This is a genomic window from Streptomyces sp. NPDC052042 (assembly GCF_044548345.1).
Lineage (GTDB): Bacteria > Actinomycetota > Actinomycetes > Streptomycetales > Streptomycetaceae > Streptomyces.
On the sequence record NZ_JBIUBU010000019.1, the window covers coordinates 110,425 to 154,923 of the forward strand.

Annotated in this window: 44 protein-coding genes and 4 pseudogenes (1 of these 48 only partly in view); 17 read left to right on the forward strand and 31 right to left on the reverse strand. The window is 68.9% G+C overall.

Features of this window, described 5'->3' with window-relative positions:
- From traB to ACIHCL_RS26925, 12 genes and pseudogenes are all read right to left on the reverse strand, one after another.
- A protein-coding gene (gene traB / locus ACIHCL_RS26870; RefSeq protein ID WP_399865631.1) for a plasmid transfer protein TraB crosses the window boundary here: on the reverse strand, positions 1-163 show its 5' portion. Its footprint begins 1,874 nt before the window's first position; the window shows 163 of its 2,037 coding nt (coding positions 1-163); it begins with the start codon at positions 161-163; its stop codon lies beyond the left edge, outside the window.
- 12 nt (positions 164-175) lie between these two features.
- On the reverse strand, positions 176-724 hold the full coding sequence (gene traA, locus ACIHCL_RS26875; protein WP_399865632.1) for a plasmid transfer protein TraA: 549 nt from the start codon (positions 722-724) through the stop codon (positions 176-178).
- A 13-nt stretch (positions 725-737) separates the two neighbouring features.
- Positions 738-1,130, reverse strand: a complete 393-nt coding sequence (locus ACIHCL_RS26880) for a DUF3307 domain-containing protein (RefSeq protein WP_399865634.1) — start codon at positions 1,128-1,130, stop codon at positions 738-740.
- Positions 1,120-1,447, reverse strand: a pseudogene (locus tag ACIHCL_RS26885) (RRQRL motif-containing zinc-binding protein). The gene ACIHCL_RS26880 and the pseudogene ACIHCL_RS26885 overlap by 11 nt, the downstream one beginning before the upstream one ends.
- On the reverse strand, positions 1,447-1,665 hold the full coding sequence (locus ACIHCL_RS26890; RefSeq protein WP_399865636.1) for a hypothetical protein: 219 nt from the start codon (positions 1,663-1,665) through the stop codon (positions 1,447-1,449). The pseudogene ACIHCL_RS26885 and the gene ACIHCL_RS26890 overlap by 1 nt, the downstream one beginning before the upstream one ends.
- A 223-nt stretch (positions 1,666-1,888) precedes the next feature.
- Positions 1,889-3,103 (reverse strand): hypothetical protein, encoded by a 1,215-nt coding sequence (locus tag ACIHCL_RS26895; RefSeq protein ID WP_399865638.1) that lies wholly within the window; start codon positions 3,101-3,103, stop codon positions 1,889-1,891.
- A complete protein-coding gene (locus tag ACIHCL_RS26900; RefSeq protein ID WP_399865639.1) occupies positions 3,103-3,366 on the reverse strand; it encodes a hypothetical protein in 264 nt (87 codons plus the stop codon). The genes ACIHCL_RS26895 and ACIHCL_RS26900 overlap by 1 nt, the downstream gene beginning before the upstream one ends.
- The gene (locus ACIHCL_RS26905; protein WP_399865641.1) at positions 3,366-3,698 is read right to left on the reverse strand and encodes a hypothetical protein; all 333 of its coding nucleotides are present in this window, start codon (positions 3,696-3,698) and stop codon (positions 3,366-3,368) included. The genes ACIHCL_RS26900 and ACIHCL_RS26905 overlap by 1 nt, the downstream gene beginning before the upstream one ends.
- Positions 3,699-3,718: 20 nt before the next feature.
- Entirely contained in the window at positions 3,719-4,024 is a 306-nt protein-coding gene (locus ACIHCL_RS26910) for a hypothetical protein (RefSeq protein WP_399865643.1), read from the reverse strand.
- A 595-nt stretch (positions 4,025-4,619) separates the two neighbouring features.
- Positions 4,620-5,357, reverse strand: a complete 738-nt coding sequence (locus ACIHCL_RS26915) for a GntR family transcriptional regulator (RefSeq protein ID WP_399865645.1) — start codon at positions 5,355-5,357, stop codon at positions 4,620-4,622.
- A 755-nt stretch (positions 5,358-6,112) separates the two neighbouring features.
- Positions 6,113-7,726: a tyrosine-type recombinase/integrase gene (locus ACIHCL_RS26920; protein WP_399865647.1), complete on the reverse strand. Its 1,614-nt coding sequence runs from the start codon at positions 7,724-7,726 to the stop codon at positions 6,113-6,115.
- Positions 7,723-8,403: a helix-turn-helix domain-containing protein gene (locus tag ACIHCL_RS26925; RefSeq protein WP_399865650.1), complete on the reverse strand. Its 681-nt coding sequence runs from the start codon at positions 8,401-8,403 to the stop codon at positions 7,723-7,725. The genes ACIHCL_RS26920 and ACIHCL_RS26925 overlap by 4 nt, the downstream gene beginning before the upstream one ends.
- A 96-nt stretch (positions 8,404-8,499) precedes the next feature.
- On the opposite strand from ACIHCL_RS26925, the gene ACIHCL_RS26930 reads away from it, so the two are divergent.
- From ACIHCL_RS26930 to ACIHCL_RS26950, 5 genes are all read left to right on the forward strand, one after another.
- Positions 8,500-8,739 carry a hypothetical protein gene (locus ACIHCL_RS26930; RefSeq protein ID WP_397803245.1) on the forward strand — a complete coding sequence of 80 codons (240 nt, stop codon included), beginning with the start codon at positions 8,500-8,502 and terminating at the stop codon, positions 8,737-8,739.
- Between the two features lie 353 nt (positions 8,740-9,092).
- Positions 9,093-10,250 carry a DUF3631 domain-containing protein gene (locus tag ACIHCL_RS26935; protein ID WP_399865724.1) on the forward strand — a complete coding sequence of 386 codons (1,158 nt, stop codon included), beginning with the start codon at positions 9,093-9,095 and terminating at the stop codon, positions 10,248-10,250.
- Between the two features lie 427 nt (positions 10,251-10,677).
- A complete protein-coding gene (locus tag ACIHCL_RS26940; RefSeq protein ID WP_399865652.1) occupies positions 10,678-11,415 on the forward strand; it encodes a DUF2637 domain-containing protein in 738 nt (245 codons plus the stop codon).
- A gap of 172 nt (positions 11,416-11,587) precedes the next feature.
- Complete coding sequence (locus tag ACIHCL_RS26945) at positions 11,588-12,319, forward strand: MobC family plasmid mobilization relaxosome protein (protein WP_399865653.1); 732 nt, start codon at positions 11,588-11,590, stop codon at positions 12,317-12,319.
- On the forward strand, positions 12,316-14,049 hold the full coding sequence (locus ACIHCL_RS26950) for a relaxase/mobilization nuclease domain-containing protein (protein ID WP_399865655.1): 1,734 nt from the start codon (positions 12,316-12,318) through the stop codon (positions 14,047-14,049). Before ACIHCL_RS26945 ends, ACIHCL_RS26950 begins: the two co-directional genes overlap by 4 nt.
- Positions 14,050-14,560: 511 nt before the next feature.
- Here the strand turns inward: ACIHCL_RS26950 and ACIHCL_RS26955 are convergent.
- The 5 genes from ACIHCL_RS26955 to ACIHCL_RS26975 form a co-directional block, all read right to left on the reverse strand.
- Entirely contained in the window at positions 14,561-15,148 is a 588-nt protein-coding gene (locus ACIHCL_RS26955; RefSeq protein ID WP_399865658.1) for a class IV adenylate cyclase, read from the reverse strand.
- A 16-nt stretch (positions 15,149-15,164) separates the two neighbouring features.
- A complete protein-coding gene (locus tag ACIHCL_RS26960) occupies positions 15,165-15,812 on the reverse strand; it encodes an SAM-dependent methyltransferase (RefSeq protein ID WP_399865660.1) in 648 nt (215 codons plus the stop codon).
- On the reverse strand, positions 15,730-16,371 hold the full coding sequence (locus ACIHCL_RS26965) for a hypothetical protein (RefSeq protein WP_399865662.1): 642 nt from the start codon (positions 16,369-16,371) through the stop codon (positions 15,730-15,732). Before ACIHCL_RS26965 ends, ACIHCL_RS26960 begins: the two co-directional genes overlap by 83 nt.
- Positions 16,364-17,266: a radical SAM protein gene (locus ACIHCL_RS26970; protein WP_399865664.1), complete on the reverse strand. Its 903-nt coding sequence runs from the start codon at positions 17,264-17,266 to the stop codon at positions 16,364-16,366. The genes ACIHCL_RS26965 and ACIHCL_RS26970 overlap by 8 nt, the downstream gene beginning before the upstream one ends.
- 107 nt (positions 17,267-17,373) lie before the next feature.
- Positions 17,374-18,066: a haloacid dehalogenase-like hydrolase gene (locus ACIHCL_RS26975; RefSeq protein ID WP_399865666.1), complete on the reverse strand. Its 693-nt coding sequence runs from the start codon at positions 18,064-18,066 to the stop codon at positions 17,374-17,376.
- 97 nt (positions 18,067-18,163) lie between these two features.
- Between ACIHCL_RS26975 and ACIHCL_RS26980 the strand changes: the two genes are divergently transcribed.
- Both ACIHCL_RS26980 and ACIHCL_RS26985 read left to right on the forward strand, forming a co-directional pair.
- The gene (locus tag ACIHCL_RS26980; RefSeq protein WP_399865667.1) at positions 18,164-18,949 is read left to right on the forward strand and encodes an XRE family transcriptional regulator; all 786 of its coding nucleotides are present in this window, start codon (positions 18,164-18,166) and stop codon (positions 18,947-18,949) included.
- On the forward strand, positions 18,936-19,403 hold the full coding sequence (locus tag ACIHCL_RS26985) for an NUDIX hydrolase (protein WP_399865669.1): 468 nt from the start codon (positions 18,936-18,938) through the stop codon (positions 19,401-19,403). Before ACIHCL_RS26980 ends, ACIHCL_RS26985 begins: the two co-directional genes overlap by 14 nt.
- Here the strand turns inward: ACIHCL_RS26985 and ACIHCL_RS26990 are convergent.
- A complete protein-coding gene (locus tag ACIHCL_RS26990; protein ID WP_399865670.1) occupies positions 19,391-19,954 on the reverse strand; it encodes an HD domain-containing protein in 564 nt (187 codons plus the stop codon). The genes ACIHCL_RS26985 and ACIHCL_RS26990 overlap by 13 nt on opposite strands.
- A gap of 438 nt (positions 19,955-20,392) precedes the next feature.
- On the opposite strand from ACIHCL_RS26990, the gene ACIHCL_RS26995 reads away from it, so the two are divergent.
- Both ACIHCL_RS26995 and ACIHCL_RS27000 read left to right on the forward strand, forming a co-directional pair.
- Positions 20,393-24,439, forward strand: a complete 4,047-nt coding sequence (locus ACIHCL_RS26995; protein WP_399865672.1) for an Eco57I restriction-modification methylase domain-containing protein — start codon at positions 20,393-20,395, stop codon at positions 24,437-24,439.
- Positions 24,436-27,822 carry an SNF2-related protein gene (locus ACIHCL_RS27000; RefSeq protein WP_399865674.1) on the forward strand — a complete coding sequence of 1,129 codons (3,387 nt, stop codon included), beginning with the start codon at positions 24,436-24,438 and terminating at the stop codon, positions 27,820-27,822. The genes ACIHCL_RS26995 and ACIHCL_RS27000 overlap by 4 nt, the downstream gene beginning before the upstream one ends.
- A gap of 160 nt (positions 27,823-27,982) precedes the next feature.
- Here ACIHCL_RS27000 and ACIHCL_RS27005 read toward each other — a convergent pair whose 3' ends face one another.
- The 3 genes from ACIHCL_RS27005 to ACIHCL_RS27015 form a co-directional block, all read right to left on the reverse strand.
- Complete coding sequence (locus tag ACIHCL_RS27005; protein ID WP_399865677.1) at positions 27,983-28,198, reverse strand: hypothetical protein; 216 nt, start codon at positions 28,196-28,198, stop codon at positions 27,983-27,985.
- 420 nt (positions 28,199-28,618) lie between these two features.
- Complete coding sequence (locus ACIHCL_RS27010; protein ID WP_399865727.1) at positions 28,619-28,957, reverse strand: tyrosine-type recombinase/integrase; 339 nt, start codon at positions 28,955-28,957, stop codon at positions 28,619-28,621.
- 74 nt (positions 28,958-29,031) lie between these two features.
- Complete coding sequence (locus ACIHCL_RS27015; RefSeq protein ID WP_399865680.1) at positions 29,032-29,232, reverse strand: hypothetical protein; 201 nt, start codon at positions 29,230-29,232, stop codon at positions 29,032-29,034.
- A gap of 302 nt (positions 29,233-29,534) precedes the next feature.
- On the opposite strand from ACIHCL_RS27015, the pseudogene ACIHCL_RS27020 reads away from it, so the two are divergent.
- Positions 29,535-29,792, forward strand: a pseudogene (locus ACIHCL_RS27020) (DUF6879 family protein); the annotation flags it as partial.
- Positions 29,789-30,066, forward strand: a pseudogene (locus ACIHCL_RS27025) (helix-turn-helix domain-containing protein); the annotation flags it as partial. The pseudogenes ACIHCL_RS27020 and ACIHCL_RS27025, both read left to right, overlap by 4 nt.
- 229 nt (positions 30,067-30,295) lie before the next feature.
- On the opposite strand, the gene crcB (ACIHCL_RS27030) reads toward ACIHCL_RS27025, so the two are convergent.
- From crcB (ACIHCL_RS27030) to crcB (ACIHCL_RS27040), 3 genes and pseudogenes are all read right to left on the reverse strand, one after another.
- Positions 30,296-30,670 (reverse strand): fluoride efflux transporter CrcB, encoded by a 375-nt coding sequence (gene crcB / locus ACIHCL_RS27030; protein ID WP_399865682.1) that lies wholly within the window; start codon positions 30,668-30,670, stop codon positions 30,296-30,298.
- A gap of 83 nt (positions 30,671-30,753) precedes the next feature.
- Positions 30,754-31,119 (reverse strand): annotated as a pseudogene (locus ACIHCL_RS27035) (DUF190 domain-containing protein); the annotation flags it as partial.
- Positions 31,116-31,586, reverse strand: a complete 471-nt coding sequence (gene crcB, locus ACIHCL_RS27040; RefSeq protein ID WP_399865728.1) for a fluoride efflux transporter CrcB — start codon at positions 31,584-31,586, stop codon at positions 31,116-31,118. The gene crcB (ACIHCL_RS27040) and the pseudogene ACIHCL_RS27035, both read right to left, overlap by 4 nt.
- Before the next feature lie 448 nt (positions 31,587-32,034).
- Here crcB (ACIHCL_RS27040) and ACIHCL_RS27045 point away from each other — a divergent pair, with 448 nt between their 5' ends.
- Together ACIHCL_RS27045 and ACIHCL_RS27050 are read left to right on the forward strand one after the other, a co-directional pair.
- Positions 32,035-32,634 (forward strand): inorganic diphosphatase, encoded by a 600-nt coding sequence (locus ACIHCL_RS27045; protein WP_399865684.1) that lies wholly within the window; start codon positions 32,035-32,037, stop codon positions 32,632-32,634.
- Positions 32,635-32,693: 59 nt separating this feature from the next.
- Positions 32,694-33,296, forward strand: a complete 603-nt coding sequence (locus tag ACIHCL_RS27050; RefSeq protein ID WP_399865687.1) for a SixA phosphatase family protein — start codon at positions 32,694-32,696, stop codon at positions 33,294-33,296.
- A 122-nt stretch (positions 33,297-33,418) separates the two neighbouring features.
- Here ACIHCL_RS27050 and ACIHCL_RS27055 read toward each other — a convergent pair whose 3' ends face one another.
- Together ACIHCL_RS27055 and ACIHCL_RS27060 are read right to left on the reverse strand one after the other, a co-directional pair.
- Positions 33,419-33,934, reverse strand: a complete 516-nt coding sequence (locus tag ACIHCL_RS27055) for an inorganic diphosphatase (RefSeq protein ID WP_399865689.1) — start codon at positions 33,932-33,934, stop codon at positions 33,419-33,421.
- 411 nt (positions 33,935-34,345) lie between these two features.
- A complete protein-coding gene (locus tag ACIHCL_RS27060; protein WP_399865692.1) occupies positions 34,346-34,852 on the reverse strand; it encodes a hypothetical protein in 507 nt (168 codons plus the stop codon).
- 277 nt (positions 34,853-35,129) lie between these two features.
- Between ACIHCL_RS27060 and ACIHCL_RS27065 the strand changes: the two genes are divergently transcribed.
- On the forward strand, positions 35,130-35,801 hold the full coding sequence (locus tag ACIHCL_RS27065) for a hypothetical protein (RefSeq protein ID WP_399865694.1): 672 nt from the start codon (positions 35,130-35,132) through the stop codon (positions 35,799-35,801).
- Positions 35,802-35,993: 192 nt separating this feature from the next.
- Here the strand turns inward: ACIHCL_RS27065 and ACIHCL_RS27070 are convergent, their stop codons facing one another.
- Together ACIHCL_RS27070 and ACIHCL_RS27075 are read right to left on the reverse strand one after the other, a co-directional pair.
- Entirely contained in the window at positions 35,994-37,394 is a 1,401-nt protein-coding gene (locus tag ACIHCL_RS27070; protein ID WP_399865696.1) for an NAD(P)/FAD-dependent oxidoreductase, read from the reverse strand.
- A gap of 79 nt (positions 37,395-37,473) precedes the next feature.
- Positions 37,474-38,292 carry a rhomboid-like protein gene (locus ACIHCL_RS27075; protein WP_399865730.1) on the reverse strand — a complete coding sequence of 273 codons (819 nt, stop codon included), beginning with the start codon at positions 38,290-38,292 and terminating at the stop codon, positions 37,474-37,476.
- Positions 38,293-38,325: 33 nt separating this feature from the next.
- On the opposite strand from ACIHCL_RS27075, the gene ACIHCL_RS27080 reads away from it, so the two are divergent.
- The 3 genes from ACIHCL_RS27080 (at position 38,326) to ACIHCL_RS27090 (ending at position 40,932) form a co-directional block, all read left to right on the forward strand.
- Positions 38,326-39,396 carry an aminoglycoside phosphotransferase family protein gene (locus ACIHCL_RS27080; RefSeq protein ID WP_399865698.1) on the forward strand — a complete coding sequence of 357 codons (1,071 nt, stop codon included), beginning with the start codon at positions 38,326-38,328 and terminating at the stop codon, positions 39,394-39,396.
- Between the two features lie 209 nt (positions 39,397-39,605).
- A complete protein-coding gene (locus ACIHCL_RS27085; RefSeq protein ID WP_399865701.1) occupies positions 39,606-40,082 on the forward strand; it encodes a GNAT family N-acetyltransferase in 477 nt (158 codons plus the stop codon).
- Between the two features lie 172 nt (positions 40,083-40,254).
- Positions 40,255-40,932 (forward strand): pentapeptide repeat-containing protein, encoded by a 678-nt coding sequence (locus ACIHCL_RS27090; protein ID WP_399865703.1) that lies wholly within the window; start codon positions 40,255-40,257, stop codon positions 40,930-40,932.
- A gap of 271 nt (positions 40,933-41,203) precedes the next feature.
- Here the strand turns inward: ACIHCL_RS27090 and ACIHCL_RS27095 are convergent, their stop codons facing one another.
- The 3 genes from ACIHCL_RS27095 to ACIHCL_RS27105 all read right to left on the reverse strand — a co-directional run bounded on the left by ACIHCL_RS27095 (position 41,204) and on the right by ACIHCL_RS27105 (position 43,882).
- A complete protein-coding gene (locus ACIHCL_RS27095) occupies positions 41,204-41,701 on the reverse strand; it encodes a hypothetical protein (protein WP_399865706.1) in 498 nt (165 codons plus the stop codon).
- Positions 41,702-41,978: 277 nt separating this feature from the next.
- Positions 41,979-42,611 (reverse strand): response regulator, encoded by a 633-nt coding sequence (locus ACIHCL_RS27100; RefSeq protein ID WP_399865708.1) that lies wholly within the window; start codon positions 42,609-42,611, stop codon positions 41,979-41,981.
- Positions 42,608-43,882, reverse strand: a complete 1,275-nt coding sequence (locus tag ACIHCL_RS27105; protein WP_399865731.1) for a sensor histidine kinase — start codon at positions 43,880-43,882, stop codon at positions 42,608-42,610. Before ACIHCL_RS27105 ends, ACIHCL_RS27100 begins: the two co-directional genes overlap by 4 nt.
- Positions 43,883-44,499 lie beyond the last annotated feature (617 nt).

The following is a 44,499-nucleotide window of genomic DNA, read 5'->3' on the forward strand; positions in this document are numbered from 1 at the left end:
ACGCCAGGTGAGCACCGGCACCGGCCGCGCCGAGCCCCAGCACAGCGACCCACGGCGGCAGGTGCGGCTTGGCCCGGTGCATCAGGTACGCGCCCACACCCTTCGCGGAGGAGGCGCCGTTGAGCTGGTCTTCGTGCTGACGCTCAGGGTTCTTGTCGCTCATGTCAGCGCCTCCTTACTGGTTGGCCCAGTCCATGCGCCGGGCCTGAGGGCGCCGGGCACGGTGACGGACTCGGTTGATCTCCTCCTCGTACTCCTGCTGGAACGCCGCGTACGTCGCAGCCGCGTTGGTCGCCGCGTCCTTCAGCGCCTCGGCGGACTTCTTCAGCTTCCGCGCGACCTTCCGGGCCCGGAGCTTGGACCCGAACGCCTTGCCCTCCGGGTCCGGGACCGTGGCCAGGGTCGCTTGCAGGATCTCCGCCCCCATCGCGACCTCGAAGGACAGCGAAATCCCCACCGCCCGCAGGTGGTTGCAGTACTCGCGGATGTCGGCCGGGGACGTGAAGAACGGCTCCGGCAGCGTGTGCGAGCCGCGACCACCCCCGCTCCCCCCGCCGTTAAAGCCCTGGGCAGGGGCGGAGTTGGTCTTGTTGCCCGCGTTCACCGTGACCGTCAGCCCCGGGGAGAACGTCGCCCCGAAGTTCTTGTTGTACGCCTTGTCCGACTTGGTCTGTGAGCCGTTCGCCCCGGACTGCGGGGGAACGTTGGTGTGGGTGGTTGCCATGGTGATCCCCTTTTCAGGCAGAGAGACAGAGAGCCGCGACGACGAGAGCGGCGATGTGAGCGGTCTGATCGACATGCGCGGCACCGCCGTTGGCGGCCCAGGAGCTCTGGCGGGCCAGACGCATCCAGGCCGCGACCGGCCAGCGCCGGTCAATCACCGCGTGCGTGACACCGATCCACAGGAGCGCGGCCAGGGCGGGAAGGGCCGGAAGAGACCAGCCGAGCACCGTCGCGCCGAGAACGAGCAGGGTCGCGCAGACCACGACGTGCGTAGCGGCGTGCGCGAGGTTCGCCCGCCACCCGGCCACGCCCTGCAGGGCCTTGTGCCCGGCCTGGTGGTCCGTCTGCAGCGGGTAGTCCGCGATCAAGTGGCCGACGTAGAGCAGGAACGCGATGTCAGCGAACACAGGACGCCTCCTCGGCGGCGCGAGTGGAAACCGTGGGGTTGCCGTGGCAGGGCACGCACATGCCGAGCGAGCGGGGGATGCAGTACCCGGCATCCCGCCGGCAGACCGGGCACAGACGCCGGGGTCATCGGCCGCACCGGCCGGGCCAGGTCGACCCGGTACAGGTACGCGACCAGCGGCCCGCGGTGGTGCCTTGGGCGTTCGAGCTGGGCGGCGACGTCTTGTCCGCCGGGCCGCAGGCCCATGGCCCGGAGCTGTCGGCGGGTCGCCAGTCCCTCGGGGGCGAGGCGCCACCGGTAGACGGGCAGCGCGCCCATCAGGCGGCCCTGCACTGGGCAGCATGTGTTTCAGCCCAGGCAGTGAGCCCTTTCTCGGAGTAGGCCATGACGCCGCACCTACTGCACTCGGCGCGGGCAGCCTCGGGCGCCCGGTACTTCGGACTGGTGGTGATAGTGACCACGGAACCTGCCTGGTTGCGCATGCGGATCAGGAGATCGGCAGGCTCGGCCGGGCTGCTGTGCGGAGTGAGCTTCATGAGGGCTCCTGTGTCAGCGGTAGTTGCGTGCTCGACTGCTGGCACGCCGGGCGGGCGGCGCTCACCGGGTCTGCTAGCGGATCTGCTCGCCGGTCGCGGGACGTGCCCACGGGCCGGGTCACTCACCGGCTGCTCGCCGGGTCTGCGGTGCTCGTGTCGACTTCCGGCAGTCGCAGCAACGGCCACCCCCTCGCCGGGGCTGGCCGTCACTGGTGGTGCCGGACTACTGGTCCTTCTCGCTCTCACTGGCCCCGGCCGTACCCTCGGCGGCGTCGGCCTCTTCGTGGGACATCAGCTGCCCCCACGCCTTGCGTACGCGCTGTTCCCCGCCGACGTATCCGGCGTCACGGAAGGCCGTGACGGCCTGGCGGTAGGACAGGGGCGGGTCATCGGAGTACCGCAGGTGCCGCAGCACCACGTCGAGCTGTTCGTCGGTCAGCCGGTCGCCCGGCGCGGGCGTGGTCACGCCCGCCACGGCCGCGATCTCCTCCAGCATCGCGGCACCGCCCGAGGCCGTGACGGTCTCGTCATCGGTGTTGTCGGACTCGTCATCCGTCACGCTTTCCGTCACGGGCGTCACGCTTTCCGTCACAGGCGGCGTCACGGGCGTGACGGGCTCCGGAACGTCCGCGACCGGGGCGGGTTCTGCTGGCGGCGTCAGGGGGATGACCTGCGGTTCGGTGTCGCCGTGGTCCGGTCGACCGGGCTCCAGCTCTGGTTGAACGTTGCCAGCCGGGAGAGGCGGCGTCACGGGGACTGGGGCGGGCGTCACGGGGGCCGTGACGGCCGTGACGGCGGGCGTGACGGCGAACATCGCGCCCAGTGCGGCGTCGGCTCCGTCAGCGACGCGGTCCCGCTGGACCTCCAGCAGACGCGGGGCCAGGGTCGCGTCCGTGGCACCGACCCGGCGGGCCAGCTTCCACGACCGCTTATCCGCCTTCTCCCGCTCCTTCTCGTCGGGGTGGTTGGCGGCGACGGCCCGGTGATAGGCCAGCGCCTGGACCACCGCCGCGGCCCTGGCCTCCGCCTCGGCATCCCGGCCGTCGGTGTGGACGACGATCCGGCGGGCCAGGAACGCCATGCCCTCCGCCGACACACACATGCCCATCGGAGTCACGGCGTAGATCACGGTGCGGCCCGCGTCCGGACCGGCCATGGCCGCCATGACGGACGCGGCGGCCGGCAGGGCCCACAGCCCGACCCGGACGACTCGGGGCGAGGACTGGCCCAGCATCGTCAGGCCGAGCAGCACCAGCGCCAGAACAGCGGTCGTGCCCTCACCGGCCGCCACCGCGCCCAGTGCCGTCCCCTTCCCGTACGCGCCACGGATGTTGCTGTACGTGCCCACGCCACCGGCGACGCCGGTAGCCAGCATCGGCACGAACGCAGCGGCCAGAACGGCCCTCTGTGCAGTGCTCAGGGTTCGTCGCGTTTTCATCAGGCCACCTCCGAAGAAGCTGAGCGCTTGGCTGCTTCGGCGCGCAGCCGGTCGGCGTCGGCGCGGGCCACGTCCCGTTCCCATTCGGCGGTGTCGGCACGGGCGGCGGCTCGGTCTAGGTCCGCGCGCAGCGCGAGCTGCGTGGCCATCTCCCGTTCCACCGCCTTGTCGGCCTCAGCGCGGGCGGCCTCCAGCTCGGCGCGCAGGGCATCGCGTGCGGCGTTGAGAGCGGCCAAGCGGCGAGCGGTGATCAGGCGCAGCATCACACCACCCCCGCTGCGGGCACGATCGGCTCGGCACCGTCCCCGGAGCAGCCCGCCGGGACGTGCCCGTAGCCGACCAGCTGAACGTCGACCGCGTCGACTACCACGTCCACGCACAGCCACATCGAGGGACCGGTGCCGGACTGTGCCGCCAGACGCACCTGCGCGGGGTCGATGCCCAGGGCGGACCGCCATGCCTCGAACGTGCCCAGGTCGTCGTAGAACGACAGCTCGACCCGCGTGCGGTAGTGCCGGGAGATCTGCGCCTCGGGGGCGGGCAGGTCGGGGAACTTCTCCGTCAGCGATGCGAGAACCGCAACCGCAGCGGACATCGTGCTCATCGTCGGCGTGCTCATGCTGCCACCGCCGAACCGGTCGCGACGGCGGCGGCCGGGCGGGGAACCGCGCGGCGCTGGGCCCGGCCGGCCGGGCGGGGCACCATCGGGAGGGTGCGGAGCAGCGACGCCGCGTACGTCGCGACCTCCGGGGCGGACTCGCGAAGCTCCGCGAGCACCTCGCGGGCGACGTCCAGGCGGGCCGCCCGCTCCTGGGCGGACTCGGCGGCCGGGCCGGTGAAGAGCTCCAGGTCGATACCCAGGGCCAGTTCCGTGAACTCGGTGGCCGTAACGGCCACGTGACCAGCAACGATGTTCTTCATTGGGTCGTTTTCTCCTTGTCTGAGACGGCCCAGATGCGCCCCCGGAGTTGCAGCTCCGGGGGCGCGGCCGTTTGCGGGGCCGGACTCTCCAGCTCCCCCAGCCCTGCCCGTACGTGCCCCGCGAAGGGGCCGGACGGGCAGGGGAGGCAACCGGCCGCAGCCAATCGGCTGCGGAAGTCAGGTGACGCGGTAGGCGTGGCCGCCTCGCCGGTCCAGCGGGGGCGGCGCCTGAAGTCTTCGTCGGAACATCGGGACCTCCTTGGTGTCGAGCAACGGGGATAGAGCACTGCAAAGGGGGCCTCGCCCCCACCCTCCGGCCGTTGCTCGCGGTCGCCGGGCCACCTCGCCAGTACGGGCCGAAGCCCTGTTCCACCTGGCCTTTAGCGGGATTGCAGCGTCCCCGCCCTCTGCTTGCGGAAGCGAGCCACAAGTGCGCTTGCTCCCGCTCGGTCTGGCCACGGCGAAGGAGCCCTTGCGGGCCCCGGGCTCGTGAACCTCCCTAGGGATATTTAAAGCGTTCCTCCCTAGGGAGGTCAAGCGGACATGAAAAAAGGACCCGCAGAAGCGGGCCCTTCGGGGTTGTGCGCGAGTTGCGTCAGCCGGTGATGTGGTACTCCATGACGTACGCTCCGGCGTCCAGCAGCATCCGGTTCACCTCAACCGGCCTGTCCTGGTCCGTGAGCGCTGTCCGATAGATCTCGACGACAGGAGTCCCGTCGGCCAGACGCAGCCGCTCGGACTCCTCCTGGCTGGGCATGCGTGACCGCAGCTCCTCGATGAACCGAACGGGTTTGGCGCCGAGCTCGGCCAGCCGCGCGTACGTTCCGCCCGGTCCGGTGTCTTCCTGGGCGATGGCTGACTGGCGAACGAGCTCGGCCGGCAGATAGGAGACGGCCGCCTGTACCGGCTCGCCTTCAACCGTGAACAGCCGGTCTCGCACTATGACGGGAGTTCCCTCCGCCAGGTCCAGGGCGCGCGCCACGTCGGACGGGGCCGGAGCTTCGTACACGCGAAGATCTGTGACCTGCATGGGGCGCTCGCCCACGTCAGAACTCCAGATCGATCGCCCTGTGCCCCACCCCTCTTGCGCGAGTCGTCGGTTCGCGACCCGACGGATCGGCTGGAATTCCCGGACGTACGTGCCGCTTCCCTTACGGCGCACTGCGAGTCCTTCGCTTACGAGCAGCATCAGGGCCCGGCGCGCGGTCTCCTTGGCTACCCCGTACGACTTCACTAGGGCAGGCTCGCCGGGCAGTCGCACGCCGGGAGCCAGTTCGCCGGAGCGAATGCGTTTCCGCAGTACGTCGGCGATGTCCCTGGCGTTTTCCGCCATTACTCCTCACTTCCCTAGGGTGGTCTTTACAGCTTGGCACACCAGCCCCCGCCTACCCATCGGAGGGGGCTGGTGTGGGTGATCCCGGGCGTGCTTCCGTGTCTCGCGGATGCGCCTCCCCTCGCGTAGTGCTCAGTGGAAACCTGCCCCGGGTCTGGAGTTCGTGGACTCATGAAGGGCAGGCAATGGCGTCTCAGTCCAGGTGTGGCGCTCGCACCAAAGCCGGTAAGGCGTGCCGCAACCTTGCGGTGATCGGCACCTCTCGTTGCGCGAAGCACCAGGGTCCCTGGTCCGCCTACGGGGTCGCACAGCGCAAGGAGAAAGAAGCCAAAGAGAAGAAGCGCCGTATCCGCAAGAAGCGGTAGGTGCTGCGAGGGAGCGTTGTGTGCCCGCCGTGCTCCGGCCAATCCGGTGATGGTCGCCGGGCGCGATGTTTCCTCGCAGTACGGGTCTCAGTTGCGGTCTCGTTTGTCGCTGAATCCGTGGACGTCCGAGGCGGTGTGCCTCTGTCCGCTGTGCCTGATGACCTGCGGAAACAGGCGAACAATGGATGACCACGGACGGCCACGGAACAAGATCCGACAACTTGTAATGCGTAGGTCGTCGGTTCGAATCCGACAGGGGGCTCCGGCGGAACCCCAGGTCACGTAACCCGTGACCTGGGGTTTTCTGTTGCTCGGGGCATGACGCGTCACACGGCCGGGGTGCCGTGGGATTGCTTGCGTGAGCGATGCGTGAGCGGAGGGGCCTTGGCCCTACTTCTTGCGGTTCTTTCGCCGGGTCTTCTTCTTGGCCTCGGCCTGGGCCTTCTTGGCGCGCTCGGCCTTCTTCCGGGCCTTCTCCGCCTTGCATGCGGCCTCTTCGGCCTCTGACTTGCGCTGGAGTGGGACCAACTTGGCCGTGGCCTCGGCGGCGCTCTTGCCGACGTGGGGGAGGACACTCTGGTAGATGTCCCGGGTGATGCGGGTGTCGCTGTGCCCGAGCGTGTCCGACACGATCTTCACGTCGATGCCGGCGGCGAGCATGAGTGTCGCGGCTCCGTGGCGGAGGTCGTGCAGCCGGATCGGCGGGAGACCGGAGGCCGCGACGAGGCGCTCGAAGAGGTCGGTGACCTTGCCTGGGTGGAGCCACGAGCCGTCCTCCTGGGTGAAGACGAGCCCGGTGTTCACCCAGGCCGAGCCCCACTCCGCGCGGTCGGCCTCCTGCTGCTTCCGGTGCCGCTCCAGGACGCCGACCGTGTCGTCGTCCAATGCCACGACGCGGAAGCCGCTGTCCGTCTTCGGTTCGGACGACTGGACCTCCCAGCCGTCCTGCACGAGCTGACCGGTAACCGTGAGCGCGTGCCGGTCGAGGTTGGTCTCCGACCACGGCTGCCCGCATGCCTCGCCGCGTCGCAGGCCGCGGAAGGCGATCAGGTGCCACATGGCGTACAGCCGGTCGGCGGCGACGAAGTCGAGGAAGGCGCCAGTCTGTTCCGGAGTCCAGACCATGACGGGGGAGGGCTTCTCGCCGGTCTGCTCCCACCGGGCGACCCGCTCGTCCGTCCACACCAGGGCCTTCGGCTTGCGGACCGGGTCGATCTCGACGTGGGCCGCTGGGTTGAACGTGATGATCTGCTGGCCGATCGCGTCGTTCAGGGCGGCGCGGAGCGTGGCCTTGATGTGCTGGCGCGTGGACGGTCCGGTGACGCGGCGGAAGGGCGGCATCGCGTCGATCGCCGCCTTCATCGCCTTGCGGCGCGCCCGATTCGCCGCGCCCTTCCACGGCACGGTCGCCAACTCCTTGACCGCCGCGCGTCGCTGGGCGTTCTGCTCCAGGAGTTCGGCGTTGGCGTCGGTGATGGCGGTGAACATCTCGCTGAGGTGGCTCACGCGCAGCCGGTCGAGGCGGCGGTCGCCGATGTGGGCCTTGAGGTGAACGCGGACGTCGGTCTCGTAGCGGCTGATGCCCGACTTCCGGATGCGTTTACCGGCGAGCCACCGGTCCAGCCACTCGGCCACGGTGAGGCTGCCGACGAGGTCCTGGCCGGCCTTCAGTCGCCGCCGAGTCTCCTCCACATCGGGTAGGGGCAGCTTCTCGCCGCTGATCTCGGTCAGCATCTCCGCGATCAGCTGGACGCCTTCGAGGTCGTCGGACTCGGCGAGCCCCATGAGGGCGCGTACGTGGTCGAGGTTGGCCTGGGCGGCCTTGAGGCTGCTGTACCCGCCGCGGGCGAACGATCGTCGGCTGCCGTCCTCGCGGGGTGGCAGCTCCTGGCGTATGGAGTACGTGCAGTGGTTCCTGCTATTGCGCTTCGGGCAGGAGGAGCCGAGTTCCTTGCCGGTCTTCGGATCGCGGCAGGAACAGCGGCGGTAGGTAGAGCCCTTCAAAGGCGGTCCTCCATGGTGGTGTCGGTATCGGTTTCGGGCGGGTCGACGTCGCCCAGTGTGGGAGGCAGGTCGGGGGGCGTAGCTCCCTCGTCGCGCAGGTCGCGGCGGAGGTGGCGGAGGTTGTACTTCGCGGAGATGACCTCGTCGGCGTACTTGGTCCGCTTCCTCTCGGCTTCTTCCTGCTGAGCGCGGTTCGTTGCCGTCCTGGCCGCGAACCGCGCCCGTTCCTCCTCGTCGAGGGCGGCCAGGGCGGTACGCACGAGGCTGGAGTGGAGTTCGAAGTCGGGGACCAGGCCCGCGTCGTGCATGGGTACTTCCTGCTCGCCGGTGAAGCGGCGCAGGGCGTCCCAGGTCGGCACCAGGTCCTGGAACGGGAGTTCCTGGGTCTGATCGACGTAGCCGACCGGGAAGATCAGGCAGACCGGGTACGTCTCCAGTGCGGCTGCCAGGACCATCACGTCCACTAGGGGGAGGTTGGCCCGGCGACCGGACTCCATGTTGGCGATCACGTTGCGCGGGATGGGGTGCCCCAACTGCTTGCACTGGTCGGCCAGATCCTGCGCGCTCCATCCCATCTCCTTCCTTCTGCGCCGGACTTCGCCGGCCACGTTGGCCTTGATCCGGTCTGCCCACTCGGGAACGTCGTCCTCATCAGGATCCACACCGTGTTGTGTCATGTAGACACATTAGCTTGAGGATGCTGGTTGGTAGACGCCTGGAGCCGGACGTGATGGACGCGTTCGCCGAGGGCTGTACCGAAGGGGCGCACTTGTATGCGTGAAGGCGCGACGAACGAGCAGTCGAAGGGCTCGAAGGGAATGAGCAGGGAGGAGTTGCTGGCTCTCCCCGTCGCTGTTGACCTGGAAACCAGTAACCGCGCTCTGGGGCTTGGGCGGAGCAAGGGCTATGAGCTAGCGAAGCGGGACGCGTACCCGTGCAGGGTGCTGCGGCTCGGCAATGCCTACCGGGTCGTGACCGCCGATCTGCTGGCACTGCTGGGGCTGGCGGCATGAAGGGTCGGGAGCGTAGCAAACAGTTCTGCGCTGAGCTGACACAGAAACGCTGGACTGTTGGCAGGCGTGGACGTACGGTCCGTGTTCCCTCGCGATCACCTGGTGCCCGCGAGAAGGGAGCGGGCCCCCGGCGGCGCAACGCCGGAGGCCCGAGCAACCCCGAACGTTCCGTCAAGAACCGACCCGGCGGCAAGGGCGCGCAAGCTCGCCACCGCCAGACGAGGAGCTGCACCGTGCAACATACGGGAGCTGAGCCCTATTCCTCCCCGGACAAGCCTTCCTGGCCCCCGGTCGCCATCCCCGGTCGGTCAGGCCACAGCACTGGGGAAGTCCCCGCGTCCGTCAACGACGGTGTGCTAAGCGCCGCTTCGGCCGGCGAGCCCGTGGGGGAGGTGGTGCCGGATCCGGAGCCGACCGCCGGAGCGGAACTGCTGGACGAACTTCGTGCGCAGATAGCCAGGTTCGTGATCCTGCCCTCGCCGGAGGCGCTGGACGCGGTCACGTTGTGGGTGGCGGCGACGCATCTGCAGCCCGCGTGGCAGCACGCGCCGCGTCTGGCGGTGGTGGGGCCGGCGAAGCGATGCGGGAAGTCTCGGCTGCTCGACGTGCTCACCGAGACGGTCCACGAGCCGATGCTCACCATCAACACCACCCCGGCCGCGATCTTCCGGTCGATCACCGAGGAGCCGCCCACGCTCCTGGTGGACGAGGCGGACACCATCTTCGGCACCCCGAAGCAGGCGGAGAAGAACGAGGAGATGCGTGGCCTGCTCAACGCTGGCCATCAGCGCAACCGGTACGTCACCCGGGTCGTGGGAAACGACCACACGCCGCACCGGTTCGCCACCTTCGCCATGGCCGCGCTCGCGGGGATCGGTGATCTGCCCGACACGATCATGGACCGGGCCGTGGTGATCCGGATGCGCCGCCGCGCGGAGGGGGAGCGGGTCAAGCCGTTCCGGTCCCGCCGTGACATCCCCGCCCTGCACGATCTGCGGGACCGGATCGCTGCTTGGGCCAGGCCGCTGCTGGAGGAGGCAGCGGAACTGGAGCCGGGCATGCCGGTGGAGGACCGGGCTGCCGACACTTGGGAGCCGCTGGTCATCATCGCCGACCTCGCCGCCGGTTGCTGGCCCCGCCTGGCCCGCACGGCATGCGCCCGGATGGTGACCGCGGAGGCCGAGGCGGAGGTGGAGCGGCCGGGCGGAGCACGCATCCTCGCCGACATCCGCCGGGTCTTCGCCGACCAGCGGGAGCCGGACAGCCTTCCCACCGAAGAACTCCTCCACCGACTCCGCCAGAACGCCGAAGCGCCCTGGGCCGAGTGGGGACGAGGCGGGCTGAGTGCCCGCAACCTCGCGGACATGCTGCGCGAGTTCAGTATCAAGCCCGGCAACGTCCGGCTTGCCGACGGAACCCAGCGCAAGGGCTACACGCGCAACGACTTCCTCGAAGAGTGGCGGCGCTACTGCCCCACCATCCACCCGGTGGGCCCTGTCTCCACGGGCTGAGGCCCACACCCCCGGCACTGCCGTCCTTGCCGTCCCTGCCGTAATCCCGCAGGTCGGAAGGCATGGACGCAAGACGGAAACCGGGACGGGGACGGCAACGCGATCACGACGAGCGCGCTGCCACCGCCCGGACATCGCCCACTGCCGTCTTCTGCCGTCCCAGGCGTCCCCGCCGTATCGCCACAGGGCAGAGCCCTGCCCGCCGGGACGGCACGCCACAGCCATGCCGTCCCGGCCGAGCAGGCCGGTAAACGCCTCCGGACGGCGGCTGCAACGGCAGGCCATGGCCCCGCCGTACCAGCCCTGACCTGCGGTTGCAACGGCAAGACGGCCAAGACGGATCACCACCACCACCCGAGGAGAACCCCGCTTGACCGACCTCTCCACACCGCCCCGCCCGGACGACCTCCGCCATGAAGGACCGTTGATGACCAAGCAGGCTGCCGAGCGGTACGCGCTCGTCGCAGCCGGTCTGGTCATCGTGGGCCTCACGGCCGGTGGGTTCTGGCTGTCGTACGCGCACCTCGCCGAGGTTGCCGGGCAGCACGGGCTGGGCGGCTCGCCGACCCGTCAATGGGCATGGCCCGCGACCTTGGACGCGTTCATCGTCGCGGGCGAACTCCTGATGCTCCGCGCTGGACTGCGTCGGGTGACCGATGGGTGGTCCATCGCTCTTACGGCCGTCGGTTCGGTGGGCTCCATCGCGCTCAACGTGGCCGGGGTCAGCGGCACAGGCCACGCCGGAAGGGTGCCCGTGCTCGACTACGTGGTCGCCGCGGTTCCCCCGACGGCCGCACTGCTCGCCTTCGGCGTCCTGATGCGGCAGATCCACCAGCTCGTCGACCAACCCGCACACCACCCGGACACCGCCTCCGGGGATCCCGCCGCCCCATCGACGGCCTCATCCGCTCCGCCACCGGAACGGTCCGGCCAGGTTCCAGAGAGGGTGCCGCGCGGCGGCCGTCCGGCCAAGGCCACGGTCGCAGAACTCGTGGAGATCGGCCGGACCGCCCTCGCGGAGCACGGCACGCTCAGCCGGTCCCTGCTTCGGAAGGCCGTCAAGGGCAGCGAATTGACGATCGGGAGTGATCGGCAGACCGAGGTGATGGAGATCCTCCGGCCCGAGATCGAAGCCGCCGCCGGAACCGGTCCGGGGCACGGCTGACCGGAATCCACACGGGGTGACCGGAACCCCATCCGGTCACCCAGGCCAGCCGGTCACCGTCCCGCTCGCCGCCTGCCCGTCCACAGCTGTGGACGGGCAGGCGGCCGCCAGAACTCTGCCATTCCGTCCCCGGCAGTCGACCTGTCCCTCACGCATCTCCGGAGAACCGCCCGTGACACACGCTCCACACCACTCCGACCACGTCCCCGACGAGCCGTTGCCCCGGGTGAAGTCCACGTCGCTGATGGGACGTCTGCGGCAGGCGTTCGGAAAGGCGGCCCCGGGCGGAGCCAGTAGTACCCCGAGTCCGACTCAAGGCCGGTCCTCGGGGATTTCCGCCCCGGGGGTGGCGGAGACGGACCGGCGCCAGGGGGCGCCGGGCCGGGAGGTCGGAACCGAGGGCGGCCCCGACCAGGACGAGCTCCACACCGTCCAGCAGCAGATCCTCCACCCCGCACCCGCCACCGAGCCCCCAGCAGGCGAGCGAGTACAGAGCATCCAGCCGGCGATTCGCCGTTTCACCGGCACCAAGCGCACCGTCCGTATCGGCCCGCTGCGATTCACCGGCGACGAGCAAGCCGCCCTCCAGGAGGCTGCCGCCGAGCACGGCTACAAAGGGGAATCCGGCTTCGCCGCCGACATCGTCCTCGCCTTCATCACCGGCCGGTTCACCGCCAACCTGCCGCTGTCCGAGGACCGCCGCCGTACCCACATGTTCCGCGCCCAGGCACTGCGCGAGCTCAACCGCATCGGCATCAACATCAACCAGATCGCCCGCACGCTGAACAGCGACCTCACCCCGCCCGACATCCGCCACCGCCTCGACGAGCTCCACCGCCTGCTGGAACTGATCGCCGAGGCCCTGCGCGAACCCGCCGACCCCAGGAAGGATCAGGCCGCGTGATCGCCGCCATTAAACCGGCCGGGTCCAACAGCCGTGGCCTGCTCGCCTACCTCTACGGCCCCGGCCGCCACGACGAGCACACCGACCCGCACATCGTGGCCGGCTTCGCGATGCTCGGCATGCCGGACCCCGGCCGTGACGAGAACGCCACCCTCACCCAACTCGCCCGCCAGCTCGACGAGCCCGTCCGGCTCCGCAACAGCGAATTCGGTAAGAAGGTCACCGACCACGTCTGGCACTGTCCCGTCCGCACGGCCCCCGAGGACCGTCACCTCTCCGACAACGAGTGGGCCGACATCGCCCAGCGCATCGTTGAAGCCGCCGGCATCGCACCACCTGGCGATGACCTGGGCTGCCGCTGGATCGCCGTACGCCATGCCGACGACCACATCCACATCCTCGCGACCACCGTCCGCGAAGACGGACGCCGCCCCAAGCTCCACGACAGCGGCATCCGCGTCGGCGACGCATGCCGCCGGATCGAGGAGGACTACGGTCTACGCCAGCTAAAGAAGGGTGACCGCACCGCCGGACGCCGCCCCAACCAGGCTGAGATGCACAAAGCCGAACGCCTCGGCTGGGAACAGACCAGCCGCGAATGGCTCCGAGATCGCATCCGCGCCGCCATCCCCCACGCGAGCAGCGTCGAGGAACTCGTCGCCTACCTCGAAGTCGACGACATCCTGGTCAAGCCCCGTCGCGGACCCTCAGGCGACCTCCTGGGCTACGCGGTCGGCCGGCCGGGCGACCTGAACAAGGACGGCGAGCAAATCTTCCACCCCGGCGGGAAGATCGCCCCCGATCTCACCCTGCCCAAACTGAAAGCGCGCCTGGAATGCAGCGGGCCGGAGGAGCACCCCACAGCCCGTCGCGAGCGGCCCAGTACCCCTTGGCAGCAGGCAACCGAAGCCCTCGACACCTTCCACACCCACCTGGCCGACGCTAGTACCGGTGACAGGGGTGACGCGCTGGCCCAGGCCCAGATCACCGCCCTCGGCGAACTCATACAAGCCACTGCCGAGAAATCTCCTGCGGACCTGCGTGTCCAGCTACAAGCGGCCAGCAAGGCATTCGCCCGCGCCGAGCGCTCCCAAATCCGGTCCGAAGACCGAGCTGCCCACGCTCTGCGGGCAGCGGCCCGCGACATCGCCAACACCGCCACCGGCCCCGACGGCACCCTTGCCGCCCTCGTCGCTGCCATGGTCTGGGCCGCCATCCTTGCCGGACGCTGGCACGACGCCAAAGGCAACGCTCACCAGGCCGACTCCGCCCGGCAGGCCCTCCGGCATCTCCAGGCAGCAGCCGACCACGCCCTCACCCCTGTACTGACCGAGCTCGAAGCCCGCCGCCCGAAGGACGAGACTCGTCGGACCCTGGCCGGCGACGTACGCGCCGCCGTCCCCGAACAGGCCGACCGGATCCTCACCGACCCCGGCTGGCCCGCTCTCGCCACCGTCCTCGTCGACGCCGAAGCACGCGGCCACAAACCCCACCAGCTTCTCCAAGAAGCAGCCGCTCAGCGTGAACTGACCACCGCACGTCAACCCGCCCGCGTCCTGATCACCCGTATCCAGTACACCAGCCGCAACCCTGTACGCAATCGTCGAGCTGAAGCGGCCCGGCTGCGTACCACCACGACCGCAGGAGCCCCCGTCCAGCAGAACCGAACGCCAAAACACGCAGCAACGGGCTCGCCCACAGACAAGCGCCAGCAGCCCCGCCGCCGATAGAAGTCGGCACAGCCGCAGGGGACGGAGACCCGTTGGGTGACCGTCCCCTGCGGCTGGTTGGTACGGCGTTCGCGCAGAGCCATCGCTGCGGAGGGTCGCGGTGACCGCCCCGACCAAGCAGGCTTATCCGCGGCGCAAGATTCCGCTTCGCGCTCGATGCTTCCCCGCCCGACGTCCGCCAGCTGGCTCTGCCTGAGTGGGGATCCTGGGCCTCGTCGAACGAGCCGGATCATCGTTGAGAAGGATGGATTGCCAGACCTGTTCCTGAAGTGCCCGAATGCAGGGGCCGCAGGCGTACATCGCGGCTTGGGCACCGGCCACGCTCACGGGACCGATCCACAGGACACGGGTCCACTTCTGCCCGCAGTAGAGCCAGCAGAGTCCGTCGATCCAGTGGTTGCCGTCGTCGGTACCTGCCGGTGCGGGCAGACCACCGCGAGCGAACTCGGCGATCCCGGGTATCACCCGGTGTGGTACGGCCAGTTCCATAAGCACAGGTCAGCCCTCAAGGTCAGTGGCCATGGGCAGCCACTGGGGCTGCCTCACTCTTGTCGGCGTCCGCGAAGAGGAGGGTGGGTTCGGCCAAGATGTCGCGGCCGGCTTCGCTCTTGTAGATCTCATCAACGCTGCCGAACCGGGCTTCGGAGTAGTCGAGTTCGAGCAGTGCGGCTGCCTGTCGGACCGATGCCTCATCAGGTCCTTCGATCTCGACAAAGGTGGGGAGGTCCGGCCAGGTGTCGAAGTCGAAGGCGACCTCGCCGAGGCTCCACTCCTCGCGGTAGTTCTCCTGGTACCGGACCTCGCGCATGCCGAGGCTGCGGAGGATCTCGGCCATGGCGTGCAGGTCCGTGACCTCGGTTTCGATCTCGGTGGTGCCGTCGATCGTGGTGGCGTCGGTGACCTGCTTGAGTGTCAGCGTCGATCGGGTGCCCTCGTCGCGCAGCCGCACCCAGGAACCTCCTTCGAGAGCGTCGTTCTCGAAGATCTTGCGGGTGAGAAGGGTGCGCGGGAACGCTTGGGCGGCGCCCAGAGTGGTCAGCTTGGCCTGAAGGCCGGCGACGTCGATGGCGAGGAACTTGGCCTCGTACTCGTGCTTCATGGGCTTTTCCTTTGCGCTACGAGGGGGTGCGGGCCGCGAGGAGCAGGCCCATCCGGTGGGTGTGGTCCTGGAGTTGGCCGATGTGGGCTCGCTCGGCGAACTCATTCGTTCGCAGGGTCAGCAGAACGTCCCAGTCGCCGATGAAGTGACGCCTTAGCTTCTCGGGGGACGTGTAGTGCTCGATGAGGTGCTGGCGTTGGGTGACAGGCATCATGAACTCCGCGCCGAACAGCCCTTCCTGGCGTACGGACGACTGCATGCGGGTGATGAACTCGGCGAGCGGGCGATGGTGGTTGGCACTGTAATGCCACGAGCAGCTCGTCCAGATGGCAGCGCAGGGCATGTCCGAAGGCTCTGATTGAAGGAAGTCCTCCTCCACGACCTGCACTCGGTCGTACAGCGATTCGAGCTTGAGCCGGTCGATGAGACCCATCGCGTGGGCCCGGTTGCCACCCGGGAGGGTGACCTCACCACCGTGAAGAGCAAGGGGGTCGCGTTCTACGGCGATCACTCGGTAGCCGGCGGCGGCCAGCGGCAGGATGAACTTGCCGTCGCTCGCGCCGATGACCGCGACAGTGGCGTCAGAGGTGGCATGCTCCTTCAGCGCGGCAAGGAACTGGGGAAAGAAGGTGAGGGTGTGCTCCCACAGGCTCTGCGTTTGCACGGTGATGGGCTCCTTGCGTGTCGGTGGCGAGGATCGCCTGGAGGACCCCGTCGGGGTGCAGGTGTGTGGTGTCCACGCGGTGCATCGGGAACTGGGCATAGGCACCGGTGACCCGGTCGCCTGAGCCTTCGGCGAGGGTGTCCCAGCGGGAGACCGGCTTGGTCCGCTCGGCGAGCCGACGCCGACGCTCGTCTTCGCCGCACGTCAGCTGGTAGGTCACGGGCTGCGGCAGGTCGGGCGGCAGACTGACCCCGAGACGAACGCCGAGAGCGCGGTGGGTGGCGAGGCAACGAGCGAAGTAGCTCTCCACGACGACCGGGGTGCCCGAGGACAGGTGGCGCCGTATCTCATCGGCCGCGGTGAACAGCGCGGACAGGTAGAAGCACATCCTGGCCTCGGCATTCCCCCGCAGGTCCACCTCACGCCGCAGAGGCTGGTAGAAGAGCGGCACGGTCGGGACCAGAACGGCTTCACGGGCTGCTGCCAGCATCGGCGCGATGGTCGACTTGCCGGTGCCGCGAAGTCCTTCGAGGCTCTCGAACAGCGGGGCGTCAGACACGGCCGTACACGACGTCCGGTACCGCGAGCGTGAGTTCGTCGGTGGCGGATGGCCGGTGGTCGATGTGGTCAGCGAGCTTGTCGTACCAGAAAGCGTGGGAGTCCTTGCCGACGGCCTTGCAGGACATGGTGAGTGCGCCGCGCGGGTCGGCCTCGATCCGATCGATCTGTGTCAGGCCACCTGCAGGAGCGCAAATCTCCGGGGCGCCGTTCTCGGACAAGTCCTCGTCGACGATCACTTCGATGGTCAGGTCGGCTATCTGGAGCTGTTCCCGCAGGCGGATGTAGGCACCGGAATCGGTGATGAGGAGCTCGGGGTGGTCTGCTGCGTTGCCGACCGGTCGGAGGCAGTGAAGCTTCAACTGCTCTGCCCCGTAGTTCTGGAGGGTGCGGGCAAGCGGGACCACCTCGCCGATGTTGCGAGAGGTGACCGTCAGGGTCGCACCGGTGCGGACACCGAGTCCCCGGGCGATGTCGAGGGCGCTCAGCGCACTCTGGTAGCTCCCGAACTTGCGGACGTGGTCGTTGGTCGAGCCGATGCCCTCCAGCGATACCCGCAGCAGGTCCAGGTAGGGGGCGATCTCGGTAAGTCGGCGCTCGATCCGATAGCCGTTGGTGCAGATCTCGACCTGCATGCCCAGTTCCTGCTTGGCGTACCGGACGACGTAGGCGAGGTCCTTGTAGACGAACGGCTCGCCGCCCAGCAGGGTGACGGCCTCGGTGTCGTACTGGTCACGCATGAGCGTGAGGAGGTTGACGGCCTCGTCTGCCGTGAAGGCATCGGCGTGCTTGAGCCTCTTGCCATGGAAGCAGTGCAGACACTCGAAGTTGCAGCGGTACAGCAGCTGCAGGTACAGCATCCGGATCCTGCGGATCCCGGTGACTTCCCCGATCACGTGGGTCTCCTTCGGGCAGTTGCCTGGTGGGAGACCTGATGCTGGCGGAACGAGTACGGACAGCATCACCGCGTATTCGGACGCCCTGGGGACGTCCTGGGACGTTTTCAGTGGGCCGCGAAGGTCTCCAGGACCCCGAGAACATGCGCAGTGTCCGTCAGGTTCGGTAGCACTACCCGCGCGCCGGCCACCCTCAATTCTTCGGCGCTGTGGACGCCAGAAGCGACCGCAATGATCCCAGAGTTCGTGGCGAGCGCGGCCTCGACATCCCTCGGGGTATCTCCTACAAGCACGACAGGCACGTCATCCGACACACCTCGGAGGCGTTGGGCACGCTCCCGGGCAACAGCTACCAACCCAGGACGCTGGAGAGCATCAGCTCCATAAGCGCCAACAGACAGGTCGAGGAGGGGGTCCAGCCCGAAGGCCGATACCTTCACGCGGGCGTTGGCCGCAATGTTGCCGGTGAGAACCGAGGACACCCAGCCCTCGTGTACCGAGGCTGCCTTCAAGACGTCACGCACGCCCGGCAGCGCCATCCCGCGCACGCTGAGATCGTGGAGGCGTTCCTCCCCGGCACTGGCAAGAGCAGCCTCGACAGCCGCCCAGTCCGGCTCGGCCAGACCGTTCCGCTGGAACATGTCACGCATGATCAGACGATCCGTACGGCCCTCCGTCCGCGCGGGTTCGATCGGAGCGGTTCCCGCCAGCGCCGTAAAGGCGGCGGCGTAGATCTCCTTACTGACCCCGGCGTTCTCGATGAGCGTGTGGTCGATGTCCCACAGGACGATGAGCTCCATACGACCAGCGTAAGTACCTTGATCGAAGCTCCGGCTTCTGAGGAACGTCCCGTAACGTCCTTGCCCGCTTCTGACCACCTCGGCTTGTATGGCGTCTGTGAACGAGCGACTGCACTCCGTACTCGCCCAGCGCGGCCTCTCGCCAGAGTCACTCGCTGAGCTCTGCGAGGTAGACCCGAAGACCGTCAGTCGCTGGCTCGGCGGGCGCGTTCCCCATCCGCGCCACCGATTCCGCGCTGCCCAGCACTTACGGGTGGAGGAACTGTTCCTCTGGCCAGCCCCAACCCCAGCCTCAGCGCCGAATGCCGGACAGCCCGGTGTCGGGTCAGGCTTGGAGCTCGTCGGGACCTACCAGAACCGGGCCAGTGTTCCCCGTGACATGTGGCTCTCGCTGCTGAAGGGAGCCCAGGAGCAGATCGACGTTCTCGTCTTCTCCGGCACGTTCTTCGCCCAGTCCAACCCCCACGTCGCCAAGATGCTCGCCGAGCGCGCTACAGACGGCGTTCAAGTACGGCTCTGCTTCGGCGACTCGAACGGCCAGGCAGCGGCCATCCGCGGCCGCGAAGAAGGCATCGGCGACACACTCGCCGCCAAGATCCGCGCCTCCCTGACCTACTACCGGCCCTTACTGTCCGAGACAGGCTGCGAGGTCAGGCTGCACGACACCACGCTTTACACATCCCTGTTCCGCTACGACGACGACCTGCTGGTCAACCCGCATGTCTGGGGTCAGCCGGCCAGCGCCAACCCTCTGCTCCATCTCAAGCGAGTTGACGCTGCAGGGTGGTTCGACAACTACGCTCAGAGCTTCGAAGCTGTCTGGGCCACCGCGAGGCCCTGGACGCCAGACCAGGAAGGGCCCTCGTCACATGGGCAGGACTGAGTACTACAACGATCCCAAAGCCCCCAAGGCGAACACGCTCATTCCTGCCAATAACCTGCTCGTTGTCGACGACGACGGCGCCATCCTGCTTCAGCGTCGTCGAGACACGGGCCAATGGGCCCTGCCTGGTGGCGCCCAGGACATCGGTGAGACGGCGGCACAGTGCGCGGTGCGCGAATGCCTGGAAGAGACCGGCATCATCGCCGAGATCACCGGCTTCCTCGGGGTCTACACAAACCCCAACCACATCGTGGCCTACACCGACGGCGAGATCCGCCAGCAGTACGAGAACACGTACATCGGACGCCCAGTGGGCGGCGAGCCCACCATCAACGACGAAGCTGACGGCGTCCGTTACGTCCGGCCATCCGACCTGGACCAGTACGACATCCACCCCAGCATGCGCCAGCAAATCGGTGACTACCTCGCCGGCACCTACCCCTACCTGGGCTGAGCCGCCAGCGCCGCTTCCACCCGTCCCACGGTTCCGACGATCTCCGGCGCCGCTCGACGGATGAACCGCCCGATCACGCTTTCATCCCCGTAGCGGCTAAGGATCTCCGCGACACGCTCCTCAGCGGTGGTCCGGTCGCCGTCGGGCGTGGTCGTCATGTCGCAGTACACGAGCGCGTCCACCAGCAGCGGTTCCTCCAGCAAGGGGAATTCCGCCACCAGCTCCTCTCTGAGCCCGCGCTCCTCGGCCTCCAAGAGCGCGAACGAGTGGTTCGCGACCAACCGCACCAGCCGCTCGTCAGCCCCGTGCTCGTCACGGAGGAACCGGGCCCCGTCCAGCGGGTGGAACCCCGTCACGGCCAGCCGAGGTGCGTAGCCAACGTCGTGCAGCGTGGCGGCAGCGACGAGCAAGTTGGCATCTTTGCCGAGGAGTTGCCCAACCTCAGTCGCGCGCGTGGTCACTCCTCGCGTATGCGCCCACCTCCGGGGAAGCGCAGTGCTGAGTTCGGTTTCCGCTAGGTGTGTCGCCCACACCGTGATCAGATCAGCCATGCTGGGCTTCTTGCCCTGAAGGTGCCACGAACACACCAGGCTGGGCTGCCCGCTGCGGTGTGTGAGGCGACGGGGTGGCGCCAGGATGGACCAGGCGTGATGTCGATCCAGATTGCACGGTCCTGATCAGCCGAAACGAGAGGGACCGTCCAACCCTGCTCGGGTCATCTTGCAGGCTCTCGTAGGCCGTAAGTCCCTGGGCGCTGCTGCAGCGACCAGACAGCTCACCCCTTCTCTCTGGGCCTCGGCGGCTGCGTCACACGGCGTGATCACCGCTTCGGGGCGTTGCCCATCGTCATTCCCGTATCGAATGAATCTGGTGTCTGACTGTCTCAAAGGCACAGTTGTGGGCGATGAGTAAGATCTGATCTACGGATAGTCGCAACATAAATGTCGCTGCCTCTAGGCTGTCTGAGGGAGTGTCATGGGGGGATAGCGGTGAGTCAAGAAGGCATCGAAGAGTTCCTCTGCGAGGCAGAAGCCCGCGAGATCTCCTGGAATCAGGCCGAGGCACCGGCATCACTGGCCACCGAGCGAGTCCTCATCGCCGACGGCCCCCAAGCCTTCGAAGTGGCCGTCGCCTCAGCGACCACCCGGCCCCGTGTCGACGACGTACGACGCTTGTGGGCCCTGCGCTGGAAGCGCCGCGCCGCCCCTGTCGTCCTCGTCGTCGGCTACCTCGTTGAGGGCGCCTGGAAGGCGGCCGTCTGTGGAACGAAGGACGACCCCGCCGTCGTCCACGACCTGAATCTTGACCAGGTAGAGCGCATCTGCACCGCCGCGTTGAATGCCCCTGACCCGGCAAACGCGGAACGCACCCTGCATCGCTTGCTGGCCGGGCTCAAGGATCAGCTGGTGGCCGGCCTGTTTAACTCCGGTCTGTTTGCGTCTCACGAACTGCGCCACGGCGTCCCCACCCGAGCCGACTGGGCGTCGGCACAGGCAAGGGGAGTGCCGCTTCTGCGACGGCGCGCCGCTGACCTCATTAGCGGTCTTGGCTACTCCACCACCCCGCTCGGATCCTCTGCGGTGGTCCTCTCGGCTGGCAGTGACCGGCGGGCCGTGGGTGTCCTCCTGGACGAACAGGAGATGTTCGACAGACCTGCCATCCGCCTCGGCGCGGTCTCACCTGTGGCGTTGGGCCTGGCCATAGCGAAGGAGCAGGGACTGCCATGGCTGGTGATCACTCGAGACACCCAGATTCGCCTCTACTCGGCCAACCCTGATATCGGGGTCGGCCGCAAGGGCCAGGCCGAGACCTTCGCCGAAATCGACCTCGCACTCCTCTCCGAAGCCGATGCAGGCTACTTGCCCCTGCTGTTCTCTGCCGATGCGCTGACCAAGGACGGCAGTGTTCTTCAGATCCTTGCCACCTCCGCCGACCACGCCGCAGCACTGGGGAGGCGGCTTCGGGAGCGCGTGTACAAAGACGTTGTTCCGAAGCTGGCCACCGCGGTCGCTCGCCATGGTAGAGCTGCGAGCGAGGCCGAGCTCGCCGATGCCTATCACCGCACGTTGATCATCCTGTTCCGTCTCTTGTTCACCGCGTATGCCGAGGACCGCGGCCTGCTGCCCTACCTGCGCAATCCCCGCTATACCGCGAAAGCGCTCAAGACCCTCGCGCGGGAATTCGCCGAGAAGCCGGAGCAGGACTTCGACACTGTCGCGACAGACCGGTGGGACGACCTGCTCACCGTCTGGCGAGCCATCGATGAGGGCAACACCGAATGGGGTGTCCCGGCCTACAACGGTGGACTCTTCGCTTCCGATGACGCGCACCCGTCAGGCCGGATCATCGCGGATCTGCGGCTGACCAACCATGAGATCGGGCCTGCACTCCGCGCACTGCTCATAGACACCGGCGAGGACGGCACGGTCGGCCCCGTGGACTTCCGTTCCCTGTCCGTCAGGGAGTTCGGAACCATCTACGAGGGGCTGCTGGAGTCCTCCCTCTCGATCGCGCCCGACCCGCTCGCAGTCGACCCGAAGACGGAAGCGTATGTCCCGGCCAAGAAGCCTGACGAGACCGCCGTAGCCGCGGGCGAGATCTACTTCCACAACGCTTCCGGTGCACGTAAGTCCACCGGCTCCTACTTCACCAAAGCCTTCGCGGTCGATCATCTGCTGGACAACGCTTTGACGCCGGTGCTCACCCAGCACCTAGCCAGGGTCAAGGCTCTGCTGGATGTCGGGGACGAGGCCGCAGCGGCCGAGGTGTTCTTCGACTTTCGCGTCGCCGATCTGGCGATGGGGTCGGGGCACTTCCTGGTCGCCGCCATCGACCGGATCGAGGATCAGTTCTCTACCTTCCTCACCCTTCATCCGATCTCGGCCGTCAGCGACGAGCTGCTCCGCCTTGCGGAGGCGGCCAGGGCCGCACTGGGCACGAGTGCCCCGGACATCGAGATCGAGCCGTCCGCGCTCCTGCGGCGGCAGATCGCCCGCCGCTGTATCTACGGCCTCGACCTCAATCTCATGGCGGTGGAACTCGCGCGCCTGGCCATCTGGATCCACACCTTCGTACCTGGCCTGCCGATGAGCACCCTCGATCACGGCCTCGTCGTCGGGAACAGCCTGACCGGTATCGCCACCGTTGAAGAGGTCATAGAGATCTTCGATCCGCAGACCGGCAGCGGAACCATCAGCCTCTTCGCGGAGCAGGTCACGGAGCAGCTCGCTCCGGCTCGTGACCTGCTGCTGCGCGTCGCCCGTACCAGTGAGGCGAACAAGCAGGAAGTGAAAGAAGCGAAGGAGGCCCATGCCGAGGCAACGAGGGCCGCTGAAGGCGCCACCGCCCTGTTCGATGCGGCCGCCGCCATCCGGCTCGGACTCATCGACAGGATGCCCACCCCGCAGGAGGCAGTCCGTGCGGCCGACGAGGACGGCGTGCGGGAGGGGATGCGCCACCTTAAGGCCGCGCACTTTCCGGTCCTCTTTCCCGAGGTGTTTCTCCGAGATAGGCCGGGCTTCGACGTCCTACTGGGAAACCCCCCGTGGGAAGAGGTCACTGTAGAGAAGCTGGGATTCTGGGCGTTGCGGATGCCGGGTCTGAAGAGTCTTCCCGCGAAGGCGCAACAGGAGAAGATCAGGGATCTGGAGGGCGATCGACCGGATCTTGTCGCGGAATACGAGGCCGAGGTCGCGGCTGCGGCAGTGATGCGCCGGGCACTTCTGCGTGGGCCATTCCCCGGCATCGGCAAGGGGGATCCGGACCTCTATAAGGCGTTCACCTGGCGGCTCTGGCAAGCCCTGCGCACGGACGGTGCCGTTGGCGTGGTCTTGCCCCGCAGCGCTCTGAGTGCTGCGGGGAGCGCCGAGTGGCGCGAGACGATCTTGCTGGAGGGCACTTTCAGTGACGTGACCTTGCTGCGCAACACGAGGCAGTGGATCTTCGACGAGATACATCCGCAGTACACGATCGGCCTCCTCGGCATCCGCAAGGGTGTAGGCCATTCGGGCGGCCTGCGGATGAGTGGCCCGTTCGCATCGCTGACCGAGTATCGGGCATATGCCGGAGAAGACGGAGTCGAGGTTCCTACCCGCAGCTTTCTCTCCTGGTCGGAGGGAGCGGCTTTCCCCGCTATCCCGGACGCCGCCGCGCTAGGCATCTTCGCCACTATGCGCCAGCAGCCACGCCTGGACGAGACGAGCGGTACGTGGCGTGTCCGACCCGCCACCGAGTTCCATGCGACCACTGACAAGAAGAAGGGGCACTTTTCCGTAGACCTGTCCCGCCCTTCCGGCTGGCCTGTGTACAAGGGAGCCTCTTTCGATCTGTGGACTCCGGACACCGGCACCTATTACGGCTGGGCCGACCCCGCCCATGTCACCGGCGAGTTGCGTTCCCGACGCACGCGTCAGGCGCGCCATTCCCGCTCCCCGTTTGCGGAGTTCGCCCCGGCTGTCATCCGGGACGCCACGACGCTGCCCTGTCTGCGTCCGCGCATCATGCTGCGCGACATCACCCGCTCGAACGACAGTCGTACGGTGCGGGTCTCACTTGTTCCGGGGAACGTGGTGGCCACGAACCAAGCGCCGTATCTGCTCTTCCCTCGGGGGAACGAGCGGGACGAGGCGTACCTCCTCGGCGTTCTGTCCAGCATTCCGCTGGACTGGATCGCCCGCACCATCGTCGAGACCCATCTGAACTTCCACATCCTCAACGGCTTGCCCATACCCCGGCCCGAGCCGACTTCCCTACTGCGCAACCGAGTTGAGCAGATCGCCGGGCGGTTGGCGGCCGTGGACGGCCGGTACACCGACTGGGCCGCCCAGGTTGACGTTCCGGTGGGATCCGTCACCGACGAGGCGGACAAGAACGATCTGATTGCTGAACTCGACGCTGTCGTGGCGCTGCTCTACGGGCTCGACCGCGATCAGGTAGCCCATGTCTTCGCCACGTTCCACCGGACCTGGGACTGCCGCGAGCGCCTGGCCGCGGTCCTGACCCACTACGACCACTGGAAGGCCAAGGTGGGGGCGTGACCGAGTCCAGTTCGGGTTACCGGCCCGAGTTTGCGACCAATCGCACCGGAGGGGAGCGGGTCGCGGACGCGATTACCACCCTCCTCGGGGGCCTGCGTACACGGCTGAGGACTCCTCCGCGTCTGGCGATCGCGACCGCCTACTTCAACCCGGGCGGGTTCGACCTGCTCGCCGACGAGTTGGAGAAGGCTAGAGGCGTGCGGCTGCTACTCGGTGCCGAACCGCTGCCGGACGCGGACCGGGCCCGTGTGCGCGCCCTGGGGCAGGCCCCGCGCCGACGGCGGCGCAGCCGGTCGCCGGAGGTTGTCCGCGCCCTGGAAGGGCACCGCAGATCACTGGAGGAGGATCGAGACCTCGTGGGGTTCACCCCCGAGGCCGATGAGCAGGCCCGCCGCCTAGTCGCCTGGCTGCGCGAACATCCGAACGTCGAGGTGCGCAGGTTTGAAGAGGGTTTCCTGCACGGCAAAGCCTTCATCGTGGAGACCGACGCTACTGGAGTGATTGTCGGGTCCTCGAATTTCACTTACGCCGGTTTGGCCAAGAACAAGGAGCTCAACCTCGGCCAGTACCAGCCGGGCACGGTGCGACTGGTGACCGACTGGTTCAACGAACACTGGGAAGCCTCTGCCCCTTACGACCTGGCCGCTTTGTATGAGGCGCGCTGGTCCCCGCATCAACCGTGGGACGTGTTCCTGCGGATGTTGTTCGAGCTGTATGGCGCGGACCTGGAGGAAGAGAGCAGGGCCACGTCCCAGCTCGGCCTGACCGCCTTCCAGGCGGACGGGGTGTGGCGCGCCCGCCGTATCCTCGCGCGCCGCAAGGGTGTCCTGATCGCTGACGAGGTCGGTCTCGGCAAGACCTACCTTGCCGGAGAGTTGATCCACGAGGCCGTGTTCGACCGCCGCCAGAAGGTGCTGATTATTGCCCCGGCGACACTCCGGGATTCCACATGGATACCTTTCCTGCGGGAGAAGAACCTGCGAGCCGATGTGCGGTCATACGAGCAACTGGTCGTCGGCATCGAGGACGCCGGCGCTCGTACCGCTCACCTTCAGGCGCTGGACGAATACGCCATGGTGGTCGTGGACGAGGCGCACGCGATGCGCAACAGCAAGACGAAGCGCGCCGATGCGCTGCGCCAGGTTCTCGCCGGACCGGTTCCCAAGGACCTGGTGCTGCTTACTGCGACGCCAGTGAACAATAGCCTGGAAGACCTCTACAGTCTCATCGCGTACTTCACGCCCAACGATGCCGCATTCAGCGATGTGGGTATCCCCAGCCTGCGTCAGTACTTCCAGAGCGCTATGGCGATGAACCCGGACGACCTTTCGCCGGAGCACTTGTTCGACGTGCTCGACGAGATAGCCGTTCGCCGTACCAGACGCTTCGTCAAGAACCACTACGTCGGGGACAGGGTCGTGATCGGCGGCGTCCCGCAGGAGATCCGCTTCCCTGCCTGCCGGGTCGTCAGGGTCGACTACAACCTCGACGAGGTTCTGCCCGGGGTGTTCGACGATCTGGCCATCGCGCTCGGCGCAGGGGTTCCGGATGACGCCCTGGATGCCGCGTCGGCGGCTGGAGTCATCCTGACCGAGCCCGGTGCAGTCCTCACCATGGCCCGCTATGTTCCCTCGCGCTTCCGCCTGGAGGGGGAGACCGAGGCGTACGAGGCGCAGAACGCCGGGTTGCTGCGCTCCAATCTCCTCAAACGGTTCGAGTCGTCGTCCTACGCATTCGAACAGACCGGCACCAAGATGATCGCCTCGCACGAAGCCTTCCTCCGTGCCTTGGACTCCGGGCTGGTCTTGACCGGCGACCCCTTGCGGGAGTGGGCCGGACTCGCGCCCGAGGATGTTGAGGACTGGCTCGCCTCACTGGACGAGGACGACATGGAGACGGTGGCGGATGCTGCGGACTTCAACGTGCTCGCCCTGCGGAAGGCAGTCCGAGCGGACCTGAGCCTGCTGGAAGCGTTTCGCACCCGCGTACGCGCCGTGCGAACGGGCAACGATCCGAAGGTCGCGGCCCTCGTCGAGGAACTGGCGGCGATTGCGAAGGACGCCGCCACGGAGGGGATCGGCCAGGAGGACACGCGGGACAAGCGGAAGGTCCTAGTGTTCACCTACTTCGCCGACACCGCCGCCTATCTCGACCGTGCCCTCCACGCCGCGCTTGACGGTGATCCGCGGCTGGCCGCCTACCGTGGCCGCATGGCCACGGTGTCGGGCCCAGATCGCGATCACCGGTCCGACATCATCAGCGGGTTCGCTCCTCGGACCGCCGGTACCGGCGTCGAGGACGACGCGTACGACCTCATCGTGACCACAGACGTCCTCGCCGAGGGCGTCAACCTCCAGCAGGCTCGTCACATCATCAACTACGACCTGCCCTGGAACCCGATGAGGCTCGTGCAGCGGCACGGCCGCATCGACCGCATCGGCTCCCCCCACCAAGAGATCTTCATGCGGGCGTTTTTTCCCGACAAGGATCTCGACGAGATCCTCCGCCTGGAAGAACGGCTCCAGCGCAAGCTGAAGCAGGCCGCCGCGTCCGTCGGAGTCGGCGAGGTTCTCCCCGGTATGGACCCGGTGGAGCGCAACATCGCCGAGACCCGCGAACGGATCGAGCAGATCCGGCACGAGGAGGCAGCCCTCTTCAACGACGGAGGCAACGCGGCGCTCTCTGGCGAGGAGTACCGACGGCGGCTGGCGAACGCCTTCCAGAGCGCCGCCACCAAGAACCGGGCCCTGGATCTGCCATGGGGGTCCGGTACGGGCTTTCACCGCGACGGAGCCAGCCCCGGCTTCGTGTTCTGCGCCCGTATCGGAGATCACCACAAGCCCTGGTACCGGTACGTTCCCCTCAACACAGACCTGACCCTCCAGGGCGGCCCAGACGGCGATGCGGTGGTCGTCGACGATACCCTCGCCTGCCTCGCCCACGCCGACCCTCAGATGGACAGCACCCCCGCGGTGCTTACCGAGCAGATGTACTCCGCAGCGTTTGATGCGTGGGCCGCCGCCCAACAGCACATAAAGGAGCGCTGGAACTTCCAGGCAGATCCCGCCAACTTTGAGCCTCAGGTTCCCAGAGTCATGCGTGAGGCCGCCGCGTTCGTAAGAAATTATGGCCAGTTCCTCGGAGATGCCCAGGACACGCTTGCTGCCCGTCTCAACGCTCCTTACGCGGTCCGCGTCCAACGTGAGGTTCGAAATGGCCTCATGAGCGCGGACTTCACTGCCACAGAGAAGATTCAGGCACTCATGGAGATCGCGGATCGGTATGGGCTGATCCCGCCCGAGCCGCCGCCACTCCGGCCTGCGATCGATCTGGAAGACATCCATGTCGTGTGCTGGACCGCGATCACACCCGCTCAGATGTGAGAACTAGGTGACGCCACGGGCGTCTCGGGTTCGAATCCCGAAGGCGGCTCCGAGTAAGGCCAGGTCAGACCAGATCTGATCCGGCCTTTTCGGCTTCTCGGGGCATGACAGGGCACACGGCCCGGAGGTCGTGGGACGGCTTGCGTGGGCGGAGGAGCTGTTAGCCCTTCTTCGCGCCCCCTCCTGGCCTTGGCCTTCTTCCGCTTGGCTTCGCCTTCTTGGCGGCCTTGCGGATCTGCTCCTCCTGCTCGGCCTTGCGCTGGAGAGGCATCAGCTCGGCGGTGGCCTCGGCGGCTCTCTTGCCGACGTGGGGGAGCACGTTCTGGTAGATGTCGCGCCTGATCCGGGTGTCGCTGTGCCCGAGTGTGTCCGACACGATCTTGATGTCGATGCCGGCGGGCCGACCTGCGGGGGGCGGCGACGAGGCGCTCGAAGAGGTCGGTTACCTTGCCGGGATGCACCCAGGAGCCGTCCTCCTGGGTGAAGACGAGGTCGGTGTCCACGTTGGTTGGAGCGGACGTGCTGCGTATGGCGTGAGCACTGCGTGAGCGGACCGGGCGGTACTGGGGTGGATCAGACGTCACGGTGATCGAGGCCGCAAGCTTCTGATCAGTGGAAACGGGACTCTGTGGCACCGGGCGGCACCAGCCAGGATGATCTCGCGGGCCCTTGTAATGCGTAGGTCGTCGGTTCGAATCCGACAGGGGGCTCACATGGGAACCCCCGTTGATGCAGGTCAGCGGGGGTTCCGTCGCTTCCGGCCCCACTTTGGAAGGTGATCCGGCGGTCGGGGTGGTCACCGAGTGGTCACGCTGGTCCGCCGGAGGTGTTCCGGGGCACGCCGTCGGCGCGGTACGAGGGACGACGCACGCTCCGCCGCGTCCCGACCGACGCCGCCGAGCAGGTGCGAGTAGGTGTCGTTCGTGATGCTGATCGAAGAGTGACCAAGCCGCTTCGACACCACCGAGAGTTCGACACCGGCCGCCATCATGAGCGACGCCTGACCGTGCCGTAGATCGTCCGCTCGGCACCGCGCTGCCCTCGCACGTGAACAGCAGACTCTCGACAGCCTCGCCCGGAAGCTCGTCTGCCGAGGGGCGCCCGTGGTTAGGGGGTGTCCGACGGGTCGGCGCAGTCCCTGCGACTCTCCCGGCTACGCTCGCGCGGGAGCGCCCCGCGGCGCGTGGCTGCGGGGCGCCTTGTGGGGGTTTAGTCGACCGCCTGGCCGTCGTATTTACCGCCCACGCAGGGGTTGCCCGGCAAGTCGATCCGGGGCTCCCCGCCGCCCTCCCTGCACTGAGACGGGCTGACGGCGGATGGGGCACCCTGTGCGGTGGCGGCGCCTGTGAGGCCGAGTCCGGCGAGGGCTGCCGTGGCGATGGCGGCGGTGAGGATTCGTCGAATGCGCATTTGGTTCCCCTTTCACGGATTGCCTCGGTTGGGCACTAGCCAGCTTGATCTTCGCTCATGTGGGCGGCACGTCATGTTGCGCCATTCAGGTGGCATGGCTGTCGGGAGCGGGGCTGCTGCCCCGGCCCGCCCAAGGCCGCCGAGCAGGCCGCCGCCGACCTCCGGACCGCGGTCGAGAACGGCGACCCGTCCGTGACCCCGCAGCAGCTCGCCGACGCCGAGTCCGCCGCCACAAGCGCGCCGATGCCGTCGCCGCCGACGCCCGCGCCCTGGCCGAGCAGGACGACCCCGACGACCCCGCTAACGTCGCCGCAGGCGAGGACATCCGCAATCTCAGCCGCGCCGACGCCCCACGTTTCGGGCTGCCCGACTGGGACTTCTGGCTTTTTGACTCCCGCACCCTGGTGCGGTTCGTCTTCGACGAGCACGACACCACTCTTGGCGTCATCGTCAGCGAAGACCCCGCCGAGGTCGTGGCGGCCTGTCAGGCCCGAGACACCGCTTGGCAGCACGCCACCCGTACCGCCGACTTCGCCGGGCAGGTACGTTCCACCGTGTGAGCACCGATTTCCAGACCGCCCGAGTTTCCTTGGCACGCGACTTCGGGAACTGCGCACTGAGGCCGGGCTGAACGGCAAGAGCCTGGCCACGCGGCGGGGTTGGCAGCGCTCCAAGGTATCCCGCCTGGAGAACGGCAAGCAGACCCCGTCAGCCGCCGACCTGACCGCGTGGGCGGACGCGGTGGGGCGGCCGGATGCCACGAGCGAGTTGAAGGGCCGCCTGGTCGGACTGGAGACGAAGTACCGGTCCTGGCGCCGCCAGCTCGCCAGCGGCTGGGGCCCGTTGTTCTCACTCTGACCTGGGGTTCTGCGGTTCAGCGGAGGCGGCGCCGGAGCCGGGTGGGGGCGGCCAGGGTGCACGTGGTCTCGGTTCCAGTCTCAGTAGGGGCCGGGCCGGACTCCTTTTCCGGCCCGGGCCTCTTGTCGTGCGGTGCAGGTCGGCCGACGGCCGACCGGTAGCCGCAGAGGTGCCGACCGGGAGCGGAGGGCCCGGAGGCTGTGTGTCAGCCCCAGAGGGCATGGGCGAGGGCCGCGCCGGTGAACGCGGCTCCGAGGCCGGCGGTCACGCTCGCCAGGACGTTGGCCGCCGCGTAGAAGCGGGCCCCGTCCTCGACCAGGCGCAGCGTCTCGTAGGAGAAGGTTGAGTACGTCGTCAGTGCCCCGCACAGGCCGGCGCCGAGCACTAGCTGGGTCCCGGAGGAGGCCGCCCCGGCGGCGACCGCGCCGGTGACCAGCCCCAGGATCAGGCTGCCGACGACGTTGACGGTGAAAGTGCCCCACGGGAAGAGGCTGTCGTGCCGGGACTGGACCGTACGGTCGGTGAGATAGCGCAGCGGGGCTCCGACCATGGCGCCCCCGATCACGAGCAGCCAGTTCACCGTTCCTCCTTGTCGGGCTCGGTCTCGTCGTGGCGGGGCTCCTCGCGGTGGGCCGTGTCGTGGTGGCTCCTGCCGTGGCGGGGCTTGGCGCGGCGGGTCTTGTCGCGCTCCGCGTGTTCGCGGCCGGTGTAGCGGATGACCTCGCAGTCGTCGAGGACGACCAGGCCCTGGGCGACGAGTTCGTCGAGTTGCGGCAGGAAGGCCCGGATCCGCTCCTCGGTGTCGACGATCACGACGGCGACCGGCAGGTCCTCGCTCAGGGACAGCAGCCGGACCGTGTGGATCAGGGAGGAGGCGCCGAACCCCTCGATACCCCGGAAGACGGAGGCACCGGCCAGGCCGGCCTCGCGGGCCCGGTGGACGATCTCGGTGTACACGGGCTTGTGGTGCCACCTGTCCATCTCGCCGACGAAGACGGTGACGCGCAGTGCGGAACCGGTGAGCCTCATGGCTGCCTCCAGGAGATGACGCGGCGCGTCAGCGCGACCGCGAGCCAGACGGCGGTCAGCGCGACGACCGGGGTGAGGGCCAGGTAGGCCAGGCCGGTGCGGACCTCTCGTCCGTCCACCAGGCGCTGGATGTCGACGGCGTAGGTGGAGAAGGTGGTGAAGCCGCCGAGGACGCCCGTGCCGAAGAAGGGGCGCACCAGCCGGTGGGCCGCCCAGACGTCGGTGATCACCACCATGAAGACACCGATCACCGCGCAGCCGACCGCGTTGACGGTCAGGGTCGTCCACGGGAACGCGCCGGCCGCCGTGGGCCACAGCAACGAGGCCCCGTACCGTGCCGCCGCCCCGATCCCACCGCCGACCGCCACGGCGGCGATCACCGGGGCCTGCCCCGACAGGTGTGGGACCGTGCGTCGGCCGTCGGGTACGCGGAGGTCGACAGCTGGGTCGACGGGGTCGTTCAGCATGGGGGTCCGGGGCTCTTCCACGCGTGTCTCCTACTCGCCGGGCACGGGAACGTACGGTGCGCGTCGCAAGTAGGGACCGTTGGCGGCGTCGTCGCCGCGGTTCGGGTACGGCGGGCCCCACCGCCGTGCGGTGCCGGGACGACCCAGTGATCACGGAGCCGGCCGTGGAACCACAGGGGCCACGGGATCACCGTCGGAAACACCGCTCGGACCAGCGTACCGGGCGCCGCCGCGGTTCTCCTGGCGTATCCGGCGGCAGCGTCCCCGTGCACCTGTCTGCACCCGCCCGGTACGGCCCGGAGCGGGCGGGTGTCGAGTGGTTGTTCCGCACGCACAGGCGCGGGACACTGGAATTCGTCCGGCGACGAGGCTCGCCGGAACCGCGCCGTTGTGGCGCGGGTGGCTTCCGTACGAGCCGGTCGCCCGGTGTCGCGGGAGGTGGGCAGTGGTGTCACGCATCACCGTCGAGGTCGAGTCGACCATCGGTTCCGCCATCGGCAAGTCCTCCGTCGACGAGTGCGATCGTCCGGCGTCCGGTGTTCCGAGCGCTCCGGGCGTATCGGATGCTCCGGACACGGCGGGTGCTGGGGGCGCGCGGGCTGTCCGGGCTGCTGGGGACGGGTCCGGTGTGCCGTCGGTGTCGGGCCCGAGCGGTGGTGTCCGCGGCTGGCCCGTGGGGCAGGGAAGTGTCGAAGACACCCTGGCCCCGGACGGGCGGGCCGTCCGGACCATGGTTCTGATGCCGGAGCCGGCCCGGCCGGGCGACGAGGTGACGGCCTGGCCGGTGGCGTTGCTGCATCTGAACGACGGCCGTCGTGATGTGGACGAGGTGCTGTGCGTCGCCGAGGCCGAGCCCTTCGTCGATCTGGTCGACGCCGCGGATCTGGGCCGTTGGCACGCGGAACCCGACGTGTGGGCGACGGCGCTCGGCCGGCTCTCGCCGGGAGCGGTGTACCGGGTGACCGGGTGCGGTGGTCGCAGGGAGGCCGACCAGCTGGTGTCCGACGCCCGCCACGCCTATCTCCGGCTCACCGGATGCCTGGAGTGATCGGGGGGACCGGAAGGGTTCGAGCCGACGGAGTTGCCGAGGTGGCCGGAGTGACCGAGGTGAGCGATACGGCAGCGGAGTCCGGGCGCGGTCCCGAGGACGGCGGCCGGCTGATCGTGCTGCGGCACGCGAAGTCGGCCTGGCCGGACGGGGTTCCCGATCACGAACGTCCGCTGGCGGGCCGGGGCCGCCGCGACGCCCCGGCGGCCGGACGCCGGCTGTACGAGGCGGGGTACGTCCCCGATCTGGTCATCTGCTCGACCGCGCGACGTGCCCGCGAGACCTGGCACCTGGTCGCGGCGGAACTGGTCGCCGCGGAACCGGACGTGGTGTTCGAGCCGAGGGTGTACGAGGCGAGCGCGTCAGCCCTCCTGCATGTGCTGCGTGACGTCGTCGTGCGCGGCGGCTCGGAGCCCGGTCGGACGGTGCTGTTGATCGGTCATCAGCCCGGAGTGCAGGAACTCGTCCTGTCCCTGGCCGGTGGCGGGGACGAGGAGGCGCTCGCACGGGCCCGGGGCAAGTTCCCGACTTCCGCGTTCGCGGTTTTGGCGGTGCCGGGTGCGTGGGGCGCGCCCGGCATCGGGGCCGGGCTCGCGTCCGGGGCGGCGGTGCTCACGGACTTCGCCGTACCCCGTGGCCCCGTTACCGCCGGGAGGCGGTGAGGGCTCGTAGGCCCCGTGCCCTGCCCTTGCCCTTGTCGGCCCCGTGTTCCGGACTCGTCGTTGTTGGTCCCGTGTCCCGTCCCCGCGCTTGTTCGCCTTCGCATCCGGGTTCTCGCTACTCGCTACTCGCTCTCGGCGAGTCGGGTTCGGGCTCGGGTCCGGGCTCGGGCGCGTTCGCGGGACGCCTCGATCTCCGCGTACGCCGAGTCCCGCCCCTCCCAGTGGGATCCCTCGACGGACTTGCCGGGTTCGAGGTCCTTGTAGACCTCGAAGAAGTGGGTGATCTCCAAGGTGTCGAAGGTGGGGATGTCGTCGATGTCCTGCACGTCGGAGTACCGCGGATCGTGGGCCGGTACGCACAGGACCTTCTCGTCGGGGCCCTTCTCATCGCGCATGATGTACATGCCGACGGCCCGGCACTCGATGGAACAGCCGGGGAACGTCGGGTCGCCGACCAGCACGAGCGCGTCGAGCGGATCGCCGTCGCGGCCCAGTGTCCCTTCGATGTAGCCGTAGTCGGCCGGGTACTTCGTGGACGTGAACAGCATCCGGTCCAGGCGGATGCGGTGCAGTTCGTGGTCCATCTCGTACTTGTTGCGGGAGCCCCGGGGGATCTCCACCGTTACGTCGAACTCCATGACCGCCTCCTGGGGCCGTCCCGGCCGTACCGGACGTACCCCGCAAGGGTACGGCGGACGGCGCATCGGTTCTCATCTCACGGTCGTGGCGTGACGGCCGGGCACCGCCGGGGCCGGCGGTCGGGGGGCGCGGTCGCGGTGAGCGCCGTCACCGGCACGCGCGGCGCGTGTTCGCCGTGCGTGCCTCCCGTACATCCTCGATCGTCGCCCGGTTCGCGGCAGCGCGGCAGGGGCCGGGTGCGTCCGATCGGGGCAACGGGCGGATTCGGCCGATCCAGCCCGCGTTCAGCTGACCCGTCCGTTGGTTGGTCCGTCTGCTCCGGTCGGTCCGGTTGATTCGGCTGTTGCGTCCGCTCGGGTCGGTTCGGCTGATTCGGGTGGTGGTCGGCCGTCGGGGGACGGCGACGGCTGTTACGGCAGGTCGGTGCGGTCCATCCAGGCCGGTCGTACCGGCACCCCGTCCGCGTACCGTTCCATGTACTCCTCCGCCTCTTCCGCGGGAGGCTTCGCAGGCTGCCGCCCGTTTCGCCATGTGCCTCGTCGCTCGCGCGCCGGGGCGGGTGGCGCGTCGGCGGCCTCGGCCTCCGGCTCCGGCGTGGGTTCGGGTTCCGGCTCAGGTTCCGGCTCGGGATCCGGCTTGCGGGCGGCGCTGTCCTCCAGGAGCTCCGCCAGCGTGAACCGGGTACTGAACGACTGCCAGGCGCCGTCGATGACCAGGAGGAAACCGTCTTCCTTCCGGAAGAGCCGACGCCGCTTCTGGCTCCAGGGATGCGTCGGCGTATGGTTCCGCGCACGCCGCTCCAGCTCCAGCAGGGCCTCCTCGCGTGTCCCCGTCATGTGCGCCAGCACGTACGCCTCGGTGTGCTTGCGCTCCGCCGCGCCCACTGTTGTCTCCATGACCAGTCCCCAGGTCGCCATGTGCCCCCTCGTTCCCTTGTTTCCCCGTGCGTGAGCCCCGCGATCTTCCGTGCGAAAGGCCCGTGCGTGAAGCCGTGCGCGCGTGAAGCCGCGTGTGGCGCCTGCGGTTTCTCCGTGTGTGAAGCCCGTGCGCGGAGTCTGTGCGTGAAGCCCAGTCTTCCGGACAAGGCAGGAACCGTGGCGAGCGCTTATGTCGTCCTCACGCCCGGTGAGCCACCACGCGGTCATGACAACTGCCGCGCGGGCTACGCCATGTACCCGAAATCCAAGGAGCGGCATGAGAGTCCCCGGCAACCCCCGATCCCTGAGCAGCGGACCGGAAGGCGGCGTTCCTGTGCGGCGACGCGGTCCTCGCAGGGCTCTCCTGGACTGCTCGAAGGCGGCGTTGGTCGTCGCGCTCGTCCTTGGGGCCGGTACGGCGTGCAGCAAGGAGGCCCTGGACGACGCGGCCTCGGGCGACAGCCGCAAGGCCAAGGAATGGAAGGTCGGCGACTGCGCCGGGCCCGACACGAAGGAGTCGAAGGACGCCTTCCAGGCCCTGGACTGCGACGACCCCCAGGCGACGATCAAGGCCCTTGAGATCAAGGACGGTGCCATTTTCGCCAACTCGATCCAGTGCCCGGCCGGGACGGACGTGATCATCTCGGTGAAGATCTCCTTCGGTTCGAGCAAGTCCGCTACCGGCATTCCCAGCAAGACCGTCTGCGGTCGGAACCTGTCCGGTGATCACCCCGGTGACGCCGGGGCGGGTGGCGGTCAGTTGGTGAAGGGCGACTGCGTGAACGAAGAGGCCAAGGAAGTGCCCTGCGGCAGCGGGGGCAGTGGCGTGTTCAAGGTGCTCGACCTGACGAAGACGTCCAAGGAGTGCCCGTCGGGGACCGACAACCCCATCGAGCTGTTCCCGAGCCCCGGCCGGCCGTACAACGCGATCTGCACCAGCCGGACCTGATGCCGGGGCTCTTGCCCCGGCCGACCGCGTGCGGTGCTACGGGCATCCGCTGTCTGAGGGCGGGTGCCCGTTCGTTCCGCATGCGCGTTTCCGCCTCGCTCGTCCGGCCCGTTCGTTCCGCCTCGTTCGTCCGGCACCTCACCGCCCGGCATGCGCGGCGTCACCCGGTGTATCAGAGGCGTCATCCGGTGCTCAGCGGCGTCCGGCCAGTCGGTCCGCGGCCTTCGCGATGGGGTCGGTGCCTGGGCGGGGAGAGGTGAGTTCGCGGCGGTCGGCGGCGCGATAGGCGGCGTACATGCCATGGACGCCGAGCCAGCGGAAGGGTTCCGGTTCCCACTTGCGGACCTTGTGCCCCACCCAGGGCAGGGTGGTCAGTTCCGTGGGACCGGACTGGCCGGAGTCCTGCTGGATCAGGTCGCGCAAGGTGCGGGCGGCCAGGTTCGTGGTGGCGACCCCGGAGCCCACATAACCGCCGGCCCAGCCGAGGCCGGTGGAGCGGTCGAGCGTGACGGTGGCACACCAGTCGCGCGGGACGCCGAGGACACCGGACCAGGCGTGGTCGACGCGGACGCCCGCGGCGACCGGGAAGAGGCGGACGAGGATGTCGCGGAGCGCCTCGATGGTGGCGGGCTGGGTGCGGCCGTCGTTGTCGGTGGCCGAGCCGTAGCGGTACGGCACACCGCGCCCGCCGAGTGCGATGCGATCGTCGGCGGTGCGCTGGGCGTACATGTAGGCGTGGGCCATGTCGCCGAGGGTTTCGCGGCCTTCCCAGCCGATGGCGTCCCAGACGGACCGGGGCAGCGGTTCCGTGGCGATCATCGAGGAGTTCATGGGGAGCCAGGTGCGCTTGTGGCCCTTGAGGTTCGCGGTGAACCCCTCCGTGCACCGCAGGATGTACGGGGCGCGGACGGTGCCGTACGGGGTACGGGCGTGCTTGGGCTCGATGGCGGTGACGGGTGTCGACTCGTGGATGGTGACGCCGAGCGCCTCGACGGTCGCGGCCAGGCCCGTGACGAGCCTGACCGGGTGCAGCCGCGCGCCGTGCGGGGTCCAGGTGGAACCGACGGCTCCGGTGACATTGACGCGCTCCGCGGTCTCCCGGGCGCCGCGCAGCACGCGGTCGGTCTCGCCGAAGGCGATCTCCACGGAGTGGAAGTCCTTCAGCCGGGCCAACTGTGCGGGGGTGTACGCGACTTCGAGGACCCCGCCCTGATGGATGTCGGCGTCGATGCCCTCCTCGGAGGCGACGCGCACGACCTCGGCCACGGTGTCGTTCATCGCCTGCTGGAGCCGGACGGCGGCCTCGTGGCCGTGGAGCTTCGCGTAGCGGTCGCGCCCGGCGATGCCGTTGTAGAGCCAGCCGCCGTTGCGTCCGGAGGCGCCGTAGCCGCAGAACGTGGCTTCGAGGACGGTGATGTTGAGGAAGGGGACGGCCTTCTTGAGGTAGTAGGCGGTCCAGAGGCCGGTGTATCCGCCGCCCACGATGCAGACGTCGGCGGTGCCGTCGCCGGGGAGGGGTTCCCGGGCGAGCGGGGTGCCCCGGTCCGCGTACCAGAAGGATATGCCGCCGTTTACGGTGCTGACGGTGCTCATGTTGTCCCTGCTGTCCCTGCTTCGTCCGGTGTGAAGGCTGTGGTGCGTGGGGGGTTTCCGGCTTTCGCCTGGGCGGACGTTACTGCGCCGGAGGTGTTCCCGTCCTGTGCGGGGCCCGGCCGCGGGGCGTCTTTCCGGGCCGTGAACGGGGCGCTTCGCCCGACCGGAACCGTGACCGGGGCCTCTGGCCGGATCGCGAACGCGACCGGGCTGCTTTCCCCGGCCGGGAGTCGGGCCTTCCGCCCGGGTGGAGCCGGGAGCGGATCAGCGGACGGCAGGCGAGGCCGATGAGCACGGCGGCGAAGTGCCCCAGGTCGGTGAAGCCGGGGCCGGTGACGAGCGGAATGCCGTAGAAGACGAGGACGGCGAAGGGGTAGACCGGCCGCCAGGGCGCCGGGACTCGGTAGGTGAGGACGGCGATGACCCCCGCGAGCGCGTAACTGACCCCGACGTCGAGCGTGTTGGCGGCGGCAGGCGCCACGTGCCCGTGCCGGATGGCCCAGGCCAGTACTCCCTCGCTGACGAGGGTGGCCAGGACGTGGGCCGCGGCGGCCACGGCGAGCCAGCGCAGGGTGCCGAGCCAGCGTTCGGCGCGGGCGTGGAAGATGGTGTAGAGGACCACGTACGGCGCCCATCGGCCGTTGTCGATCCAGAAGGCACTGGCGATCAGGACGCGCACGGGATCCTGGGAGAGCTCGTGGATGTTGGTGGAGCGCTGGCGCAGGAACTCCTCTTCGAAGGCCGGGGACATCTGGTGGATGATCACGGTGGTGACGAAGAGGGCGGCCAGCCAGACGTAGGTGCCGGGCGCGCTGCGGATCCACGAGCCGACGTCGCGCAGCCACGAACCGGCGGTGCTGCGTGGCCGGGTGGGCGGGGCGGGGCTGCTGGGGGCCATATCCGATTGACGCATGGCGCTACGGTCGTTCGCGTGATCGACATTCCGGATGAGCTGATCGCCACCCAGTCCAAGTACAACGGGGAGACCGGGCGGGCCTTCATCGCCGCGTTGCCGCGGCGGGCGGCCGGGTTCCTGGAGCGGTGGGGGCTGCGGCGGGACGGTGCGGCCTTTCACGGGATGTGCGCGCTGGTGCTTCCGGTGGTGCGGGAGGCGGACGGCCGGCGGGCGGTGCTGAAGCTCCAGCCGGTGGACGAGGAGACGGCGGGGGAGCCCGTCGCGCTGCGGGTGTGGGGCGAGGCGGACGCGGGGGCCGTGGAACTCCTGGACCACGACCCGGCGACGGGGACGATGCTGCTGGAACGGCTGGACGGTGGCCGTTCGCTGGCGGAGATGGCGGACGAGCGGGAGGCGGTCCGGGTGCTGGCGGGACTGCTGGCCCGACTGTCGTCCGTACCGGCTCCGCCGGGGTGCGGGCTGCGGAGGCTCGGGGACGTCGTGGCGCGGCTGCTGGAGGAGGCGCCGGGCGCGGCGGAGGCGCTGTCGGACGAGGCCGAACGACGGCTGCTGGCCGACTGCGCGGCGGCGCTGCGCGAGGTCGCGGGGGAGCCCGGGGACCGGATGCTGCACTGGGATCTGCACTACGGGAACGTGCTGGCGCGCGAGGTGTGCGAGGCGGGCGGGGTGCGCGAGGCGGGCGGGACGGGCCGGGCTTCGCGGACGGGCCGGGGCCTGGGGCGGGTCCGGGACGTGGATCCGGGCCGGTGGGGAGCCATCGGTCGCTGGGCGCCCCACGGACGCCGGGTGGCCGGTGAGCGCTGGGCGCCCGACGAGCGCTGGGTGGCCATCGACCCGAAGCCGCTGATCGGCGATCCGGGGTTCGAGCTGCTTCCGGCGCTGGTGAACAGGTTCGACGCGGGGGCCGTGCGGTGGCGGTTCGACCTGCTGACGGAGGCGTTGGGCCTGGACCGGGAGAGGGAGCGGGCGCGGGCCTGGACGCTGGGCCGGTTGTTGCAGAACGGACTGTGGGCCGTCTCGGAGGGGGAGCGGCGGTTGGATCCGGAGCAGGTCGAGATCGCCCGGGTGCTGCTGGGGCGCGGATGACGCGGCGGGGTTCCTGCTCAGTGAAGGGCGGGTTCTGACGGCGCGCGGTCCGGGCGGGGTGCGGGCTCTGGCGGGGCGGGGCGCGGATCGGGTTCGGGTTTTGATGGGGCGGGTCCTGATCGGCCGCGGGCCTCTGCGGAAGCCGGCCGTCATGGGCTTCCGGTGAGACGGGTCGGCGCCCTACCGGCCGCCGCGTTTACGCTGCCCCCATGATTCGTACCGCTGCCCCCGCAGACATCCCCGTCATCCACGCCATGATCCGTGAGCTGGCCGAGTACGAGAAGGCCCCGCACGAGGCGAAGGCCACAGAGGAGCAACTGCACGAGGCGCTGTTCGGCGAGCGGCCCGCCGCGTATGCCCACATCGCCGAGTCGGACGACGACGGCGAGGCCGTCGGATTCGCGCTCTGGTTCCTGAACTTCTCCACCTGGCGCGGGGTGTGCGGCATCTACCTGGAGGACCTGTACGTACGGCCGGAGCGGCGTGGCGGCGGGCACGGGAAGGCGCTGCTCACGGAGCTGGCGCGGGTCTGCGCGGAGCGCGGCTACGAGCGTCTGGAGTGGTCGGTTCTGAACTGGAACGCCCCGTCCATCGCGTTCTACGAGTCGTTGGGGGCGCGCCCGCAGGACGAGTGGACGGTGTACCGGCTGACGGACGAGGCGCTCGCCAAGCTCGCCGTGCAGTAGGCCGCGGTTCGGTCCGGTCATGGCCGGGACCCGGCGTGGTCCGCCGCCACCCGCCACCCCCCGGCGCGATCCGGTCACGGCGTCGGCCAGGGCGCCTGCCCTGGCCCCGGCCCCGGCCCCCGACCTCGGCCTGGTACCGGTGGTTGTCGGTGGGATGGTCCACGATGAGGGCATGGCACGCATCAGCAGGAAGAAGGACGCCGTCGCGGCGGCGCTGCGGCCGGAGGTACGGCTGCCATCGTTGGTTCCGTACGACGGGAATGGGCTGGAGCCGGACGGGGACTACGACGGTCTGTGCTTCGACGGGACGGACCTCGCGGACGGAACGGGACCGGGCGCGCGGTTCATGGACTGCGCGCTGGAGGGCTGCGATCTGGACCGTACGGACCTGGTCAGTGCCCGCTTCATGGACTCGGTGCTGAGAGGCGTACGGGGGGTCGGCACCGACCTCGCGGGGGCGTCGTTGCGTGATGTGGAGGTGACGGACGCCCGGCTCGGCGGGGTGCAGTTGCACGGTGCCGCACTGGAACGGGTGTTGGTGCGTGGCGGGAAGATCGACTACCTGAATCTGCGGAAGGCGCGGCTGAAGGATGTGGTGTTCGAGGGCTGTGTGCTCTCCGAGCCGGATTTCGCCGAGGCGCACCTGGTGCGGGTGGAGTTCCGCGACTGCGTGCTGAAGCGTGCCGACTTCAGCTCTGTGCGGATGGAGTCGGTGGACCTGAGGACGGTCGCGGAACTGGACATCGCCCGGGGGGTGGAGCGGCTGTCCGGTGCGGTGATCAGCCCGGCGCAGCTGATGGAGCTGGCACCGGCGTTCGCGGCACAGATCGGGGTGCGGGTGGAGGCATAGCCCGTCGCGGGACCCGAGCGGTTCGGTTCGGCCCATCCGACAGGGGGAGGGCACGCCAGTGGGCGGATCGGATCGGTCGGGTCCGTTCCGGAGCCGGTGGGCGGGTTTGGCCGACCGAAGCCGGTGGAGGCGGGCCCGGTCGGCCGAATCCGGGGAGGTGGGCCCGGTCGGCAGAAGCCGGTGGGCCGGGTCCAGGGGCTCGCAGCGGTTGAGCAGGGGCTCGCAGCGGTTGAGGTGGACGGGCCAGTTGTTGGCAGATGTCTCGAATGAGTCAGATGCGGGGGAAGCGGGCCTGAAGGTCCCAGACGGCGGGGTTGTCGGCGAGGCCTTCGTGCATGTCGGAGAGGTCCGCGATCAAGTCGTGCAGGAAATCGCGGGCCTCACGACGCAGCAGCGCGTGGTTGAAGGTGAGCGGGGGTTCGTCGCCGGACATCCAGTCGGCCTCGATGTCCACCCAGCCGAAGCGGCGCTCGAAGAACATCCGGTCGGACGATTCGGTGAAGTCCAGCTCGGCCAACTGCCGCTGGTGCGAACGGCTGCCGCGCGGGTCTTGGTCGAGCTGCTCGACGATGTCACACAGGGCCCATGCGAAGTCGAGCACCGGCACCCATCCCCAGGCTGTGGACAGTTCGCGGTCGGCCTCGGTGTCGGCGAGGTAGACGTCCCCGGAGAACAGATCGTGCCGCAGGGCGTGGACGTCCGCGCGGCGGTAGTCGGTCTGCGGGGGATCGGGAAAGCGTCGGGAGAGGGAGTAGCCGATGTCGAGCACGGTTCGATGGTGTCATGCTCCCGGACCCGTCAACGCCATGACCGTGAACGCCTCCGAGCAGGCGACGCATGGGTGACCTCGGGATTGGGCGGATGCCGGACGCATGGTCTTCTGCGCATCGTCGGCCCACCTCATGAAGCCATGAAGCCATGAAGTGATGAAGTGATGAAGTGCAGCACATCGGAACTGCCGGGAGAATCCGACGCTGTTCACCAGTGCCTGCCGGGCACTGGGCATCCTCTTCCGGCCCCGGTCGCCGGCTCTCGGCCGGACCGGGCTACTGGAGCAGCCGCTGTTCCTTCGCCACGGCCACGGCGCCCGCGCGGGTGTCGACGCCGAGTTTGTCGTAGATGCGGCCCAGATGGGTCTTGACCGTGGCCTCGCTGATGAACAGGGCGCGGGCGATCTCCCGGTTGCCCAGGCCGTGGGAGAGCTGGGCCAGGATGTCCAGTTCTCGGTCGGTGAGGGTGGGCCCGGGGCGGCGCATCCGGGCCATGACGCGGCTGGCCACGGGCGGGGAGAGCGTGGTGCGGCCCTGGGCGGCCGAGCGGATCGCGGCGAAGAGCTCCTCCGGGCGTTCGGCCTTCAGCAGATAGCCGGTGGCACCCGCCTCGATGGCCCGCGTGATGTCGGCGTCCGTGTCGTACGTGGTCAGGACCAGCACATGGACGCCCGTGGCGGAGATTCGTCGGGTGGCCTCGACCCCGTCGATGCCCTCGCCCAGCTGAAGGTCCATCAGGACGACGTCCGGGGTGAGCTTGGCGGCCAGAGCGACGGCCTCCTCACCGCTGCCCGCCTCGCCGACCACCTTGATGTCCGGTTCGCTGCCGAGGAGGGCGAGCAGTCCGGCGCGTACCACCACGTGGTCGTCGCAGAGCAGGATGCGTACGGGCGGTGGCGTCGCGTTCATGCGAGGTCCTCCGGGGCGGGATCGGGCGGGGAGACCGGGGGCGCGGGCGCCGGTGAGAGGGGCACGACGGCGGACAGCACCGTACCCTCACCTGGCGCCGACTCGATCGTCAGCGTGCCGCCGAGCTGGCGCAGCCTGGCCCGCATCGCGGGCAGCCCGTGGCCACGTACGCCCCCGGTGCGGCCGATGCGACCTGTGGGCCCGGTCTGCTCGGCCGGGCTGAAGCCCCGCCCGTTGTCGGCGATGTCCAGGACGATCCGGTCGTCGAGGCGGGTCAGCGTCAGGGCGGCCTCGGTCGCGTGCGCGTGTTCCTTCACATTGGCCAGGGCCCCCTGGGCGATGCGCAGCAGCGCGGACTGCAGACGGTCCGGCAGCGCGGAGTGCGGTTCGCCCTCCACATGGCAGCGGACGGTGATCCGCCCCTGTGCCTGTGCCGTCTCGCGGGCGGCCAGTGCGTACAGGGCCGCTTCCAGTCCGCCGCCCTCCGCGAGATCGGCCGGTGCCAGGTCGTGAACGAAGCGGCGGGCTTCGGCGAGGTCGCGTTCCGCGATGCCCGTCGCCGTGCGGACGTGGCGACGTGCGGTCTCCGGGTCGGCGTCCCAGACGCGGTCGGCGGCCTGGAGCAGCATCTGCTGACTGGATAGGCCCTGGGCGAGGGTGTCGTGGATCTCCATCGAGAGCCGCTGGCGTTCCGCGAGGGCGCCCTCACGGCGTTCGGTGGCGGCCAGCTCGCGGCGGGTGCGCAGCAGGTCGTCGATCAGCTCCCGCTGGCGCTCGGCCAGCTCGCGCTGGCGTACGGCCTGCCGTTGCATGTGTACGAAGACGGCCGTCGCGACCGCCGCGACCGCGGGCGGGGCCACCACCAGGTACGGGTCGAAGCCACCGGCCAGCCGTACTTGCGCGGCGACGACGAGGAGGGTGAGCAGCGTGACGAGCGCGAGCGCGGCGCGCGGCGGGAGGATCCGCAGCCCGGTGTAGAACAGTGGGACCGCGCACCATGCGAAGCTCGGCGCGAGGACGACCACCGCCATCCACACGGTGACCAGCACCCCCAGCCACGCGAGGCTGCGCGGCGTCGGACGCGAACCGAGCACCGGCCCGAGCACGTACAGCGCGGCCAGGGCGACGGACAGCGCGATGATCCACGGGGTGCGGGCCTCGCCGGGGTGCCGCAGCAGGAAGCGGGTCAGCGAGGCGCCGAGGAGCATGAAGAATGCGGCGTGCATCAGGAGCATGAGCCAACGGGCGTCAGGGTCGCCGGAACCGTCCACGCCGAGGCCGTCCGGGACGGATCCGTTCGCGCCGGACCCGTCCGTGCCGGAGTCGGCCGCGTCGAGGGCATCGCCTTCGGTTGCGGTGTGCTTCTCTGCGGCTTCCGAGGCTTCTGCGGCCCGTGTGTCCCCTGTGGTCGGTGCGGTTTCTGCGGTCCGTGTGGCCTTCGAGGTCTCGGCCGCCTGCGTGGTCTCGGCCGTCTCCGCGCTCCGCCCGCCGGCGAGGCCGGGTGTCGGCCGGGTCCGGTGCTCCGCCACCTCGTACCCCTCGCTGCTCACCGTCGTTGCTCGCTGTCGTCGTTGACGACGGCCGTGCTGACCTGCACGGACACACCCATGGTCACCCCGGATGGCCACGGCCGCATCAACCGATCGGCTGATGGGGCCGTCGGCCGTTCCGCGAGCCGGTTCGAGCCGGTCCGTCGACCGTACAGGCCCGGAGACGGCCGGAAGATCGATGACAGAGCGGGAAACGCTCGCCCACCGCCGCCGAACGCGTCGAAGGGGCCCACGCATGTCGAAGGAATCTCAATGATCGTGTCAAGCCGCCTGTGTGACCGGTGGGGCGGAGGTGAACAGCCTTCCGTCACGGAGCATCGCCCAGAGCACGTCGACGC

What these genes read in the sequence shown, in the direction of transcription:
- ACIHCL_RS27090 (WP_399865703.1), top strand. Translation starts at nt 40,255, where the DNA reads ATGGCACGCATCAGCAGGAAGAAGGACGCCGTCGCGGCGGCGCTGCGG.
- ACIHCL_RS26900 (WP_399865639.1), bottom strand. Translation starts at nt 3,366, where the DNA reads ATGCTGCGCCTGATCACCGCTCGCCGCTTGGCCGCTCTCAACGCCGCA.
- crcB (WP_399865728.1), bottom strand. Translation starts at nt 31,586, where the DNA reads ATGCTGAACGACCCCGTCGACCCAGCTGTCGACCTCCGCGTACCCGAC.
- ACIHCL_RS27070 (WP_399865696.1), bottom strand. Translation starts at nt 37,394, where the DNA reads ATGAGCACCGTCAGCACCGTAAACGGCGGCATATCCTTCTGGTACGCG.
- ACIHCL_RS26940 (WP_399865652.1), top strand. Translation starts at nt 10,678, where the DNA reads ATGACCAAGCAGGCTGCCGAGCGGTACGCGCTCGTCGCAGCCGGTCTG.
- ACIHCL_RS26915 (WP_399865645.1), bottom strand. Translation starts at nt 5,357, where the DNA reads ATGGCGGAAAACGCCAGGGACATCGCCGACGTACTGCGGAAACGCATT.
- ACIHCL_RS26895 (WP_399865638.1), bottom strand. Translation starts at nt 3,103, where the DNA reads ATGAAAACGCGACGAACCCTGAGCACTGCACAGAGGGCCGTTCTGGCC.
- ACIHCL_RS26925 (WP_399865650.1), bottom strand. Translation starts at nt 8,403, where the DNA reads ATGACACAACACGGTGTGGATCCTGATGAGGACGACGTTCCCGAGTGG.
- ACIHCL_RS27015 (WP_399865680.1), bottom strand. Translation starts at nt 29,232, where the DNA reads ATGCGCATTCGACGAATCCTCACCGCCGCCATCGCCACGGCAGCCCTC.
- ACIHCL_RS27065 (WP_399865694.1), top strand. Translation starts at nt 35,130, where the DNA reads ATGAGAGTCCCCGGCAACCCCCGATCCCTGAGCAGCGGACCGGAAGGC.
- ACIHCL_RS26930 (WP_397803245.1), top strand. Translation starts at nt 8,500, where the DNA reads ATGCGTGAAGGCGCGACGAACGAGCAGTCGAAGGGCTCGAAGGGAATG.
- ACIHCL_RS26955 (WP_399865658.1), bottom strand. Translation starts at nt 15,148, where the DNA reads ATGAAGCACGAGTACGAGGCCAAGTTCCTCGCCATCGACGTCGCCGGC.
- ACIHCL_RS26905 (WP_399865641.1), bottom strand. Translation starts at nt 3,698, where the DNA reads ATGTCCGCTGCGGTTGCGGTTCTCGCATCGCTGACGGAGAAGTTCCCC.
- traA (WP_399865632.1), bottom strand. Translation starts at nt 724, where the DNA reads ATGGCAACCACCCACACCAACGTTCCCCCGCAGTCCGGGGCGAACGGC.
- ACIHCL_RS27085 (WP_399865701.1), top strand. Translation starts at nt 39,606, where the DNA reads ATGATTCGTACCGCTGCCCCCGCAGACATCCCCGTCATCCACGCCATG.
- ACIHCL_RS27100 (WP_399865708.1), bottom strand. Translation starts at nt 42,611, where the DNA reads ATGAACGCGACGCCACCGCCCGTACGCATCCTGCTCTGCGACGACCAC.
- ACIHCL_RS26990 (WP_399865670.1), bottom strand. Translation starts at nt 19,954, where the DNA reads ATGGCTGATCTGATCACGGTGTGGGCGACACACCTAGCGGAAACCGAA.
- ACIHCL_RS26910 (WP_399865643.1), bottom strand. Translation starts at nt 4,024, where the DNA reads ATGAAGAACATCGTTGCTGGTCACGTGGCCGTTACGGCCACCGAGTTC.
- ACIHCL_RS27055 (WP_399865689.1), bottom strand. Translation starts at nt 33,934, where the DNA reads ATGGAGTTCGACGTAACGGTGGAGATCCCCCGGGGCTCCCGCAACAAG.
- ACIHCL_RS27075 (WP_399865730.1), bottom strand. Translation starts at nt 38,292, where the DNA reads ATGGCCCCCAGCAGCCCCGCCCCGCCCACCCGGCCACGCAGCACCGCC.
- ACIHCL_RS26985 (WP_399865669.1), top strand. Translation starts at nt 18,936, where the DNA reads ATGGGCAGGACTGAGTACTACAACGATCCCAAAGCCCCCAAGGCGAAC.
- ACIHCL_RS26890 (WP_399865636.1), bottom strand. Translation starts at nt 1,665, where the DNA reads ATGAAGCTCACTCCGCACAGCAGCCCGGCCGAGCCTGCCGATCTCCTG.
- ACIHCL_RS27060 (WP_399865692.1), bottom strand. Translation starts at nt 34,852, where the DNA reads ATGGCGACCTGGGGACTGGTCATGGAGACAACAGTGGGCGCGGCGGAG.
- ACIHCL_RS26975 (WP_399865666.1), bottom strand. Translation starts at nt 18,066, where the DNA reads ATGGAGCTCATCGTCCTGTGGGACATCGACCACACGCTCATCGAGAAC.